The sequence below is a fragment of the Lachnoclostridium sp. genome (genome assembly GCF_031997925.1).
In the GTDB taxonomy this organism is placed as follows: Bacteria; Bacillota; Clostridia; order Lachnospirales; family Lachnospiraceae; genus Lachnoclostridium.
Window position 1 is genome coordinate 1 of record NZ_DAMADT010000014.1, and the last position, 44063, is coordinate 44063.

Below are 44063 nucleotides of genomic sequence, written 5' to 3' on the forward strand. Positions count from 1 at the left end.
CCGCATTCTTATATATCTCTCCCTGTTCTTTAAAAATCTCTCCCGCCGTATTGTCATCCATCAGCCGATACCGAAACCATGCTGTCAATATGCCTTTATATTTACCGCCTTCCTCCTGAATCTCTGTATGAGAACAATAGCGTGCTTCCAGAAACCACCCCTCAACACTTGTTTCTAATCTATTAATAGCAGCAAGACATCTCTTGAAGGGCGAGATAATAAAATCAAGGGTACCGGTTAACACCAAAAAAGGAACATTAATTCTTTCCGGTACATATACATCCTCAGGATCACACCATCGCAGAGCTGGAAGTGCAATAGAAACAACGGTTTTTATATAATTTCCTTCCATAAAATTCGTATGTAGATTAATCACACCCGTAGAACCCTGGGAATGTCCTGCACAACCTATCCGCTGCGTATCAACATGCATGTAGAAAATACTGTCAGGATTTGCATTCTCCTCAAGCAGATAGCAAAGAGCCTCCTTTAGCGGCTTCCCGGTTCCAGTCTCACTGTTATAAGTATTCATAACAATAAAGCCCCAGGAAGCAAGATGCCGATGCAACTCATCATAATTCTTCGGTAAGGCGCCTGTTCCATTCCCCCAGATAATTACCGGAAGTGCTCCCTCCAAGTCGACAGGAGCATATAGAATAAAGCTTTCCTTATTCTCCCCATCGCCTATGATATGAGTCTTTATTATATGTTCTCCCTCTCCGCTGAAGAAGTATTCTAGGCTTTCTTTGGTAACCGGACTTTTTATCCGTCTGCCAAGGAACAGCGGTAGGAATACGATACTGAACAACAGCAGCATTACAACGAAAATAATCGCCAGCATTAATAATAAAATCCACATGGAATTCATCCTATTCCTTTCATTTAGTCCAGCAGCTTGTGAATCATCCTCCTTACGATATCTAATCGCTCAGTAACGTCAATTTCACCTTTGTCGATGATTTCCTTGCGGTGAGCCAGCTTCTGCAGATAAGCAAAAATGACGCTTACATAGGTTAAAGCTTCGTCAAATTGCTCCTTAACCTTCTCTCCGCTCATATTGGCGTCAATAATGGACTGTATCACCTTGTTATATTCCTGTGACAGATTATCGTTCGGGTACTTATCCGAGTAAAGAAAGTCGAACATACTAATATAACGGTAAGCCTTAATATGAGGAATAAATCTGTCCACCATGTTCAGAAGAATTTCCTTTATGGCTTCGCCGCCATTGCGGTTCGTCATATCAATAAGTTTCAGATCGCTGAATATTTCCTGCAACATTTCGTATTCCACCTCAAAGGCGATGGGATGTATGCTGTCATAGTAACGGTACATTGTTGCTTTACTTAATCCTGCTTCATTCATAATGTCATTCATAGTTACATTATTCAGTCCTTTTTCCAAAAAAAGCTTTTTTGCCGTTTCTATTACCTCTTTTTTTCTTTCCTCCATAAGCAGCTTTCTCTGCTCCAAGTATTTTTCTTTTTTTGTTTCTGCCATTCTATTCCATGGATACCTCTAATCAAAGTACCCATACCTCCCATCCTTCATAATCATATCCCTTATTAACCATACTGCCAGCAAACTCTGATTCATATGTCCTTAATATAAGCACCGCACCAATGAGTCTAAGATATATGCTAATTCTTTCTCTGTAGGAGCAGCCACTATTCATAGGCAATTCTAATAAATAGCTCGTGATACATATAGTATCACGATACCATATGTATCATCATGTGTCAATGGGACTTCTAAGGACCACCTAAATAATTTTCCCATGATCCGTATCATCACCCGATAGTTTTTTACAAATATTAGAGACTACTTTACTAACCTTTATTTTCTATCAATTTTGAGCCAAAAAAAGAAAGCACCCATCATTTTTACGTGATAGAGTGCTCTATTATTAAATCTTAGCATATCAAAAAACATAGAACAGCAAACTGCTCTTCTCCATTTTACATCTCATTTCTTTACAACTGGAAACCACAATTCAATATAACCATTTTCTTCATCACCGCCATAAATTTCAAAATTAGCACCTTCTGCCCTTTCATAATTCACAGTTGGCAGCCACTCGCTGTAAAATCGTTTTTGCATATCAGTTAATATCTTTGACATTTCATTCCACTTGAATTTCTCAGAGGGGAAGACAGCATATGTCTGAGCTGGAATATGGACAATTTTATATCCAGTTGTTTTACTGTTCTTTGATACAAATGCACACAACATATATGGAAATGTATCTTCTTTGGTCTTTTGATAGTATTCAACTGCATGAATTTTACATAAATCTTTTGATATAAAATCTGGCGTATCGCCCGAATTTGTTAGTAATTTTTCATATTCTCCATTTTCTTGGCATTGTTGCCAAAGTTGATGTGGATATAAATAACCTTCTTCTCCTTTTAATGAGCATACAGTTTCGATACCAAATACATCAAAAGCTTCCTTTGTTTCAATTCTGTAATTCATTTCTTTCTCTCCTTTAATTGAAATTTGAAAGGAAATTCTTGGACATGCTTTTAATATCACTCCTTGCTCCTTTGCTGTAGTAGGAGCCAATCCATGAAATAATCTAAATGCTCTTGCAAATGATGTTGCAGTATCGTATCCATATTTTATTGCCACATCAATAACTTTCACATCTGGATTCTGCAACTCTATGGCTGCTAAAGTTAATCGTCTTCTGCGAATATACTCAGCAAGTGTAATATCAGTTATAAATGAAAACATACGTTGAAAATTATAGGAAGAGCAGCATGCTTTCATTGCAACTATATTAAAATCAATTTCACCGGTTAAATTAACTTCAATATAATCAATTGCTGAATTCATTTTTGTAAGCCAATCCATTGAACATCTCCCTCCTTTCAATTAAAGATTATCATATAATAATAGTACCAACTCAACTTTTTGTGCACAGTTATGTATCATATTTATTCTAGCAATAAATTTGTAATTATACTATCTCAAAATAAAGTATTCTATTATCATTAATCTAGTTCACAAAGAGTTAATCTCCATTCTTATGTATTTAATCTCTCATAAATATTCTATGAATACAGCAATCATGACCATCCATTATAGTCTGCACCACTTCACATCCCAGATTACAGTTAAAGCCCTCAACAAAATCTTTATCGCAATTACAGTGAAGGCTATAAAGCATTTCTTTCCTATTTATGTCGGAAGCAATTCTACCTATAAGGCATCCTGTTGATTTCACCAAAGTCATCCGTTCATTTATCTCCAGAATATTTTCATTATCACCGCCAGAAAAAAAAGGTATTATATCATCTATTTCATTTTTCCCTAATTTATTTGCAATCCTTTTCCCTTCTTCATTCCTGGCATAGGACTCCCTTTTTAAAACTATATCAACAAGAGTCGGACCATATACCCCCTTGAGAGTATCAATAATAGAAAGCGTTCTTTCAATATGCCAGCGGAATAAACCATAAAAATCTACGCCAGATTTATCTAGTATATTAATTGCTTCGTCTCCAAAAACTTCATATATAGCTTCAATGATATTAGCTGTTCTATCAGTATGGAAATCGTGCATTCTCCCAAATTGTTTCTCTTGAAGTTCTAATATATTATTTTGCATAGTTTACCTCCATATTTTAATAGAGTTATTTTACTGGGAATATACAAAAATTGTAAGACTTTAATTTTGTCCTAATTTATGGTATAATATATATATATAAAGGAACCATGCTTTTATTTTTTGTCAACTACCAATTAACATTAAAATTTTAACTCGCTGTTTACAAAGCATCTATCTTGAAGATGCTTTGTTGCAATATTCATAATATTTTTATCTTGATTATTATTCTTTGTCAATTCAAGGATCATCCATTATTCTCTAATACAGCCTAGCCTAAGTTAGACTCTCAAAAACAGTATCATTGTAATAATCCAATAGCAGGTGTTTAGCAACAATTAGCCTTTAGCAGGCTTCACTAAATCGATAACGACTAACTCAGGTCTATTAAAAATTCTTGGAAGGCGAGTACTTTCCTTTGCTAAACCTCGGCTGACAATTAGTACAGCATCATCAATAATATATTCTCCGCCTGCGTACGGAGGAAACAATCCTTGATTCGGGGCATATAAGCCGTTTATAATTCCAGGTAAGCGCCATTGTCCACCGTGTGCGTGGCCTGACAATACAAGGTCAAAATTATATGTGGTATACTCTGCAATCATCTCTGGTCTGTGTGCTAATAAAACGGTATAGTATCCATTTTCATATACATACTTTAGTGATTCTAACTGCTCTGTTACGTCTATGGTCGAATTAGTATATCTTAGCACATCGGGATCGTCGATTCCGCAAATATTAATCTTTTGCCCATGAATATCGATAGTATCATAGGTTCCATTCAAAATTTTCACATCATATGTCAAAAACAAATCAAATATTTTGTCAATTTCATTGCTCCAATACTCATGGTTTCCCGTGACATAATAGCATTTATATTGATTGGCAATCCCTTTTAGCAGAAACTCTGTATTGTCATTTGGGATAACATCATCGCATATATCACCACCCAATAAAATAATGTCAGGGTTTTGCTTTTTGATTGCCTCAATTAGTGTCAATTGTTCTGTACCATATTGGCACGAATGCAAGTCCGTAATCAGAACAATTCGTACCTGTCCAGTGATTTTGTCTGACTGAATTGTATAAAACTTCGTTGTTAGTCGTGTATCAAAAGCGACTATTATGAAAACCGACAATATAATGAAAAAAACCACAATAAAAACATGCTTTATTTTCAAGCGCTTCATGTGTCTCCACCTTTCATAGGGATTGTATAAATTCGCTCCTCAAGCGTTAAAATCAACTACTACTTCAAAAATATTGTGCTTGGTAGTGTGTATATAAAAAAGTATCAGAGTGAAGCAATATTTTCAAGGCATTAATTGTAAATATTGCATATGGCTTTATTAAGGGTACCGGTTAACGCCAAAAAGGAACATGAGTAATTGTTTAATGAAATGATTCCAGCAGTTTTACAAATACAAAGAGCACCTTACCAATGTTCATTGATAGGATGCTCTATAATTATTTCTTTGCTGTTATTCAATACAATCTGCCTTAGTTCGATTATCAAATAACGTTGAATTTACAACTATTTTATCTGATTCAATACTTCCTGAGCAGACGATAATAAACTTTTTCTGTCACTAAGGCAGGCTATTAAGATATTTTCTTTCCAGCTGTTGGACCTGCTTTAAGGCCATGAATTTCATCTATATGGATAAGAACAACCGCCTTGGGCTTGGGCATGCCCACCTTATTGGACATAGCAGCAGCCTGTTCATAAAGTTCTCCGCTACTTTGAACTTCCGGAGTGCCTATAAAACGGTAACCGTCAAGAGTCTCCCTGTTAACCACTGCAACGGCTACCTTAGAGCCATCCAATAAATTTTGATATGTTGCACCGCCTGTACCTTCGTTAAAAATCAGCGTCTCGTCGTTAAGTACACGTGTTGACCTTTTTGGGGCATTGTTTGGAACTCCGTCTTTGCTGACCGTAGCATGAAAACATTGTTGTGTTGCTATCATATCCTTCATTTCTTGTGTTAATTTAGCCATGCTCTTTTCATCTCCTTTAAATAATAATTAGTTTATACCCTTAAAAGCTCTTGGCCTTTTCGTGAGCATCTTTCATTGCCTTTCCTACATTAGCTTCAACATCAATACCTATAACATCTAGTACGTCTGCAGAAATAGTAGTGAAATCTGTAATTCCTAAGAAAGCGAATATTGTCCGTAGATATCTGTCACCCATTTCATAGGCTGAAAATGGCTCTTGTGAATATTCCCCACCTCTTGTAGTAATATTTATTGCTTTTTTCCCCTGGCATAGACCTACTGGGCCTTCTGCAGTATATCTGAACGTGATACCTGTTATGCAAATATAGTCAATGTATGCCTTCAAAATAGCGGGAATACTCAAATTCCACATTGGCTCGGCAATTACATATTTGTCTGCTGCGGCAAACTGATATGCATATTTTAGAATTGGGTGGTTTCTGCTTTCATCAGTCTTAGGTCCGAAGACAGCACTAATATCTTCTGCTGATAATAGGCTTATACCCTCCTTATATAAATCTAAAGTTATAATTTCATCTTCAGGATGAAATTCCTGGTAGTTTTCAATAAAATTATCTGAAACTCTAAATGTCCTTGATTCACCTTCTAATTTTGAATTTGCCTTAATATAGAGTACTTTACTCATGTTTTTCCTCCTTAAAAAATATAAAATATAAAGAAAGTATTTCTTTTAACATTGATGTTTTATATAGGTTTTATTAGAACACTATGATATAATTATAAATCATGATATCCTTTTAGCAAGTAGGTACTTTTTAGAACCGTAGTATCTAAAAGGATACCTAGAAACTTCGGAGGCGTGAATTGAATGAAGAAGGAAGTAATAAGGCATGAACAATGCTATATGAGGGAACAATGTCTTAAGTATGATATATGTCCTATGGTTTTAGTCCAAAAGTTAGTTTCAGGTAAGTGGAAGATAATGATTTTATGGTACTTGAGTTATAGTACTCTTAGATTTAGTGATATTAAGAGCAGACTGCCACATGTAACTCAAAAGATGCTCACACAGCAATTGAGAAGTCTGGAAGGGGACCATCTTATATTCAGGAATGTATACAACGTTGTACCCCCTAAGGTAGAGTATGGGTTAACAGATATGGGTAGAAGGTTAATCCCGATACTTGAGATGATGCATGGCTTTGGTGCTGAATATATAAGAGATGGATATGCTGAATGATTCGTAAAACATTTTTTTATGTATTAATCAAAATTCACCCCTTCAGATAAGTTTTTGTTTAAAAACATTTGAATAATTGATAATGAAAATCGCATTGTCAAGTTAATTTCAATTCAGTAAGCATTTGTTTTAATTGATGTTTTAGAACAAAAAGGATACTACCTCTTAATCTTATTAAGTGATAGTACCCTTGTTCTGAATTTTAATGAAGCACGCAACGTCTTGGTATATTTTACAACTTCTTCATATAAATCATAGAATCGATTATAACATAACGACAATACTTCTCTTTCTTTTTCGTTTGGTTTTAATTCTTCTATTCTAATCACCCGACAAATTCGAAATTTGACTTTAGACTTAATTATTTATAATATTGATAGTAATTCCAGCCATATGTATCACGCAAAATACTCAACTTATCAAAATTTACGATATTATCCATCTTCTCAACTATACCATACTTATCATATTTTTTTATTTCTTTAGAAACCATATCAAGAATCTGTACTTTAATCTCATCAGGTATTCCCTCATCACATATGAAAACAGTATATCCACCTAATCCACTGTTAGCAACTTTTTCAACGCCATTATCTTTATAAGCTTTTTCAATTACTGGACAAATAGTTTTTCCAGCTTCTGTAATGACTTCTCCTCTCCATATACGTGGAAAATAAAAGCCATTGATTCCATGATTAGGTTTATCTAGGTTTTCTATTTTTTTTACTGGAATGCCTTCTTCTGCGCAAAACTTACAATACACTTTTAAACTATCGCCAAAGATATGTTTCCATTTTTTTTGACGAAAGAATCCCTCATACAAATCTGTAAGACTCATCAATTTTTCCGATTGCTCACAATAATTTTTTTCTAAATATAAGTTATATAGTTTTACACCTTGCGACGCATACCATCCCTGCATCCGCTTCAGCACTATATCAGGCTGTTTTCTACCCTCTAAAATAGCAATAGTATCATCATAGACCTCTTGGCTAATAAGATTTGGCATATTATTAATCCTCCATAAAATCAAATCTAACATACCTAGTTAATTTATCTTTTTTATTCTTATTGTAAAGGTACTGCTTTAGCTGTCAAGACAAAATTCTAAGATTTTTTAATAGACTGATATATGTTGAAAAATTACAGCCACCATCTTATATGAGCTTTCTTTTGTGTTCTAAATAGTTGACTAAGCTTGAAATATATAAACAATATTGCTTAATATGTTTTTCATATCAGCTATGATATAATCCAAGGATACAACCTTCTATTAATATAAATAATCCATCCTCCTGCTTCTAAATTAAAATTTTACAACCCTCACAACATGATTTTCAAAATCATTAAAATATAGGTTATTAGCCGAATCCCCTGTTCCAGCAAAGGATGAAATAATCCCATCCAAATCAACTTTTCTTACTCTGTCGTTTCTGTAATCATTAAAATAAAACACCCTACCATTTTTACATGATAGGGTGCTCTGTATTCTTCACTGTTATTCAATGCGGTCTAACCTAAGTTAAACCATTGAAAAACGTTGAAATTCCAACACTATTTATTGTTTAATGCTGCCTGTGCTGCTGCTAATCTAGCAATTGGCACACGGTATGGAGAACAGGAAACATAAGTTAAACCAGCCTTATGGCAGAATTCAACGGAAGATGGATCTCCGCCGTGCTCACCACAGATACCAAGCTTAATGTTTGGACGAACCTGTCTGCCTTTTTCGCAAGACATCTTAACCAATTGGCCAACACCATTCTGATCAAGTCTTGCAAATGGATCTGACTCGTAAATCTTGCTCTTGTAGTAAGCATCTAAGAATTTTCCAGCATCATCACGGGAGAAACCAAAGGTCATCTGTGTTAAGTCGTTTGTACCGAAGGAGAAGAATTCAGCTTCTTCTGCAATCTCATCAGCAAGTAAAGCTGCACGAGGAATTTCGATCATAGTACCAATGTGGTATTCAATATCGGAATTTTTCTCTTTCTTTACTAATTCTGCTGTTTCTTCAACGATATTCTTAACAAATTTTAACTCTTTCTTCTCGCCAACAAGTGGAATCATGATTTCTGGTACTATGTCATAACCCTTCTCATTCTTCACTTCAATTGCAGCTTCCATTACAGCACGAGTCTGCATTCTAGCGATTTCTGGATAAGTTACAGCAAGACGACAACCTCTGTGACCCATCATTGGGTTGAACTCATGAAGTGAATCACAAGTAGCCTTTACATCAGCAACAGTAAGATTCATGTCCATAGCAAGTTGTTCAATATCCTCATGAGATGTTGGTACAAACTCATGTAGAGGTGGGTCTAAGTAACGAACTGTCATTGGCTTTCCTTCGAGTACTTCAAACATAGCCTTAAAGTCCGCTTTCTGGAACTCAAGAAGCTCTTCTAATGCTGCTTCTCTTCCTTCTACAGTCTTGCTTAAGATCATCTTACGGATCTTAGGAATTCTTTCTGGATCAAAGAACATATGCTCTGTACGGCAAAGACCGATACCTTCTGCTCCTAACTTCACTGCATTTAAAGTATCTGTAGGAGTATCCGCATTTGTTCTAACCTGAAGTGTTCTAAATTCATCAGACCAATCCATAATTCTACCGAAGTATCCACTTACGCTAGCTTCAATAGTTCTAATATCTCCAAGATAAATCTTACCAGTGGAGCCATCTAAGGAAATGTATTCACCTTCGTTAATTCTTTCTCCACCAAGCTCGAAATATTTCTCTTCTTCATTAAACTTAATTTCTCCACAACCAGATACACAAGCAGTACCCATACCACGAGCAACTACTGCTGCGTGAGATGTCATACCACCACGAGCGGTTAAGATACCCTGAGATGCATGCATACCCTCGATATCCTCTGGAGATGTCTCAAGACGAACTAAGATAACTCTTGCGCCCTTCTCGTGTGCTTCTTTTGCTTCGTCTGCTGTAAAGTAAACCTTACCAGCAGCAGCACCAGGAGATGCTGGAAGAGCGGAACCAATTACGTGACCTTCTTTTAATGCCTTTGGATCAAAAGTAGGATGTAATAACTGATCTAAGGACTTCGCATCAATACGAAGTACTGCCTCCTGTGGAGTAATCTTACCTTCATCAACTAAATCACAAGCAATTTTGATTGCTGCTGGAGCTGTTCTCTTACCGTTACGTGTCTGTAAGAAGTATAACTTACCTTCTTGAATCGTAAACTCCATATCTTGCATATCGCGATAGTGATTCTCTAATTTATTTGCAATCTCCATAAACTGCTTATAGCAATCTGGAAGATCCTCTTCTAATCTTGTGATAGGTAGAGGTGTTCTAATACCAGCAACAACGTCTTCACCCTGAGCATTGATTAAGTACTCACCGTAGATACCATTCTCACCAGTAGAAGGGTTACGTGTAAATGCTACACCAGTACCGGAGGTGTTACCCATGTTACCGAATACCATTGCCTGTACGTTTACTGCGGTACCCCAGTCACCAGGGATATCATTCATACGACGGTAAACAATAGCACGTGGATTATCCCAAGAACGGAATACTGCCTTAACAGCTTCCATTAACTGAACCTTCGGATCCTGTGGGAAATCCTCTCCCATCTTACTCTTATAGATTGCTTTATATCTAGTAATAACTTCTTTTAAATCTTCAGCAGTTAAATCAGTGTCAAACTTAGCACCCTTAGATTCTTTAATTTCATCTAAGATACCTTCAAAGAAGGTCTTACTCATCTCCATAACAACGTCAGAGAACATTTGAATGAAACGTCTATAAGAATCGTAAGCAAATCTTGGGTTACCTGTTTTAGCTGCGAATCCTTCTACAGCAACGTCATTTAAACCAAGGTTCAGAATTGTATCCATCATACCAGGCATAGAAGCCCTTGCACCGGAACGTACGGAAACTAATAACGGATCTTCATTATCACCGAATTTTTTTCCCTGCATTTCTTCCAATTTGCCAAGTGCCTCGAAAATCTGAGATTGTACGTCATCTGTGACTTTCTTGCCGCTGTTGTAATAGTCGGTACAAGCTTCTGTAGTAACAGTAAAACCTTGTGGAATAGGAAGACCAAGGTTAGTCATCTCTGCTAAGTTAGCACCTTTGCCACCAAGAAGGTTTTTCATATTGGCGTTGCCTTCTTTGAACATATACACCCATTTTGCCATGTGGTATTACCTCCTAAAAATATTTGACTATATATTGAGGCTTATCTTTATGTACTTTTACTTAAAACTGAAAGCCTGACTATAGTCGCCATATACGATTATAGCACATTGTTAGTCCATTGGAAATACTTTTTTGAATTATTCGATATTTTTTACGACATTTTTAGCTATAATTTTGTGTATTGTGCACAAATGCTTAAAACTGGATTTTTGTAAATGCTTACATAGCACAATATGTACAAAAATTCCTACGTATTATTGAAAGTACTTACACTTATTTGAGTGCATTTGTTATTATATTCTAATTAAGAGTGATTATTTACAAGTTAACTCCTTTCAAAATCATTTTATTATACTATATATACAAAGTTTTATCTTCTGTATTTTACTTCCTTTTTTATGTAATATATTTATATTTTATTATTTTTTGGTATTTTTATTATTTTGTAAAAAAAGTAAGAACTTACAAAATTCTTACATATTAATCTATAAAATGATCTCTCATATTTTTATGTTCCGCCTATCAAAATGTAAATTCGGTAATAGTTTCATTTTATAGAATATGATATAATCATTTTGGACTACTTATTTTTCACACGGTAGCCTAAGTTTTTATTAATTATTAAAGTATTACATAATGGAGATCGAACTTATCAAACCTGAAACTATTTCCTGTTATTAGATTTGTTATTAAAAATTATTAACTATTTATGCAAGGTTTGAAATATCTAAAATTCAATTTTGTTTGATATTCCATTGGAAAACAAGTATTACAATTAGACATCAAAGAAAGGATGACTCCTGATTTGGGGAGTACGAAGAAAAAATGAAGATTACAGCAGGTAGCAGATTACTATTTACCGGAGACTCCATTACAGATGTAGGTAGAGTTCGCCCTATTGGTGTAGCTCCCTATGGTCTTGGCGAGGGTTATCCAAAGTTGGTATCCGGGATGTTAACCGCATTTTTGCCAGAATTAAAGATTCATGTAATGAATACAGGAATCAGCGGCAATACCATTCGCGACTTACGAGCACGCTGGCAAACAGATGTATTAGATCAAAACCCTGATTGGGTATCCATTATGATAGGAATTAATGATGTATGGAGACATTTCGATCATCCTTTTGAGCCAAATCTTTGGGTTAACAAAGAAGAGTACATAAAAACCTATCGTGAATTGATTGAAATGACGAAAGACAAGGTAAAGGGTATGGTTCTAATCGCCCCATACTATATTGATAAGAATGAAACAGATCCTATGACCGCTATGGTTCGTGATTTTGCATCTGTTGTAAAAGAACTAGCAGATGAGTACCAAGTTATCTTCTGTGATGTTCAAAAGGAATTTGATGAGACACAAAAGAATCTACATCATATGGGTATCTCCAATGACCGTGTTCACCCAAATGGAGGTCATTCTCCTGGACATTTTATATTAGCAAAATCCTTCTTAAAAACAGTGGAGTGCTGGCCTATCGAATAACAAAGTGGCTTCGACACCTAGAAATCAAAAAATATCTCCTATCTAACAAAACAAGGAAAAGTTCGCTTCTCGAACTTTTCCTTGCTATTTTTCATGTCAATGCGGATACTCGGAATCCGTTTCGATACTTCCTCATAACCTTACAGCAACTCCGTTGCTATCTCATTGGATACTTAACACACAATAAGATGAAAATGTCCCCCGCTTCGCATAGAAACGAGGGACATTTTCTGTATAGTTATATTAGAACTCAAATTTCTTCTCAAAATAAGCCTTTAAGTCTTCAATCTTAATTCTTTCTTGTTCCATTGTATCACGATCACGAACAGTAACTGCACCATCTGTTTCGGAGTCAAAATCGTAAGTAATACAGAAAGGAGTACCAATTTCATCCTGTCTTCTGTAACGTTTACCAATATTTCCTCTATCATCAAATTCACAGTTATAGTACTTACTAAGATCTGCGTAAATCTTTTCAGCATTTTCGCTTAATTTCTTTGATAATGGAAGTATACCAATTTTAACTGGTGCAATTGCTGGATGGAAATGAAGTACAGTACGAACATCTCCCTCTGCAATTTCTTCTTCATCATAAGCTGCACAAAGAAAAGCTAAAGTTACACGGTCAGCTCCAAGAGATGGCTCGATTACGTATGGGATGTATCTCTGGCCCTTTTCATCATCGAAATAGCTAAGATCTTCTTTGGACACATTCTGATGTTGTGTTAAATCGTAATCTGTTCTATCTGCAATACCCCAAAGCTCACCCCATCCAAATGGGAATAAGAATTCAATATCTGATGTTGCTTTGGAATAGAAGGATAATTCTTCTTTTTCATGATCACGAACACGCATCTCATCTTCTTTGATACCAAGTGTCTGTAACCAGTCGATACAGAACTGTTTCCAATATGCAAACCACTCAAGGTCTGTATCTGGTTCACAGAAGAATTCTAATTCCATCTGCTCAAACTCTCTGGTACGGAATGTAAAGTTACCTGGAGTAATCTCATTACGGAAGGACTTACCGACTTGACCGATACCAAATGGAATCTTCTTTCTGGATGTTCTCTGAACATTTTTAAAGTTTACGAAAATACCTTGTGCTGTTTCTGGTCTTAAATATACTGTATTTTTTGCATCCTCAGTAACGCCTTGGAATGTTTTAAACATTAAGTTAAACTGACGGATATCCGTAAAGTTATGCTTTCCACAGGTTGGACATGGAATATTGTTTTTCTCAATGTATGCAGACATTTCTTCATGAGACCAAGCATCAACAGAGCCTTCAAGAGTAAGGTTTTTCTCTGTAGCATAATCTTCAATTATTTTATCTGCACGGAATCTCTCACGGCATTCCTTACAATCCATTAATGGATCAGAGAAACTGCCAAGGTGTCCGCTTGCTACCCAAGTTTGTGGATTCATTAAGATGGCACAATCTACACCAACATTATATGGATTCTGCTGAATAAATTTTGTCCACCAAGCCTTCTTAACATTATTCTTAAGCTCGACACCAAGATTACCGTAATCCCAAGTGTTCGCAAGTCCACCATATATTTCAGACCCCGGATATACAAAACCTCTTGCCTTAGCTAAAGCAACAATTTTCTCCATTGTCTTTTCCATAACAATCATCCTCACATTTCATTATTCTATCATTTCTGAAACTTACGAAGCCATCAAAACATAAATCATATCAGCTTATTCATGAAGTTTCTACTAATTGTAATATTGTAACCTTAATTTTATATATTTTCAAGCATAACTTTGGTGATTATCACCGTAAAATCACTTATTCTGCATAAAAAGGAGCTCTAAACTTTCACCTAGGTCTCATTATTTCAAATCAAACATAATCCTAAATCAATTATAGGATAGAAAGTAATTCTAACGACTTCATCCGATGCTCAATTCGATCTTCCCGATAACAATCGATAATCTGTTTCAACTCACGAAAGACCTCCTCTGTAACTGTAAAGTTATATAGCTTCTCTACATCTGCTGATATTATGTATTGTAAAGCATATAACGTAGAAGTTAAAATTCTCTTACCATCCGTCGCCTTGTGTCTACAGCTCTCACAAAAGCAACCGCCAGCACTCGCACTAAACCTACTTAAATTCTCCTTTGTCCCACAATTAAGACATTCAAATACTTGCGGTGCCTCTCCACCTAGGCTAATTATCTTTAATTCAAAAATGTAACGAACTAGTTTTGTCCCAATATGTTGGTTTAATAAAGCTCTGAGAGACTGATACAGCAGTTTCAGCAGTTCAGTTTCGTCATTGCCTTCACGTGTCATATAATCTGTAAACTCACAAAAATAAAGTCCATAGTAAACGTAACTTATGTCCTCTCTAAGTTCACCAAAATAATTCTTTATATTAACGGATTGAATATTATAGGAATTACGACCTTCATACAGTTGAAACTCTCCAAAAGTAAATGGCTGAGAACATGCCAATAAGGCGCTATTTGGTCTTCTAGCGCCTTTGGCAAATGCTCCAATTTTCCCACGTTCTTTTGTCAGTATCGTGAGTCTTTTATCATAATCACCGATGGGTATTGTTGCTAACACAATCCCTGTAACTGTAACCGTACCGGTCATCCCTAGTCTCCTTTTTATTTTCAGGCTCTCTCTCTCTTGTACAAGCTGTGTAATTTAAATAATCTTTAATATCACCTGTTTGTTCAAATACCTTCCAAAACTCTTCGTTCTTCACCATTCATGCCCCCTAAATGATTTTTTTATGAGCTCAAAAGATCCATGGAGAAACCTCCATGTTAAGTAACATAATTCCTCGCGTTTTCTTTTGTGCTTATACATATATCATCTCCGAAGCAAGCGATTTTAAACTGATAAAAATAGACTAGGTCATCTTTTAATTTTTACCCTTGACAAGATAAGATGCAGTCATATAATTTTTAGCATGCCGTATTCCGGCGCTAAAAACAAGTATACTAATATTCAGAATCCTCTCGGTATCCGTAATTTTTAATTAAGAAGTCACTGTCTCTCCATTCCTTCTTAACTTTCACCCAAAGCTGAAGAAATACTTTGGTATCTAACAAATTTTCAATCTCTACTCTTGCTTTCATTCCGATATTTTTTAACATAGCACCCTGTTTTCCAATGATAATTCCCTTATGAGAATCACGTTCACAGATAATCGTAGCGTCTATATCTATAACCTTACCATCAGGACGTTCCTTCATACGTTCAATCGTCACAGCAATTCCATGTGGAATCTCATCACTTAACAAACGTAATGCCTTCTCACGTATTAATTCAGCAACAATCTGACGTTCTGGTTGATCCGTTACCGTATCTTCATCAAAATACATTGGTCCATTAGGAAGATACTTAAATATTACATCTATTAATTGTTGTTTATTTTCTCCCTTTAGTGCGGAAACCGGTACAATTTCAGCAAAATTACACTTATCCTTATAGGCTTCTATAAAGGTAAGAATCTCTCCTTTCTTAACCATATCTATCTTGTTGATAACCAAGATAACCGGAGTTTTACTTTTATTTAACTTCTCAATAATATGCTGTTCACCTGCTCCAATGAAAGTAGATGGTTCTACTAGCCATAGAATCACATCGACCTCTTTGATTGTACGTTCGGCAATGTTAACCATGAATTCGCCGAGCTTATTCTTTGCCTGATGAATTCCCGGAGTATCTAAGAAGATAATTTGCCCCTGCTCCTCTGTATATACCGTCTGTATTCTATTTCTTGTTGTTTGTGGCTTATTTGAGGTTATCGCAATTTTCTGACCAATGAGTTGATTCATTAACGTTGATTTCCCTACATTTGGTCTTCCAATAAGGGTGACAAAACCTGATTTGTATTTCTTTTCTTGGTAATTCATCTTTCGCTCCTGTTCCTATTTTAAGGTTACAGTGACAATTTACTGCCACGGTACCTATCTTTTAATTTTAAATGAGATGCGGATATTCGCAATCCGCTTACGCTACCAGCTCTACCTCATTGCCACTATGTGGCATTTTGCAGGAGTCCTAACTCCTGCAAAATGGCAAGTCCTTACCCCCGCTTAAAGAAGCGGAACTTCCTTGATGAGGTTAAAATAATGCTTTAATTTCATGAAACATCTGTTCATTCTTCTTAATCTTTTCTTCATTGCCAATCACACAGAGGTTATCTGCCTTGTATATTTCCCTAACAATCGGTGCCATCATACGGATTTCATCTTGTGTTGTACTTAAGATTTCAACACGGTCACGATTAATATCCTCCATTGTAGTACCACTCATATAGGCACCTAAAGAACGGCTTCCCTTCATCATTGGGGTAAGTGGTGTATCTACAGAGCTCATCGTTCCTATGATATATTTTGTCATATCTCTCTCATCTGTAGTGAAATTTTCAGTATATTCATATGCCTTACGATAAGTTTCATCTGTTTCAGTAAGGTTTGGATCACGGTAAGACACCATATAGGCAGAACCATCCAGTCCAGCAAACTGGCACATACAACCATAGGCCCCACCCTTTACACGAACATTATTCCATAAATAGTCATAAGACATAATTGTTCTTAATACTTTTAATGCTCCATTCGGTTTAAACCCTGCATTTACAAAATTCGCACAGCGAGCAACATATTGAACCTGGCCAGAATACATAAAACCTTCATTTAATTTCTCTACAGGGAAATTAAAGTTTGCAGCTTTTAGTGTTTCCTTGATGGTTTTCCCTTTGCTAGTATCTAACGTACCTGATAAGGAGTCGGTAAATCCTGGTAATGCCTTTGTTAACTGTGTGAAGCCATCCTGTTCAGCCGTTATGCTGATTACCATACCATCCTTTGTAAAGATGATTTCGCTTAGCTTTCTTAAGGAAGTAACAATTTCCTCTTTTCTTGATTCAAATTCTTGTTCTAATGTTGATAGGAATCTAAAGTATCGAATACCTTTTGTTTCCTCCGTATAATATCCACTTTGTGTAATATAAGAAAATGCACGATCAACTGCAACCGAATGACCTGCAGAGTTCATTCTCATTTGAATTCTTGATTTAACCTCTCGAATAATTTCAAAAAGGCGCTTGGTATCTCCTAGCTTAGAATGGTGAACAATTTCCCTAATTAACTCAAATAACTTATCGATTTTTGAATATAGCACCTTTCCACTCATCGAAAATACCGGAGTATACGTATCTGGATCCATCTTCTTATTAAAAGTAATCAGTTCCGCACTCATACCACCCGTATGGATGTTAATCTCATTCGATAGCTCTAAAAAACTATAGTTCTCTGTATCGATATAGCCAAGAACGGTTGCCAATAAATTTAAATAAGGAACAAGTTCTTCTGGTACCTTGCTTAAGTCAAACATACATTTGATATATGCAATTCCATTAGTAAAAACTTCATGGTGAAGAACCGGTAAGTTTTCGATAGAGCATTCCTTATTATGAAGTGGATGTGCGTCTTTTTTAATATCATCAATCGTAAGAAGTGGAATTTTTTCAAGCTCCTCTTTTGTTGATGGTGCTTCCTGGTACTCTTTTAAGTGTTTTGTTGAAGCTACAATTGCTTCCTTCTCTTCTAAAGATAAAGAATTTTTATATTGCTCAAGCTTTTCTTTTAATTTCGCTTCTCTTTCCCCAGTCAATCCTTTTTTCGGTTTTAATACCATGTGGGTTACATGTGTATTATTTATTAAATAGTTACGAATCAGATCTTCATAATATCCTGTATTAATTTTGCTCTTTAAAAACTGAAAAACACGATTACCATGCATATAATCAAATGCTTTCGTATCATCATAAAGCCAACTTCCAAACATCTGAATACCAAAGAGTAATCCTTTTGGAAATTGTCCAAAGTCTGCTTCACGATAACGGAATTCTAAGTTATTGATTGCAGCTAAGAGTGATTTTTCATTTAACCCATCCTTTACTATAGCTTCTAAGGTTGAAGTAATGACAGAAAGGAACTTCTCTAACTGCTCCTCATTCGCATTTTTAGCGATAATCGTAAAGGTTGGTTGAAGGATTTCATTTTCATAGCTACTTAAGATATCTTTTCCAATTCCAGCATCAATTAAAGCTTGCTTTAATGGTGCTCCAGGGGCAGAAAGTAGTGCTGCCTCAAGAATCTGAAATGCCATACACTGTGTAGTATCAATCGATGAACCAATCACTGCATTATAACTTAAGTAGGTATTATCTACTTCATTCTCGCTATCGCTTAGTGGGTATAATGACACAATCTTCTTCGGACCATCAAATGCTTTTTGCATTGGGATTTCAGAATCTACTTTTAGGATATCATAATTACTTAAATATGCTTCATCAAGCCAGTTTAGCTTTTCTTCTACATCCATATCTCCATATAGGTAAATATAGCTGTTTGAAGGATGATAAAACTTTTTATGGAACTCTAAAAATTCCTCGTAACTTAAGTCTGGTACATAATCAGGGTCACCACCTGACTCTACTCCATATGGAGTATCAGGAAACAAGCTAGCTTGAATTGCTCGAAATAACTGCTGCTCTGGTGAGGAGAACGCTCCCTTCATCTCACTATAAACGATTCCGTTATATTTTAATTCTGAATTCAAATCCTCTAATTCGTAATGCCATCCCTCTTGTTCAAAAATTTCTCTACGGTAATAAATGTTAGGATGGAATACTGCATCCATATAGACATGGATCAGATTCTGAAAATCTTTTTCATTACAACTTGCTACAGGATATATTGTTTTGTCTGAGTAAGTCATAGCATTTAAAAAGGTATTTAAAGAACCTTTCGCAAGTTCAATAAATGGGTCTTTTGCTGGAAACTCTTTCGATCCACACAGTACCGTATGCTCAATAATATGAGCTACACCCGTACTGTTTTTTGGTGGAGTTCGAAAACCAATCGTAAATACTTTATTCTCATCCTCATTTGATACCACACAAATTCTAGCACCTGATTTTTTATGACGAAATACAAGTCCTAAACTTTTGCTATCATTTAACTCCTCTTCGTATTCTAATTGATACGCTGGCAAATGAAGGAGTTCTTTGCTTTGTTTAACGCATCTTGACATTCTTTTCCCTACTTTCCTTATGATATCAGAAGTATCTTCGTTTCCTTCCAATGGTAACCATACTGTAAATTAGTGTAACACTGACAATTCATATTTATACGATATCAAACTATTTCTTCACAATTTGACATTTTAATTTTCTATGCATTTGACTATTACAACTATGTATCACTAGTGTATTTTTCAATTATATCATAATTCCCATGCATTGTCATATAAAAAACAATATTGTAGTATGTCCTTTTTTAAAATTGACGACAAATATTTTCTAAAAAAAGCAAAATTTTCTACCTATTTGATAAAGATAAATTGACAATTTATTATAAATATGTTAAATTATTCTATAGATTATCCAATCGATAATTGTAGGCACTACATATTTTTTATCAGTTTTCAGGAGGCACTTTTATGAAAAAAGGTACAGTTAAGTGGTTTAATGCAAAAAAAGGTTTTGGTTTCCTTTCTGACGAAGAAGGAAACGATGTATTCGTTCATTTCTCAGCTCTTAACATGGATGGCTTCAAAGTTCTTGAAGAAGGCGAAGCTGTTGCATTTGAAGTTGTAGAAGGCGAAAAAGGACCTCAGGCAGCTAACGTAACAAAGTTATAATCAGACTGAAATCATACTTTAAATATAAAGTTCGATTTATAGGGTTGTAACAAACGAAAATGGATGCAAAAAGTGGGTAAATCAAAACAAATCGTTTTGATTTCCCCACTTTTTAGTGTTATACATAAATGGTACTAAACAAAATAGCACCATTTATATAGAAGCCTACAGCAGATTATCAATTCATATGTGTTTCACACACATGAAATCAGCGTTGGATGACCCTCTATATATTATTAATGCTTAAAGTGTCTCATCCCTGTGAATACCATTGCGATACCGTACTCATTGCATTTCTTAATAGAGTCCTCATCACGAATTGATCCACCCGGCTGTATAATTGCAGTAATACCTGCTTTGTGAGCCTCTTCTACACAATCATCGAATGGGAAAAAGGCGTCAGAAGCAAGAACAGCACCTTTCGTTGCATACTGACCAATTAATTCTTCTGCATGATCAATACTTTGCTTCGTTGACCAAATACGACTTACTTGCCCAGGGCCAATCCCAATACTTTGTTTATCTTTTGCTAGTGCGATACCATTAGATTTTACAAACTTTACTACTTTCCATGCAAATAAAAGATCCTCCATTTCCTTATCGGAAGGAGTACGATCAGTAACAACCTTTACCTCTTCCTCAATTAACAACTTACTGTCAATTGTCTGAACAATCAAACCACCATTTACCTTCTTAAGGTCATAAGCGCTTTCCTCCTGAGGAATCTCAATACCCTTTAATTCTAAGATTCGAATGTTCTTCTTGGTCTTAAAAATCTCCAAAGCTTCCGTTTCATAACTTGGTGCAACTACTACTTCAAGGAATACACTCTTCATCTTTTCCGCCATTGCCAAGGTAATCTCACGGTTTGCTACTACAATTCCACCATAGATAGATACTTTATCTGCTGCAAATGCCTTATCCCAAGCTTTTTCAATATCGGTATCGCTTCCTACACCACATGGATTTCCATGTTTACAAGCGACTACAGTTGGTTCTGTAAATTCTTTTAATAGCTCAAGTGCCCCATTGGTATCATTGATGTTATTAAAGGATAATTCTTTTCCATTTAACTGAAGGGCATCAGTAATGGAGCCTTGTTTCTTGCCAATTTCACGATAAAAAGCTGCTTTTTGATGAGGATTCTCACCATATCTCATATCTTGAACCTTCTCAAAGGTCATGGTTAAGGTTTCTGGTAATTCATGATCATTTCTTTGTCTTCTTAAATAGTCCGCAATCATAGTATCATAACTAGAAGTATGCATAAATACTTTCTGCATTAAATAAAACTTTGTATCTAGTGATACTAAATTTTCTTCTTTTAATTCCTTAAGTACTAGACTATAGTCTGCAGGATCAACCACAACAGCTACATCATGATAATTCTTAGCAGCAGAACGAAGCATCGTTGGGCCGCCAATATCAATATTTTCAACTGCTTCTGCTCTCGTAACTCCATCTTTTAGGATCGTAGCTTTGAATGGATAAAGATTTACAATTACCATATCAATCGTTTCAATATTCAAGTCCTTTAACTGCTTCATATGGCTCTCATTACTTCTCATTGCAAGCAACCCAGCATGTACGATTGGATGTAAAGTCTTCACTCTTCCGTCAAGACACTCTGGAAATCCAGTTAATTCTGAAATCTCAATTGCAGGAACCTCAGCCTCCTTAAGTTTGCTATAAGTACCTCCTGTAGAGATAATCTCAATACCAAGAGAAACTAATTCCTTTGCAAATTCTACAATTCCTGTTTTGTCCGATACACTGATTAATGCTCTCATCATCCATTCATCCTTTCTCTTACCATTGCAGAGTTATTTTTATGCATAAAAAAACCACCTGAGCTACTGCCAACGGATATTCGTCACGGATATCATCGAAGGTGGTGGCCCAGGCGGTCGGCTCTTAAAGTTATATAATGTACTCCCTGTGGGTTATCCCCACCTGTAGTCGCCTACAGTTTCCGCCAGTCGTACATTGCAACTTCATATTACTATACTTTTTTACTAAGCGCAATAGTTTGTTACTTTCTTTCGAAGCATTTATTATGGCCTTTTTTGTATAAGGTATTATAAAAATAGCTACTTTTATCTTATATAAATCAAATTTCAATGAAGTTGTGATAAAAATCTTATAGCGTACATAAGAGTAATACTAAAAACACCAATCATATATTTCTTAAGGAGGTCTCATGGCTTATACAGGCATTATAATCGGTTTCATCTCTTTTATAGCAATCGCATTATATCATCCCATTGTTATAAAGGCAGAATACTATTTCACCAAAAATATTTGGCCAGTCTTTGCTATTTTTGGTATTATGATGCTGATTCTATCAGTATACGCAACACAGGTTATTGTAAGTGCTGGCTTGGCTGTACTTGGAATTACAAACCTTTGGAGCATTGGAGAATTAGTTCATCAAGAAAAACGGGTAGAAAAGGGTTGGTTCCCTAAAAATCCAAAAAGAAAATAAGAAATCACTTAATTACATATAACTATAAACAAGACTGAATTATCAAAGCGGATATTCGCAATCCGCTTACGCTACTTGCTCATAACCTCATTTCCACTACTGATGTGGTTAAAATATTACAAAATAGATAGATAATGTACAGGTATTCAAAATATGATATAATAAAATTATTCTTTCCAAAGAAAGGAATATTTGCATGACTAAGTTAGATGAATTGATCAATTGCATTGAACATCCTCATGTTTACATCTTAATGCATAATTATCCCGATCAGGATGCATTGGCTTCTGCACTGGGATTGCAAGTATTGTTTCAGGCAAGAGGAAAATATGCTACTATCATCTATCATGGGATTATCGATAAAGTCAATACATTAAAAATGCTAGAACTTCTCTCCATCGAAATATATCCCTTGCAAGATGTTTCCTTGGCACCAGAAGATGAAATCATCATCGTAGATGGTCAGAATGGTAATATTAATATGGCAGATACCAATGGTCAAGTCATCGCCTGTATCGATCATCATCAAATTCAAAAAACTGCTTGTTATCGTTTTTATGACATAAGAAGTGATGTTGGGGCATGCTCTTCCATTATTACGAGCTATTTCTTAGAAAATAATATACCGATCACATCAGACTTAGCTACAGCACTTCTTTATGGCTTAAAAATCGATACCGCTAATATGACAAGAGGAGTTAATCTCTTGGATATCACTGTTTTTAGCCATTTATACCACTGCTCTAATAATAAAAAATTACGGTCGTTAGAGAAAAGCAGTATTCAATTGTCCGATTTAGTTAGTTATAAAAAAGCAATTGATAGTTTAAAAACATACGGCCCACTTGCCATTGCAAACATCGGTAACGATTGCTCCGAAGCTATGATTGCAACTGTAAGTGATTTTTTACTAACAATTTTAGAAATAGAGTTTTCTTTGGTATATTCCTACCGCGGTGGTGGAATTAAGTTTTCCGCTCGTAGTGCTTTACCATTCTTAGATGCAAGTGATTTTATTAAAACTATACTTGCTGGATATGGTGACGGTGGTGGACATTCTAATATGGCAGCTGGATTTGTCCCTAACATCTCTACTGAGGAAGATGCCACGAAACTTGTAGAGCTGATAATATCAAGAGCTATTTCCTATATAAATCATGTACCCCTTCTTATGTTGATACACACACCAAAATAAATTAAATAAAGAATGCAGGGCAATGTAACAACAAGAAAATGCACGTTTTTCGAACTTTACCTTTCCATGAATAGTAGGTATCACAAATTAAACTATGTGTTAACAAAAATAGCATAGAATTTTCCTTTCAAGTGCTTCCGCACTTTTTAGGAAATTCTATGCTATTATACATTCCAAGCATGTATCAAGTAGATTATTCAAATCAATCTTCCATTGACTTCTCAAAATTATCAAAGATATAGGACAATACAGGTGCCATTCCAACGAATTCACAGCCATATCGATAAATCCTATAATCAACTCCCTCTTCTTTGTCAGGAGTGGTATCCTTAACCTCTTCTGCTCGAATAATCTTTACAACACAATAGAGCTTTGCATCTTCATCTCCCAGTTGTATACATGCATTAAAATAAAATCCGATAGGTAAATTACTCTTAGAATAAAATCCAATCCCGCCACGAGAAATATTTATAACCGTTATTGGAGCATCAATGTTCTGAACTAATACATTATCTTGTTTAAATAAAGTAGAAATCTTCAAAAAAAGCGTTATATCTGTCCTTTTTTCTCTCCTTTTTTCCAGCATAAATCCTCTCATTTCTGCGCTGCTTATTGTCTTGCTTACAATGCGTATCATTAGGTTTGCGGTTGCTGCGCACACACAAACTTACTGGGTAAATGATTTATATTCACTTTAATCTCTAAATCACGATCCTTAATTTACCATTTCTATTATACCGAATAATACTAAGCTTTGCAACCGATATTACTTTCGCTTTGCAAACAATACTACATAAGCTTTACAACAAATATCACTTAAACTTTGGATAAAAGTTCACGTAAGATTTCATTGATAACACTTGGATTTGCTTTTCCTTTCATTGCCTTCATTGTTTGCCCAACTAAGAAAATAAAAGCTTTTTCTTTTCCATTCTTGTAGTCCGATACAGACTGCTCATTCTCTTTTAAGATATTTTCTATTGTACTTCGAAGTACTCCATCGTCACTTACCATAGAAAGCCCATGTTCCTCGATATAAGTTTTGGGATCAACGTCCGACTTAAAGATTTGCTCAAAAACTTCCTTCGCAATGGTACGATTTATTTTTCCTGCATCAATTAATTCAATTAGACTTGCGAAATTAGTTGGAGAAAGTTTTAGCTCTTCTGCTTCTTGTTCCGATTCCTTTAACAAACGCATCGTTTCAACCATTAACCAATTACTTACTTCCTTTGGTTTATTGCATAAAGAAACCGTAGCTTCGAAAATATCTGCAAGATTTTTGGAACCTGTTATAATCCCAGCATCATATTCCGGTATCTCATAATCCTTAACATAGCGAAGCATCTTTGCATCTCTAAGCTCTGGCTCTCTACTCTTAATCTCATTAAGCCATTCCTCACTGATTTCCATCGGAGCTAAATCAGGGTCTGGAAAATAACGATAGTCCTGGGCGTCCTCTTTGCTTCTCATCGCAAAACTTGTATCTTTGTTATCATCCCAGCGTCTTGTTTCCTGTATCACTTTCTTTCCATCTTCAAGAACTTCTATTTGTCGCTTTCTTTCTCCCTCAATTGCACGAGCAATCGCCTTGAAAGAGTTCATATTCTTCATCTCGGTTCGAGTACCAAATTTTGTTTCGCCGACTTCCCTTATCGATAAGTTAATATCTGCACGAAGGGACCCCTCTTGCATCTTACAATCGGATACACCTAGATACTGTAGAATTAACTTTAATTTTTCGAGATAAGCAATGACTTCTTCTGCACTGCGCATATCAGGTTCACTAACAATTTCAATGAGTGGTACTCCACCACGGTTATAATCAACTAAGGTGCAGTCCTCCCAAGGGTCGTGTACAAGCTTTCCAGCATCTTCTTCCATATGAATTTCATGAATTCCAATGCTTTTCTTTACACCATCCACTTCTATTTCAATGCTACCATCTCTACAGATTGGCAGATAAAGCTGAGATACCTGGTAAGCCTTTGGTAAATCCGGATAAAAATAATTCTTACGATCAAACCTACAGTTTTTTGTTATCTCACAATTCATAGCAAGGCCTGCTGCGATTGCAAACTCTACAACCTTTTTATTTAACACTGGTAAAGCTCCTGGCATCCCCATGCATACGGGACAACAATGTGTATTAACTTCTCCACCAAACTGTGTGGTACAACCACAAAATATTTTAGATTTCGTTGCGAGCTCAACATGAACTTCGAGCCCGATGACGGTTTCATATGCTTTCATACTATCCTCCGTTCAGTTTCAATCCTGCGAATTTGAGCAATACCACAAATTCGAAAAATCTTGATTTTCAAACTAACACCCATGCATATTCAATCTGCTTGCAGATTGAATACTGCTTTAATAAGAAGTGTGAAAATCGCTTTCTGTTTTCACACTAACTCCTATCCGCGCGCTATAGCACGCATACAAATTAAGATGTTGAAAAATGTCTTCTATTTCTCAACCCTATTTCCTCACTGGCACATTCACACCATTTAATCACTTAACTTTGGGCGTAGATATGTTTTTGACTGTTCCAAAGTATACGCAGCTCTTATAATGTCTTTTTCTCCAAAAGGTTTTCCGATTAATTGTAATCCAATTGGCATTCCATCTGAATTTTTAGATGGAATACCATCTGAATTTTTAGATGGAATAACATCTGAATTTTTAGATGGAATACCATCCTGACTTAACCCACATGGTAAGCTAATTGCTGGTAAACCTGCCAAATTAACAGAAACTGTGTAGATATCACCAAGGAACATTTTCACAGGGTTAAATAAACTCTGTCCAAGTTTTCGTGATGCCACCGGAGTTGTTGGTCCAAGTATAATATCAAATCGTTCAAATGCACGGTCAAAGCTTTGCTTTATCAAGGCTCTCACTTTTAGTGCTTTGTTATAATAAGCATCATAATGTCCAGAGCTTAATACAAAAGCTCCTATCATCATTCTGCGCTTTACTTCCTCACCAAAGCCTTCGCTTCTCGTCTTTTTATATAACTCTTGTAAGCCATCAAAATCAGCAGTTCGATATCCATATTTTACACCATCGTATCTGGAAAGGTTGGAACTAGCCTCAGCAGATGCAATGACATAGTAAGCTGGTGTCGCATATTCTATTGCATCCAAATCAAATTCTTCTACTATCGCTCCCTGTTCCTTAAAAAAAGCTGCTGCATCTAATACACTCTTTTTAACCTCGTCATCGAGGCCTTCCGTGAAATATCCTCTTGGTATTCCTATCCTTAAGCCTCTAACATCTGACCTTAATGCACTTACATAATCATAAGAAGCTGTCTTCACACAAGTAGAATCTTTATCATCAGCACCAGATATAATTTGAAGTGTTGTAGCACAATCGGATACACTACGAGCCATTGGACCTATCTGATCAAGGGAAGAAGCATAAGAAACTAATCCATATCTGGATACCGTTCCATACGTTGGCTTTATTCCAGTCACACCACAGAAAGCACTTGGCTGCCTAATAGAACCTCCAGTGTCAGTACCCAAAGCAACAAATGCTTCTTCTGCTGCAACAGCTGCCGCTGAACCACCGCTGGAACCTCCTGGAACACATTCTGTATTCCAAGGATTCTTGGTGACTCCAAAATAGGAGGTTTCTGTTGTACTCCCCATCGCAAATTCATCCATATTTGTCTTACCAAGAATGATAGCTCCCGCATCTTTTAACCGTTCTATTACAGAAGCATTATAAGGAGGTATAAAATCCTCTAACATCTTAGAGGCACAAGTGGTCGGCATACCTTTTACACAAATATTATCCTTGATTGCAATTGGTACTCCTGCAAGAGGGGAATCGGCAAAGTTTCCTGCTTCTATTGCAGTTTGGATTTTTCTCGCCTGTGCTAGGGCATCTTCTTCATTAACAGTAATATAACTATGATAATAAGGCTCCCTTTTTTTTATCGCAGTGAGCGAAGCTATCACTGCTTCCTCTACCGAGAGTTCTTTTTGTTTGATCTTTTTCGAAAGCTCTATGGCAGTTAATTTTGTAATCTCCATGTTTTACCTCTTTTCTGCGCTACTTTTGTCTTGCTTGCAAGACAATGCGTACCATCAAGTATGTGGCTGCAGTTCAGACACAAACTTGTAAGGTGAAAGGTTTATCTTTCACTTTTACTGTTCTCTTCACTAATCTACGGTTTTTGGAACCATAAAGCAGCCATCCATTTGTTTTGGTGCATTCTTAAGAAGTTCTTCGCGATTCTCTTCATTCGTAACCACATCTTCACGAAATACATTCTTCATAGAACGCACATGTGACATGGATTCTATTCCATCCGTATTTAATTCCTTCATTTTATCAATATACCCTAAAATATTACCGATATCTTTCTTCGCCTTTTCTTTTTCCTCTGGCTGTAAACTAAGCTTTGCCAATGCTGAAACATATTCTATGGTTTTATCTGTGATATCCATGTAATTCTCCTTTCTTATTGCAACATATATTTTTCGATGCGAAACATCTCATATCATTTACGGCTCTAATCGTGATACATCCCTCGGGAATAACGTCGTTTCTCTTACATTAGCTTCGTCTAGTAAACGCATCGTCAAACGTTCTAACCCGATTCCTAATCCTCCATGTGGTGGCATTCCATGTTTATGAATCAAAAGATAATGTTCAAAGTCCGATATATTCATACCACGGTCTTCCATCTTTGCTACCTGTTCTTCATAATTATGGATTCTTTGACCGCCAGTAGTTATTTCCATCCCTTTAAACAGCAAATCAAAACTTAGAGTAAACTTTTTATCACTTGGGTCATCCATCGCATAAAATGGTCGTTTCTTCGAAGGATAATGAGTAACAAATACAAAGTCTGAATCATATTCTTCTTTAAAATAACGTCCAATTAAGACTTCTTCTTCCGGCTCTAGGTCAAACGGATTTTTTATCTTACGGTCATATTTTTCTGAAACCAACTTCTTTGCCTCATCAAAACGTACCGCTGGGATCTTATCAGTTTTCGGTAAGGTAATTTCCAAGATGTCGCATTCTTTTTTATAATGCTTAGAAAGTAATTCAAAGATAGAGGTTAGCATTGCGGTTTCCATGTTCATAATATCTTCGAAGGAATCAATATATCCCATTTCAAAATCCAAACTTGTATATTCATTTAAGTGCCTCGTAGTATTGTGCTTTTCTGCACGAAATACTGGTGCTGCTTCGAAAACCCTATCGTAAACGCCAACCATAGTCTGTTTATAAAACTGAGGACTCTGTGCTAAAAATGCTTTTTTACCAAAGTACTCTAGTTTAAAAACATTCGCTCCTCCTTCTGCATTTCCCGCGACAATCTTAGGTGTTCTAACTTCGGTAAAATGCTCCGAGAATAAGAAATCACGAAAACCTCTTACTATTCCTTCTTGAATTTTAAAGATTGCCCTCTCCCTTATGTTACGAAGAGCGATTGGTCTTAAGGAAAGCTTTGCCTCCAGTGAAGTATTTAATTTCCACTTAGAGATTGGTAATGGCATGGTACTATCCTGCGCTGGCTCAGATATTATGAATAAATTTGTTAAGATAATTTCATGACCATTCGGTGCTCTTAGTTCCTCATGAACCTCACCCTGTACTTCTACCGTCATGCCTTCTTTCAATGAATCAATAACACCCTTTGTAACTTCCGTTGAAGTAACACACTGTATAATTCCTTCAAAGGTTCGAATCACAAGAAACGAAAATTCACTCATATCACGTACGGTGTGAACAAAACCACGTATTATAACGGATTTGTTAGCATAATTTCCTGAAATAATCTCACTTAATAAAACTGTTTTTTGTTCTTTCTTACCTGTTACAAATTGCATACTGTTTTCTCCTTTTCTAGATTATTTTTTCCTTGTTCCAGGATATTTTTTTTACCTAAAAAAGGTTAATTTACAAGCAATTACAGATTAATTTCTTATAAATAAAAAAATCCCGGAACAAATGCCTCGTGAAAAATCACGATACAATTATTCCGGGACGAGAATTCTATGTACATAAGGCAAGCATAGTCTCTGTAAAAATCACAAACCATATCATCGCCCTAGGATTCCCGCGGTACCACCCACGTTGAGAAACACACTGGCTTCTCCACTCTTTACACTTAACGCGTGCGACGCATGAACCTACTACCGATCAATAACGATTCAATTCACGAGCTCCAGAGTGTTCCGTAATACACATAGAGTCAAAGACACGCTCTCAGTCGGTGACGCATCATTCCTGTCGCTAAACACATCTGTGTACTAAAGTCTCCTTCATTGCTTTTCATCATATAAAATGATTCCTAATCATATCACGAATGTTCTAGCGTTGCAAGGGGTATTTATTTTTTCTCATAGGTTTGCAAATTAAGGTATTTCAAGATGCTATGATAATAGTTGTTTTTAATTACACTACCGGACACATTAAATTTATTTCGTACGTTATTTACATACGCTTTGACATAGTTTTCTGGTAATTCCTCATCATCAAGATTTACTATCTCTCCTGTTTTTGAGTTGTACTTAATGTGATCTGTAATAAAACTCTGATTTGACATCATAACAAGTGCTGGTGCATCGGAAAGTATATCTTGCCCCATAAATAATCTAGAATCATAAGGAATTCCGAATAAGTTATTTATCGTTGGCATAATATCAAGACTTGAACAGTGCTTATCCACAACAATTGGCTTTTTAATCTGTGAATTCCATAAAACCAAATTATTTTTATATAGCTCAAAATTTTCCTCTACCTTATGGCCTGCAAGTTCATTAATTTCATCCATGGAGAGTCCATATGGGTAATGGTCTGCACTCATAACAATCACTGTTTTATCTAAAACCCCAGCTCCCTCTAAGCTTTCGATCAGATACTCCAGTGCTAAATCAAGCTCTTTATTACAAGCAATATAAGCCTTACAGTCATCGGAATAAGGTAAGTTTTCCACATAACTTCTGTTCTTTACTGCCATTGAGTTCCCTAAAAAGTTATATTCCATATGGCCACTAACGGTCATATAATATGTGTGAAATTTTTCATCCTTAATATATTCTGGTAAGGTAACCTGCATCATCTCGAGGTCAGATTCCGGCCACGTAGGTTTTACTTCTAATCCTCCACCATTCGTACCTTTATAATCATATCCCATATTGGGATGCGATAAATTTCTGCTATAATATTTATAGCTATGATCATGGTATGCCCTGGTACTAAAACCAAGCTCTTTAAACTGCCAACCTAAGGTTAATGGCATATCACACTTAGCTGACTTCGTAAAACTATTCGTCCCACTTGGTATTAACCCGGTGCAAGCAACAAACTCTCCATCACTTGTACTAGTCCACCAAATTGGTGTATAAAAATTCTCGAATACAAACCCGGTATGTGTCAGTTTGTAAAGAGTAGGAGTTACAACCGGATCTACTGCCCATGGTGAAAATCCTTCCGCAGTAAGAAATATCAGATTATAGCCTTCAAACATACCTGTATACTCATTTTTATTTGTTGGTGTTACCGTAGAGAAATACTGATGAAGATTTTTTATTGCAACATCTTTCTCTTCTTCGGCAAGCTTCGTAAAGTCTATATTTTTTAGAATATTCGGTGAAGTATCAATTGGAGTAGGGGTAGGAAGTGGCGACGGGGTCGGCGAGATTCCAGCCTGAGCACTCTTATTCGATGTTGGTACTTTGGTAGGAGACGGTGTTACCGTTACCTTTGGTAAATCCAACGATGCATATACATCTCCCCCCATCTTAAAATCTGGAGCACCAAATACGACATTTCGAATATCAAAACATGATGCTGTTACTAATCCGATTTTTTCAATTCCAAGGTCTTGATTAAAGTCGACATGGTATAAATCATATGGAGTATGTGGCATCTTCCCTGGAATTAAAAGTAATAGTAAAAACATCAAATAGTATCCAATCCCTGATAGAATTTGAACTCCCGCAAACATAGGATGTCTTTTCCCTTGGAAGGATACTTTTTTTATTAGTATAATTAGTACTGGAATTGGAAGTAATAAAAGAATAATACCTGGCAATTTTGCAAGAATTCCATTCAACGCCTCTTTCCAAAATTCTAGTACATCACCACCATTTTCTCCGACGCTATAGAGTGATAAAAACGTTTTAAAAATATGATCATATACCAATTGAACACTAAACCATATACTGAGGATTATAGTTAAAATTATAGTGAGTATACGATTAATTTTTTCTTTCCATACACTTGTAACTGCTGTAAGAAAGAATCCCATAGCAATACCCATTAACATCGGATATATAAAATTAGTATCTAATTTCTTAAACACTAAAAGATGAAAAAATAACTCTAGATATACCAATAAGCATGGAAAATAAAGCATTGAGAAGATTCCTTTATTTTTAAGCTCTCCTCTCATGCTCTCTTTCAGTAAGTTCCAATAGTTATGATTCTTCTTTCCATTGTCTTTGTTATCAGAGGTATGACTAACTTTATTACTTGAATCCTGATTTGTTGTTTGATTAGTACTATTCATTGATTTGCTGCATTCATCCTTGGTATATTTTTTTTCGGACGGAGTTGTTTCTCTCAATTTACAATATTCCCGAACTGTTTTCATAACATAGTAACTAGCTTTTTTAAGCTTCATTATTACGGAATTATCCTTCTCTCTCTCATCCTTCATATCAAAGAAGAATCTGCCACTCAAAATATGGACAAATCTACCCATATCGAGATTATTCCCTGTTCAACGTGTCTGATTTGGTGTTTGTTATAATACACTACTCTCATTTGCTATAACACTCCGAGGGCTTAAATTCCCCAAATAGCCTTGGGTACATACTTACAGTAACGTGATTATGCTATCTTGTAAGTTTTTGCTTCTCTAAGATTAATACTAGCTTGTAAATCCCTATCAATTACTAAACCACACTCTTTACAAACATAAATTCTGTCAGAAAGTTTTAAGTCTTTTTTGACATTTCCACAACATGAGCAAAGCTTAGAAGATGGATACCATCTTAATCTTTGATGAAGTCTTTGTACTTTGACTATTTGCTTACGAATATTCTGTCTAGTGGTCTCTCCTTTTCTTATTTTATTTTGGTTTTTAAGACAATCATATTTCCTTGAAAGCCTTACTTGTTCACGTTTTAACTTCTTTTCTAATTTCTTTACTCTTTAAGTCTTACATCATTATTTATGTACTTATCAAAGTCATTGGCCGACATAAAGGCTTTTTTCTTATCCAACTTACCCTCTTTAAAATCTTGATAAAGTGATTGGTTCTTAGCAAGATAAGCGTTATAAAGCCATCTGCAAACACCTAAAGATTGATTAATCTTCTGTATCTGCTGGTTCGTTGGCTTTAATTCCACTTTGTATGCTCTTTGCAATCTCTTCATCCTCCTCTATATCCGTAGGGGTTCTTTTTGCTACAAGAATCCCCTCTCTATCCCATCTTTGAAGTTCCTTGACTGATACATTGAGTAATTCGGTAAAATCTCTAGATTTATAATTTGTTATGTGCTTCCTATGTTTTGTCAGCTTCTTAAGTATATTTAAACGCCCTTGGACACATTTGTCAACATCTTAGATGGCTAACGTATATCTCCTATCTGTTTTGCGTACATTTCCATTTTACACCACATTATTAAGAATTACTACTCTTATCTGTTGACAGATGCTTAAAAAATGGTTCATGAAGTATCAATGCTACTTATGATTTAGTGAACCCAAGTTCTGTCATATTTAGCATTTAAATAACATTATCAATATTCTTCTCAATTCGAGGCAATAAAAACCTACCAACTGAATATCTGACAGTTGATAGGTTTCTTATAAATATTGCATAACAATTGAGTTTGCGACAAAACGACTTTCCCACTAATCCATCCTTTACTCACCACAGCTGCTGATTATAATATTTCGCAATTTTCTGGTAATTTCCATAGTTCCTGCATCCGTTCTTTGTGTCATAAAAAGGAAATTCAACTTATCCGCAGGGCAATTAGCAAAATAGCAACCAAGCCAGCCATCCCAGCCATATTCCAATGGACTTCCTATGGTTCCAGCTTTTGTGGCATCTGCCATAACCCTCATCAGGCTACCATAGCTGTGTCCTTCCAATTCAGTCCAGGGCACGAGCCCTTTATATTGTTCTTCATTTAAAGTCTTTGTTGTCATATAAGTTACTGTTCTGGGATGCAAAATAGAAACTCCATCCAAACTTCCGCCATTCATAAGCATCAAAGAAAACTTTGCATAGTCATCTATGGTAGAAACTAAACCTGCACCGCCTGCTTCATAAGACGGCTCTCTATCCATGTTTTGTATAATTCCAAGATGATTACCGGTATAGAGACTAAAACCTCCCTTGCCATCTACCCCATAGGTATTGGCTAGTCGCCCTTTCTTTTCTGCCGGTACATAAAAGGCCGTATCCTTCATTCCTAAAGGTTCAAAGATTTCTTTTTTTAGGAATTTGCTGTACTTTATATTGCTTACTACTTCGATTACGGCAGCAAGAACATCCGCACTGGTGCCATATGCCCAGAATGCTCCAGGATGGAAAGCGAGGGGACACTTTCCAAGCTTATTTGCTATTTCAACGGTGCTTAATGCATTTTCCGTCAAAAGCTTCTCATTTACTTCTTTAAAAACCTCTTCTGTTGCCTTGCCGGCTTTACCATCCCCTCCGTAAAGAAGACCAGAAGTCATATTTAACAAGTCTTTTATCCGCATTTCCCTGTATACCGGAACAAGAGTACCGTTATCATCTACCACCTGATCTCGAAAACCCTCCAGATATTTTCCTACAGGTTCATACAGGTCTATCTCACCTCTTTCCACCAATTTCATGGCAGCGACTGCCGTAACAGGCTTGGTCATAGAAAATAATCGAAAGATAGTATCTCTTTTAATTGGAAGCTCTTCCTCTCTGGATGCCAAACCGTCCTCATGGTAGAATATTTCCTTTCCTTCCTTAAAAATAAGCAAATTGGCACCTGGAATTTGATTTTTCTCAATGGCAGAGCGTATTGCTCTTTTAATATTGGAAGCGTCAACATTATTTAGCATGGTTCTTACCCTCTTTCTCATAATTTTGTATTTTAGGGACAATAACAGAAGACTCCCCAGCTTAGAACAAAGTGGCTTCACCCTCTCTAGGCTTATCAAGTCTCAAACTTGGAGGCGAAGATACTTCGCCTTACTAAATCCCGTAGGGTGAGTGCGCATCCCTTGGAGAGTTCTTGATTTATAGGAAATTGTTATTGCAATTTCCTATAAATCAAGAATAATAATAAGCTCAGCTTCTGTTAACGATATTCTTCTACAACTCTTACTTCTTTTAAGGAACAGGCACGCCCCTCATGTAACTGTGGCCACTTTTCAATAAAAATGGCGTCTGTTTTATAAAGAGCATCAATCACAATCTTTAATTTGTCTGGAAATCCAAAATAACCAAGGCTGATTGGCACCTCCTGCCCTGTATAAAAATGATCATTTATCTTCTGATTGTCTGCATAAATCTCCATTTTTTCACCGGTATAGGACATCCAGAGTATTGTATCCCGTCCTTCCAGGCGATTTGCTTCTTCAGCATAGATAATGGAAATTTCGTATACTGACTTTTTTTCATCCTCGAACACCAATACAGCCTCTGCATATGCCGTCTTCCCCTTCATGTGCCGTTCATATACTGTAAATCGACCCTCTTTACCACATGCGATAAAACCTGGGATTTCCATGGTCAGCTTCGGATAGCATTTCAGTATTGTATGACCGGAACCGGTTACCTTAAGGTCACCGGCCTCTTCCCACACATAATTATCATTCAGAATCAGATAATCCTGATCCAGGCTCACCTTCCAGGCATTTAAGGCATTCTCTCTTGACAAATGCAGAATGTCTGCGGTCTTTTCATCCGCCCAAACAAATTGCGGATCATAATCCCCATAAAACACGTAGGGCTTTCCGGCATTTGTATTCAGGCTGCAAAGCGGTGTCGCTAGCGCAGAGGCCAGTACAGCCTCCCCTAATCTCATTCGGTACGGGAAAAATCCATAGACACCGTCCTCTATGTGAAAAGGTGGGAATATTACATTGCCGTCATCACGTAATCCTGTCAGACACACATTTTTATGTGAATCCATTTTTCTTCTTCTCTGATAGTTATTGAAAAATACATAGCCGTGCTCTGCATCATGCCTGCAGGAAATCCGCAGGGTATGCAAATCCTCCGGTTTTACATGCTCCGGTGTGATTTCCGCTCCAAGCGTTGCCATATCGTCCCCAAATTCCGATAAAAAGTAAGCCAGCAGCTTGATTTCAAGGTAGCTGTCCGATAGAGCGCCGTACTGTCTGATTGGTGCATTGAAATCATAATTGATCTCCGGCAAATCATTGAGATATCCTGTATCCTTACTTTCCTGTAGGGTAGACAGCTTTCCTTTTGGATTACTACCGCCATGATACATATAATAACCAAGCAGCACAACACCGCTGCCAAGCTTGGTAAGCGACATAGCCCCTATATCCTTGCCGCTTGCTACCGGTCTTCTATGAGCAGTCACCTGTAAGCCACCACCAAGCTCTGCAGTCAGGAACGGAAATTTTGCTTCATCAAAGGTAACCGCTCCTTCCACGTGATGTTCACTGGCTATTAACGTATCATTCCGTATATGACTGAACACATAGTTCGGGTTTGCTTCCAGTTCGCAGGTCCGCTGATCCCAAGGCGCTTCCGGATAACCTCCCATCACAGGTAGCAAATCACCGATACAAGCACCACCCCAGCCTGTAGCAGTGTACAAAGGAGCCTGAAATCCGATCTCCTTGGCTAAAGCAGTCAAGGCTCTCATATGCGCTTCTCCGGCTTCTCCCTGCAGACCACCCACATGACCGTATTCATTTTCGATCTGTATACCGATGATCGGCCCGCCATCCTTATAGAACATTCCCTTCACCTGCTCATAGACCTGCTCCCAGTATCGCCTGACGTAGGTTAGATAGTTGTCATCATTGCTGCGAAGTTTTATGCCTTCTGTTTCTTTCTTCTGTAACCAGTCCGGAAATCCTCCGTTTCTAACCTCTCCATGTACCCAAGGACCGAGCCTAAGGAATACGGAGATTCCGACTTTCTTGCACAAATTAACAAATAGCCTCAAATTACGGCATCCCTCAAAGTCAAAGATCCCTTCTTCCTCTTCGTGGTGGATCCAAATAACATAGGTTGACACAACAGTAAGACCGCCTGCTTTAATTTTACGCAGTGACTCCTCCCATAATGTCTCAAGATACCTGCTGTAGTGCATTTCACCCATAACTGGGAACCAGGGTCTGGCATCCCTGGTTAGATAGTGGCTGTTGTAGTCAAATTCTTTATTCATGTCCAATTTCTCCTCATGTATATTGTTTCGTCAATTTGAATTTTCGCAGCATGCAATAAATCGGAGGTGCTGTTATGCTGACACCTATGGTCAGATACTTCTGCCTGCTGACAATATCTTTGATTTCATATAAGGTCCACTCATGCTCTGACGGATGAATCATAATTTCTTTCTCTGCTTCCTCCGTACGGGCGAAGAGACGGATTTCTACATTCGTTGTATCTGTCCCCATAAATTCCGCTTCCAGCGTATAGTTGCAACCCTGTGTGATAGTTACCAGCTGACTGATCTGAAAAGTAAAGTTCTTTGGTGCTTCCACGCGAAGTGTATTCTGCGGTGGAGCAGGAAATGGCTCTATAAACTCAGGATAAAGCTGTACCATCACCTGCTCATCCGCGCTTTCTATCGTCCATTGCGTCAGACCTTCCTCCCAGTTTGTATCACGCAAGAGGTTTTCCGTCTCCGGAAGCCTCTGAAGAATATGTACTGTTATTGTAATGTTCTCTTCAATATCCTCTGATTTTCCTTCAATTTCATACACACCTGGCTGTAGATACCAACCATTACCCAGAGTCTCCATCTGCCAGCTTACCCTCTTCTTTTCGATTCTTCCATCATAAAAAAGAACGGATAGGACTTTTGGCAACTCCGGCGCTGTTCCTATTTCTACTGTTATCGGTACAGGTTCATAAACCTTCGCATATTCTCCATAACGCTTTTGTTGTCTTGTAAATTGAAATGATCTGATTCCTTCCATGACCTTCCCGCCTTCATCCAAAAGGCCCATGTTTTCCGACCAACCGCTCTGTCCAGGGCGGGGAAGGCACAAAGGCTCCCAATAATATACACCAAGCCCCCTATTCTCCGGCAGGGAAGCCACAATATTCATTACTAGATCCAGTACTTTCTTTTGTCCTTCCTTCGAGGCCGGTACACCGGCAATTCTCTCCTGAGCTTCATCAATAAACCCATTTTTACTTCTTCTCCACGCGTGAGCCGTTTCCACAATCATGATTGGCTTGTTATACTCCCTAGTAAGCCTTAGTAACGTTTCCCGCAAATCCGTAAAGTTCCCATGCCAAAAGGGATAATAGGATAATCCTATAAGATCAAAGTCCATCAGTCCGCTGGCAATCGCTTTCGTAAACCATTCACTGATATAAAAATACCGGCCGCCCTGATCCAGATGGAGCATTACTTTTAGTACATTAGAATCTGCAACCGCCCTTGCACCACGAATCCCTGAATTGACCAGCCGTACCATAGATGCATAGTCCGGTAGTTCTCCATCTGGAAATAAAAGGCCGCTCCTGATTTCATTTCCAATCTGAACCTGATCTGGCAACACCCCTTCTGCTTGCAGGGATAACAGTGTGTCTCTTGTATAAGTATAAACTACCTCTTCCAGTTCTTCAAAGCTTAAATTTGCCCAGGCCTTTGGCTTATTTTGTTTGGCTGGATCCGCCCAGTAATCGGAGTAATGAAAATCAAGCAGAAAGCTCATGCCATGGGCCTTGATTTTCTTAGCCATCTCTATCGTATGGGCAAGGCTGCAATACCCTTTGGATTCTGGTACATGTTCCGGATTATTCCATATGCGCAACCGGATTGCATTCACGCCATATTTACCAACTAGTGCAAATGGTTCTATGATTGTATCGTCAAAATCCTTTATCTGCATACCTTCTTTTAATAATTCCGGTAGAAAAGAGATGTCCATTCCCTTATAAAAATCCGTCTGTTGATTGCTCATTTCCGTTCTCCTCAAATTCCATTCGATGATTTTCTAAGTAATATCTCATAATCCATCTTCGTTTTTTGTACATATTCCTTTCCCATCAGGTAATTAATTAATTGCTTGCCAATCATATTTCCCACCTGTATGGCAGGAACATTCACCGCCGTAATTGCAGGAGAGAAACAGTTTAAATTGGAGCTGTTATATAGAGATGCAATCGCGATATCCTGAGGAATTCGATATCCATCCGCCTGCAGTCTGGAGGTTATTAGGGTACAGATGGTATCATCCCCGCAGACAATACATTCCACTTTTTTTGACATAATATCGCTGATAATGGCATCCAGATTATCCTTCTTTAACGTACCAATATAAAATGCCTGATTCTTCTCCATGATTCCATTTTTTAAAAGTGCCTTGCAAAAACCGTCGCGCCTGCTTCTGTTTACATTATACGTCAAATCCTCAACGATCAGTGCAAATTTGCTAAATCCCCTTCCAATCAGGAGTGAGGTCAGATGCTCTGTGGCTGCCTCATTATCAGTATCCACTTGAATTACATCATCATTTTCGCAGATGCCTGTGATTCCCGTGGGAAAATGAATATCAGTTAGATATTGCACCGCTTTATCATCCTCAAGGCTTCGAGTAAGAATAATGCCATCCACCTTTTCATTTTCAACAAGAGTTCGAATACCTGCGATATCATTCATCATTCCGATGATAATCAGTACATGATAGTCCAGAAGGGAAGCAACTTCACAAATTCCAAGCAGACAATCATGAAAATAGAGGCTTCCGCTTGAATATACATCAGCTGGAAGGACAACCCCGATATTGCGGCTTCTCGTTCCTCTTGTTTCTCCACTTGTTTTCAACATTCCCTGCTCTCTGGCTAAGGTTATGATTTGATCACGAGTTTTCTCTCCTATTCTGCCTTTGCCGGATAAAGCTCTTGATACTGTGCTCTTGGATACCCCTAATTTTATTGCTAGTTCATCCTGCGTCATATTTTAAGCCTCCTGGTACGGATTCATAAGTGGTGCACCTACTAAGGTGTACTTTGAAGGGCTGCTACATTTTGTAACAGCCCATACGTAGCTTATTGGTATTATTAGTTTTTGGCAACATATTCTGCTGCCTGTTTTTCCAGTTCAGCCTGGATATCACGTACACCGGCACTTTCCAGGGCTGCTTTTAGTTCAGCAATTGCCTTGTCAACATCATCCACCAATCCGTTCACCAACGGATCATAGTAATTACCTAGTGCAGCTTCCACAGCTGACACCTGTGTGGTAACCTTATTTGAGTCAAAGTTGAAGCCATCATAAGCATGCTCCGCCTTTATATTATTATTGAAACCTGCTAGCAAGGTGTCGTGAGTATCATCCAGTGCTGTTCTATTCTCGATACTCTCCGTTCTTGTTATATTGGCATTATTCCAGCCCCAGTTACAGTTGCTTGATACGCCATAACCACTTTCATCAATAATCTTATATTCTTTGTCGCCAACAGCCTCCCAATGCTTGCCTTTAATACCAAGCATAGCCAAATCAAAGACTTCCGGATTGGTATAGAATTCATTTAATACCATCATTGCTCTTTCTTTATTCTTGCTACTTGCATTAATGGCAACACCGTTATTTATGTAAGAATTGACCTTCTTAGGCTGTGAAGATACCGGATCGCAGATGGTTACATTCCAATCTGGCTTCTCTGCATTTGCCTGCTTTGCATAAAGTCTGCAACTGCCAAGGTTCCATATCATGCTTGCGGTCCTTCCAGTAAGCAGACCAGTTTGTCTTTCATCATAGGAATTTAATATGTCCGGAGACCAGCTGCCTGCATCTGCAAGCTCTTTCATCTCTTTGCAATACTTAGTAAAGCCATCCCAGTCCAGTAAATAGGTAAATTTCAAATCGGACGGATCTTGTGTATGATACAGATACAGCTCTCCTGCCTTAGGAACTCCTCCTGTGGTGGACAAACCCTGTGACTGGAAATATTGATACCATGGACCACCCTGGCTTGCGTAAATACCATCTGCTGCACAAGCCTTATAGAAGCTCATCAATTCCTCCCAGGTTGTTATATTTTTGAAACCGTACTTCTTCAACAAATCGCCACGAACCGCAATAACATCCTGCCCAAATTCATTCTGATAGTTGGGAACCATGTAGATCTGATCGTTAATCTTCGCTTGATTCCATGCTACTTCCGGAACTACCTTCCAGATATCCGGTGCATAGGTCTTAATAAACTCCTCAGACATCGGATAAAAACCACCTAGTGCTACTGTCTGCTCATAGTGACACCAGCTAGAGGCCGTGAAGATCAGATCAAAATTCTCCTGTGAGGAGAACAGTAAGGAATACTTGGTATCATGCTCTCCCCAGGACAGAAAATTCACACTGAGGGAACAATTCAGCTTTTGTTCTAGGATTTTATTGATCTTTCCATAAACCTCATCAAAATCCGGAGTCCTGTCACCGATCAGATACATCTTTAAGTCCACATGTTTCGAGGTGTCCACCACTCCTACAGCATCGTTGTTTCCAGCCGCACCATTATTTGTGGCGCTTCCCGAGCTAGTTTTCGTGTTGTCTTTGGTGTCTTTTGATGATCCGCAGCCGGCAAGCATGCTTATCAGCATGGTTACTCCGAGTAGTAATGCCAACATCTTTTTCATACTTTTTTTCATAAAAGCCTCCCTTTATATTTTTATTTTATTACTAACCTTTGACTGCACCTATGGTAATTCCCTGTACAAAATACTTCTGCACTAGGGGATATGCCAGAATAATGGGGCCGGTAACTACGATGGTCAATGCCATCTTTAAGGTCTGTGTCGGCAGGGACATAGCATTGATAATAGAACTACTGACCGCATTGTTTGCAATCAGCTTTTTATAAGCTTCAATATTATTCACCTGCTGGTATAAGAAATACTGCAGCGGATATTTACTACCCGACTTAATATAAAGCATTGCATTGTACCAGTCGTTCCAGTATGCCAGCGCAATAAACAATCCTACGGTAGCCAGTGCAGGTTTGATTAAGGGGATCACCACCTTAAATAGCGTGCGTACCTCTCCGCAGCCATCGATTTTTGCCGCATCGACCAACGACTCAGGAATTGCCATAATGTAACTCTTCATAATCAGAAGGTTATACACACTGAACAGGAGAGGAAGCAATAACGCCAGATAGCTGTCCTTTAAATTCAGGGTATTAGACATTAATATGTAGTAGGGCACCAAACCGCCACTAAACAGTGTTGTAAAGTAAAAGAAGAAGGAAAAGTAATTTCTCCACTCAAAGTCTTTTCTAGCCAGCACATAAGCTGTCATGGTCTGCAATATCAAGCCAGCTGCTGTGCCTGCGATTGTGAGACCAATGGTATTCACATAAGCACGCATTACAGTCATCGGTTCACGAAATACTGTCTTGTATGCCTCCAGACTAAAATCCTGCGGCAACAAGCTGAATCCGTTTTTTATGATTGCCGCTTCCGATGAGAAGGATCCCGATAAAATCATAAGAAACGGAACCAGGCAAAACAGTGCGATTAAGCCGCAGAATAAGTAACCGATAATGTTCAGTGCAATTACATCAGGACCTTTTTTTATTTTTCCCAAACGCTTAACAGATTTCAACTTCTTCCCCCCCTAAAATAATGTATAGTCCTTATCATACAAGCCAACCAACTTATTCACAGCAAGGATTGTGATAAAGCAGAGAACGGACTGATACAAACCGATGGCAGCTGACATGCCGAAATTATTACTGCTGATCAGCGCGCGGAAGGTTAAGGTATCGATAACATCCGTATAGTTATAGAGGAGCCCGTTATTACCCACCAGATTATAGAACATATCAAAGTTTCCTTTGAAGATGCCACCGACGGATAGTAAAAGTAGGATGGTTGCAGTCGGCATGATCATCGGGATGGTTACTTTAAAAATTCTCTGGAACACATTGGCACCGTCAATTGCCGCTGCCTCATAGATTGAGGTATCAATTCCCATAATCGCTGCCAGATACATAACCGAACCATAGCCAATGTTCTTCCAGACATTAAAGAATACTAGAATAAATGGCCAAACTTCCGGCTTTGTATAGAATGAAATCTTTTTTTCACCAAAGAAGGTAATCAATCGGTTCATGAAACCATAATCTGAACTAAATATGTTAAACGCCATAACGCCGACTATAACCCAGGAAATAAAATAAGGTAAGAACATGATAGACTGAGAGATCTTGCGGAAATGCTTATTTCGTACCTCTGTAAGAAATATCGCCACTGCAATCTGGGTTATCATATTAATCGCAATAAACACTAGGTTATATAAAACTGTATTTCTCGTTACTAGGCCTGCTTGCCCGGATTTAAAGAAAAACTTAAAATTTTCCAGACCGTTCCAGGGACTACCCCAAATTCCACCAGCATAGTTATATTTCTTAAATGCCAACACAATGCCTGTCATCGGATAGTAAGCAAATATCAGCGTATAGATAACCGCAGGTGAAAGCATCAAAAGAAAGATTCGATACTTATACAGTTTTTTGAAGAAACCTTTTAACCCACTATTCTTCATGTCTCCTCCTCGATCTTCGGGTTGCACAATAAGTTGCGCTTATTTGTAATTTATTACTATATTTTTATTATACTTTCATGCTAATTTAAATACAATTCACAATACATCTAATGTGAAGCAGGAATAACTGTGCAATTTTAATATTTATTTAGTGACTTTGCGCAATCATTTTATCATATATTGCGCATCATTCTTTTCACTATTTCCTCTCAAAAAGTTGTAGAGGAAATGGAAAAAACAAAAATGTTGCAGCAGAAGCCTTGGACGCTCTGCTGCAACATTTATTTTAATAACCCTCTTAACCTTTCATTACTCCGATAGTTCCGTGATAAATACCAAGAAGTATCCTGTTTTAGTTTCATACTTGAACTCATGCCTTATAAGTAGGTAGCTCTTACTCTTCTGCTTTTTGATAAATGTACCCTAAATTGTCTTTGCAATAAACTTTTCCCTTAGCTCCATTGATGATTGCCATACGGGGTGGTTTAT

34 protein-coding genes, 1 pseudogene and 1 riboswitch are annotated in these 44063 nt (G+C 37.2%); of the genes and pseudogenes, 5 read left to right on the forward strand and 30 right to left on the reverse strand.

Annotated elements, in window-relative coordinates:
- From RTP52_RS10635 to RTP52_RS10665, 7 genes are all read right to left on the reverse strand, one after another.
- Nucleotides 1-859: poly(ethylene terephthalate) hydrolase family protein (locus RTP52_RS10635; protein ID WP_312371178.1), on the reverse strand; the 859-nt coding region annotated here is incomplete at its 3' end.
- 23 nt (nucleotides 860-882) lie between these two features.
- A complete protein-coding gene (locus RTP52_RS10640; protein WP_312101730.1) occupies nucleotides 883-1500 on the reverse strand; it encodes a TetR/AcrR family transcriptional regulator in 618 nt (205 codons plus the stop codon).
- Nucleotides 1501-1965: 465 nt separating this feature from the next.
- Nucleotides 1966-2856: an effector binding domain-containing protein gene (locus tag RTP52_RS10645; protein WP_312371180.1), complete on the reverse strand. Its 891-nt coding sequence runs from the start codon at nucleotides 2854-2856 to the stop codon at nucleotides 1966-1968.
- A gap of 181 nt (nucleotides 2857-3037) precedes the next feature.
- On the reverse strand, nucleotides 3038-3613 hold the full coding sequence (locus tag RTP52_RS10650) for an L-2-amino-thiazoline-4-carboxylic acid hydrolase (protein ID WP_312101736.1): 576 nt from the start codon (nucleotides 3611-3613) through the stop codon (nucleotides 3038-3040).
- A 335-nt stretch (nucleotides 3614-3948) separates the two neighbouring features.
- Entirely contained in the window at nucleotides 3949-4767 is an 819-nt protein-coding gene (locus RTP52_RS10655; protein ID WP_312371182.1) for a metallophosphoesterase, read from the reverse strand.
- Nucleotides 4768-5212: 445 nt separating this feature from the next.
- Nucleotides 5213-5611 (reverse strand): pyridoxamine 5'-phosphate oxidase family protein, encoded by a 399-nt coding sequence (locus RTP52_RS10660; protein WP_312371184.1) that lies wholly within the window; start codon nucleotides 5609-5611, stop codon nucleotides 5213-5215.
- A 40-nt stretch (nucleotides 5612-5651) separates the two neighbouring features.
- Nucleotides 5652-6257: an FMN-dependent NADH-azoreductase gene (locus RTP52_RS10665; RefSeq protein ID WP_312371186.1), complete on the reverse strand. Its 606-nt coding sequence runs from the start codon at nucleotides 6255-6257 to the stop codon at nucleotides 5652-5654.
- A gap of 183 nt (nucleotides 6258-6440) precedes the next feature.
- Here RTP52_RS10665 and RTP52_RS10670 point away from each other — a divergent pair, with 183 nt between their 5' ends.
- Nucleotides 6441-6812, forward strand: coding sequence for a winged helix-turn-helix transcriptional regulator (locus RTP52_RS10670; RefSeq protein WP_312101747.1), 372 nt, complete (start codon nucleotides 6441-6443; stop codon nucleotides 6810-6812).
- Between the two features lie 361 nt (nucleotides 6813-7173).
- Here RTP52_RS10670 and RTP52_RS10675 read toward each other — a convergent pair whose 3' ends face one another.
- Entirely contained in the window at nucleotides 7174-7821 is a 648-nt protein-coding gene (locus tag RTP52_RS10675; protein WP_312371189.1) for a hypothetical protein, read from the reverse strand.
- Nucleotides 7822-8366: 545 nt separating this feature from the next.
- Complete coding sequence (gene ppdK / locus RTP52_RS10680; protein WP_312101752.1) at nucleotides 8367-10988, reverse strand: pyruvate, phosphate dikinase; 2622 nt, start codon at nucleotides 10986-10988, stop codon at nucleotides 8367-8369.
- An 826-nt stretch (nucleotides 10989-11814) separates the two neighbouring features.
- Between ppdK and RTP52_RS10685 the strand changes: the two genes are divergently transcribed.
- Complete coding sequence (locus tag RTP52_RS10685; protein WP_312371191.1) at nucleotides 11815-12474, forward strand: SGNH/GDSL hydrolase family protein; 660 nt, start codon at nucleotides 11815-11817, stop codon at nucleotides 12472-12474.
- A gap of 243 nt (nucleotides 12475-12717) precedes the next feature.
- Here RTP52_RS10685 and RTP52_RS10690 read toward each other — a convergent pair whose 3' ends face one another.
- The 5 genes from RTP52_RS10690 to RTP52_RS10710 all read right to left on the reverse strand — a co-directional run bounded on the left by RTP52_RS10690 (nucleotide 12718) and on the right by RTP52_RS10710 (nucleotide 19549).
- Entirely contained in the window at nucleotides 12718-14106 is a 1389-nt protein-coding gene (locus tag RTP52_RS10690) for a glycine--tRNA ligase (RefSeq protein WP_312107377.1), read from the reverse strand.
- A gap of 241 nt (nucleotides 14107-14347) precedes the next feature.
- Nucleotides 14348-15088 (reverse strand): DNA repair protein RecO, encoded by a 741-nt coding sequence (recO, locus tag RTP52_RS10695; RefSeq protein ID WP_312371192.1) that lies wholly within the window; start codon nucleotides 15086-15088, stop codon nucleotides 14348-14350.
- Complete coding sequence (locus tag RTP52_RS10700; protein WP_312107374.1) at nucleotides 15033-15206, reverse strand: YqzL family protein; 174 nt, start codon at nucleotides 15204-15206, stop codon at nucleotides 15033-15035. The genes recO and RTP52_RS10700 overlap by 56 nt, the downstream gene beginning before the upstream one ends.
- Nucleotides 15207-15441: 235 nt before the next feature.
- Nucleotides 15442-16359 (reverse strand): GTPase Era, encoded by a 918-nt coding sequence (gene era, locus RTP52_RS10705; RefSeq protein ID WP_312371195.1) that lies wholly within the window; start codon nucleotides 16357-16359, stop codon nucleotides 15442-15444.
- A gap of 211 nt (nucleotides 16360-16570) precedes the next feature.
- A complete protein-coding gene (locus RTP52_RS10710) occupies nucleotides 16571-19549 on the reverse strand; it encodes an insulinase family protein (RefSeq protein WP_312371198.1) in 2979 nt (992 codons plus the stop codon).
- Nucleotides 19550-19957: 408 nt separating this feature from the next.
- Between RTP52_RS10710 and RTP52_RS10715 the strand changes: the two genes are divergently transcribed.
- Entirely contained in the window at nucleotides 19958-20158 is a 201-nt protein-coding gene (locus tag RTP52_RS10715; protein ID WP_012198675.1) for a cold-shock protein, read from the forward strand.
- A gap of 236 nt (nucleotides 20159-20394) precedes the next feature.
- On the opposite strand, the gene purH is transcribed toward RTP52_RS10715, so the two are convergent.
- The gene (gene purH / locus RTP52_RS10720; RefSeq protein WP_312371200.1) at nucleotides 20395-21951 is read right to left on the reverse strand and encodes a bifunctional phosphoribosylaminoimidazolecarboxamide formyltransferase/IMP cyclohydrolase; all 1557 of its coding nucleotides are present in this window, start codon (nucleotides 21949-21951) and stop codon (nucleotides 20395-20397) included.
- Between the two features lie 97 nt (nucleotides 21952-22048).
- Nucleotides 22049-22151: riboswitch (ZMP/ZTP riboswitch) on the reverse strand.
- Between the two features lie 207 nt (nucleotides 22152-22358).
- Here purH and RTP52_RS10725 point away from each other — a divergent pair.
- Both RTP52_RS10725 and RTP52_RS10730 read left to right on the forward strand, forming a co-directional pair.
- Complete coding sequence (locus tag RTP52_RS10725) at nucleotides 22359-22643, forward strand: DUF4491 family protein (protein ID WP_312106395.1); 285 nt, start codon at nucleotides 22359-22361, stop codon at nucleotides 22641-22643.
- A gap of 196 nt (nucleotides 22644-22839) precedes the next feature.
- Entirely contained in the window at nucleotides 22840-23838 is a 999-nt protein-coding gene (locus tag RTP52_RS10730; RefSeq protein ID WP_312371203.1) for a DHH family phosphoesterase, read from the forward strand.
- 202 nt (nucleotides 23839-24040) lie between these two features.
- Here RTP52_RS10730 and RTP52_RS10735 read toward each other — a convergent pair whose 3' ends face one another.
- The 15 genes and pseudogenes from RTP52_RS10735 to RTP52_RS10800 form a co-directional block, all read right to left on the reverse strand.
- Nucleotides 24041-24424: a PilZ domain-containing protein gene (locus RTP52_RS10735; RefSeq protein WP_312371205.1), complete on the reverse strand. Its 384-nt coding sequence runs from the start codon at nucleotides 24422-24424 to the stop codon at nucleotides 24041-24043.
- 230 nt (nucleotides 24425-24654) lie between these two features.
- Complete coding sequence (gene gatB / locus RTP52_RS10740) at nucleotides 24655-26091, reverse strand: Asp-tRNA(Asn)/Glu-tRNA(Gln) amidotransferase subunit GatB (RefSeq protein WP_312371207.1); 1437 nt, start codon at nucleotides 26089-26091, stop codon at nucleotides 24655-24657.
- Nucleotides 26092-26345: 254 nt separating this feature from the next.
- Nucleotides 26346-27881 (reverse strand): Asp-tRNA(Asn)/Glu-tRNA(Gln) amidotransferase subunit GatA, encoded by a 1536-nt coding sequence (gatA, locus tag RTP52_RS10745; protein WP_312371209.1) that lies wholly within the window; start codon nucleotides 27879-27881, stop codon nucleotides 26346-26348.
- Nucleotides 27882-28010: 129 nt separating this feature from the next.
- Nucleotides 28011-28298 carry an Asp-tRNA(Asn)/Glu-tRNA(Gln) amidotransferase subunit GatC gene (gene gatC, locus RTP52_RS10750; protein ID WP_312106829.1) on the reverse strand — a complete coding sequence of 96 codons (288 nt, stop codon included), beginning with the start codon at nucleotides 28296-28298 and terminating at the stop codon, nucleotides 28011-28013.
- Between the two features lie 57 nt (nucleotides 28299-28355).
- A complete protein-coding gene (gene aspS, locus RTP52_RS10755) occupies nucleotides 28356-29693 on the reverse strand; it encodes an aspartate--tRNA(Asn) ligase (RefSeq protein WP_312371211.1) in 1338 nt (445 codons plus the stop codon).
- Nucleotides 29694-30196: 503 nt separating this feature from the next.
- A complete protein-coding gene (locus RTP52_RS10760) occupies nucleotides 30197-32575 on the reverse strand; it encodes an LTA synthase family protein (protein WP_312371213.1) in 2379 nt (792 codons plus the stop codon).
- A gap of 128 nt (nucleotides 32576-32703) precedes the next feature.
- Nucleotides 32704-33027: pseudogene (locus tag RTP52_RS20405) on the reverse strand (zinc ribbon domain-containing protein); the annotation flags it as partial.
- Complete coding sequence (locus tag RTP52_RS20270; RefSeq protein ID WP_442913534.1) at nucleotides 33021-33251, reverse strand: helix-turn-helix domain-containing protein; 231 nt, start codon at nucleotides 33249-33251, stop codon at nucleotides 33021-33023. The pseudogene RTP52_RS20405 and the gene RTP52_RS20270, both read right to left, overlap by 7 nt.
- A 493-nt stretch (nucleotides 33252-33744) precedes the next feature.
- Nucleotides 33745-34926, reverse strand: a complete 1182-nt coding sequence (locus tag RTP52_RS10770) for a serine hydrolase domain-containing protein (RefSeq protein WP_312371215.1) — start codon at nucleotides 34924-34926, stop codon at nucleotides 33745-33747.
- Nucleotides 34927-35165: 239 nt separating this feature from the next.
- Nucleotides 35166-37238, reverse strand: a complete 2073-nt coding sequence (locus RTP52_RS10775) for a beta-galactosidase (RefSeq protein WP_312371217.1) — start codon at nucleotides 37236-37238, stop codon at nucleotides 35166-35168.
- A 13-nt stretch (nucleotides 37239-37251) separates the two neighbouring features.
- Nucleotides 37252-38991, reverse strand: coding sequence for a glycosyl hydrolase 53 family protein (locus tag RTP52_RS10780; protein ID WP_312371219.1), 1740 nt, complete (start codon nucleotides 38989-38991; stop codon nucleotides 37252-37254).
- A gap of 11 nt (nucleotides 38992-39002) precedes the next feature.
- Entirely contained in the window at nucleotides 39003-39986 is a 984-nt protein-coding gene (locus RTP52_RS10785) for a LacI family DNA-binding transcriptional regulator (RefSeq protein WP_312371222.1), read from the reverse strand.
- A gap of 104 nt (nucleotides 39987-40090) precedes the next feature.
- Entirely contained in the window at nucleotides 40091-41677 is a 1587-nt protein-coding gene (locus RTP52_RS10790; protein WP_312371224.1) for a DUF3502 domain-containing protein, read from the reverse strand.
- Between the two features lie 31 nt (nucleotides 41678-41708).
- Nucleotides 41709-42632, reverse strand: coding sequence for a carbohydrate ABC transporter permease (locus RTP52_RS10795; RefSeq protein ID WP_312371227.1), 924 nt, complete (start codon nucleotides 42630-42632; stop codon nucleotides 41709-41711).
- Nucleotides 42633-42644: 12 nt separating this feature from the next.
- Nucleotides 42645-43574 (reverse strand): ABC transporter permease, encoded by a 930-nt coding sequence (locus RTP52_RS10800; RefSeq protein WP_312371229.1) that lies wholly within the window; start codon nucleotides 43572-43574, stop codon nucleotides 42645-42647.
- Between the last annotated feature and the right edge of the window lie 489 nt (nucleotides 43575-44063).

Bases quoted from the DNA above. Each gene is read 5' to 3' on its own strand.
- RTP52_RS10640 (WP_312101730.1), bottom strand. From the start codon at position 1,500: ATGGCAGAAACAAAAAAAGAAAAATACTTGGAGCAGAGAAAGCTGCTT.
- RTP52_RS10645 (WP_312371180.1), bottom strand. From the start codon at position 2,856: ATGGATTGGCTTACAAAAATGAATTCAGCAATTGATTATATTGAAGTT.
- RTP52_RS10650 (WP_312101736.1), bottom strand. From the start codon at position 3,613: ATGCAAAATAATATATTAGAACTTCAAGAGAAACAATTTGGGAGAATG.
- RTP52_RS10660 (WP_312371184.1), bottom strand. From the start codon at position 5,611: ATGGCTAAATTAACACAAGAAATGAAGGATATGATAGCAACACAACAA.
- RTP52_RS10665 (WP_312371186.1), bottom strand. From the start codon at position 6,257: ATGAGTAAAGTACTCTATATTAAGGCAAATTCAAAATTAGAAGGTGAA.
- RTP52_RS10670 (WP_312101747.1), top strand. From the start codon at position 6,441: ATGAAGAAGGAAGTAATAAGGCATGAACAATGCTATATGAGGGAACAA.
- RTP52_RS10675 (WP_312371189.1), bottom strand. From the start codon at position 7,821: ATGCCAAATCTTATTAGCCAAGAGGTCTATGATGATACTATTGCTATT.
- ppdK (WP_312101752.1), bottom strand. From the start codon at position 10,988: ATGGCAAAATGGGTGTATATGTTCAAAGAAGGCAACGCCAATATGAAA.
- RTP52_RS10685 (WP_312371191.1), top strand. From the start codon at position 11,815: ATGAAGATTACAGCAGGTAGCAGATTACTATTTACCGGAGACTCCATT.
- RTP52_RS10690 (WP_312107377.1), bottom strand. From the start codon at position 14,106: ATGGAAAAGACAATGGAGAAAATTGTTGCTTTAGCTAAGGCAAGAGGT.
- recO (WP_312371192.1), bottom strand. From the start codon at position 15,088: ATGACCGGTACGGTTACAGTTACAGGGATTGTGTTAGCAACAATACCC.
- RTP52_RS10700 (WP_312107374.1), bottom strand. From the start codon at position 15,206: ATGGTGAAGAACGAAGAGTTTTGGAAGGTATTTGAACAAACAGGTGAT.
- era (WP_312371195.1), bottom strand. From the start codon at position 16,359: ATGAATTACCAAGAAAAGAAATACAAATCAGGTTTTGTCACCCTTATT.
- RTP52_RS10710 (WP_312371198.1), bottom strand. From the start codon at position 19,549: ATGTCAAGATGCGTTAAACAAAGCAAAGAACTCCTTCATTTGCCAGCG.
- RTP52_RS10715 (WP_012198675.1), top strand. From the start codon at position 19,958: ATGAAAAAAGGTACAGTTAAGTGGTTTAATGCAAAAAAAGGTTTTGGT.
- purH (WP_312371200.1), bottom strand. From the start codon at position 21,951: ATGATGAGAGCATTAATCAGTGTATCGGACAAAACAGGAATTGTAGAA.
- RTP52_RS10725 (WP_312106395.1), top strand. From the start codon at position 22,359: ATGGCTTATACAGGCATTATAATCGGTTTCATCTCTTTTATAGCAATC.
- RTP52_RS10730 (WP_312371203.1), top strand. From the start codon at position 22,840: ATGACTAAGTTAGATGAATTGATCAATTGCATTGAACATCCTCATGTT.
- RTP52_RS10735 (WP_312371205.1), bottom strand. From the start codon at position 24,424: ATGCTGGAAAAAAGGAGAGAAAAAAGGACAGATATAACGCTTTTTTTG.
- gatB (WP_312371207.1), bottom strand. From the start codon at position 26,091: ATGAAAGCATATGAAACCGTCATCGGGCTCGAAGTTCATGTTGAGCTC.
- gatA (WP_312371209.1), bottom strand. From the start codon at position 27,881: ATGGAGATTACAAAATTAACTGCCATAGAGCTTTCGAAAAAGATCAAA.
- gatC (WP_312106829.1), bottom strand. From the start codon at position 28,298: ATGGATATCACAGATAAAACCATAGAATATGTTTCAGCATTGGCAAAG.
- aspS (WP_312371211.1), bottom strand. From the start codon at position 29,693: ATGCAATTTGTAACAGGTAAGAAAGAACAAAAAACAGTTTTATTAAGT.
- RTP52_RS10760 (WP_312371213.1), bottom strand. From the start codon at position 32,575: ATGGGTAGATTTGTCCATATTTTGAGTGGCAGATTCTTCTTTGATATG.
- RTP52_RS20270 (WP_442913534.1), bottom strand. From the start codon at position 33,251: ATGAAGAGATTGCAAAGAGCATACAAAGTGGAATTAAAGCCAACGAAC.
- RTP52_RS10770 (WP_312371215.1), bottom strand. From the start codon at position 34,926: ATGCTAAATAATGTTGACGCTTCCAATATTAAAAGAGCAATACGCTCT.
- RTP52_RS10775 (WP_312371217.1), bottom strand. From the start codon at position 37,238: ATGAATAAAGAATTTGACTACAACAGCCACTATCTAACCAGGGATGCC.
- RTP52_RS10780 (WP_312371219.1), bottom strand. From the start codon at position 38,991: ATGAGCAATCAACAGACGGATTTTTATAAGGGAATGGACATCTCTTTT.
- RTP52_RS10785 (WP_312371222.1), bottom strand. From the start codon at position 39,986: ATGACGCAGGATGAACTAGCAATAAAATTAGGGGTATCCAAGAGCACA.
- RTP52_RS10790 (WP_312371224.1), bottom strand. From the start codon at position 41,677: ATGAAAAAAAGTATGAAAAAGATGTTGGCATTACTACTCGGAGTAACC.
- RTP52_RS10800 (WP_312371229.1), bottom strand. From the start codon at position 43,574: ATGAAGAATAGTGGGTTAAAAGGTTTCTTCAAAAAACTGTATAAGTAT.